The organism is Chromobacterium haemolyticum (assembly GCF_002081825.1).
GTDB lineage: Bacteria > Pseudomonadota > Gammaproteobacteria > Burkholderiales > Chromobacteriaceae > Chromobacterium > Chromobacterium fluminis.
Map to the genome: position 1 here is coordinate 1 of NZ_MUKU01000026.1, position 57,671 is coordinate 57,671.

General features: G+C 60.9%; 43 protein-coding genes. 27 read left to right on the forward strand and 16 right to left on the reverse strand.

Annotated features, from left to right (window positions below):
- Positions 1-67: 67 nt before the first annotated feature.
- From B0T39_RS17225 to rpmH, 9 genes are all read right to left on the reverse strand, one after another.
- Entirely contained in the window at positions 68-382 is a 315-nt protein-coding gene (locus B0T39_RS17225) for a hypothetical protein (RefSeq protein ID WP_217806270.1), read from the reverse strand.
- Complete coding sequence (locus B0T39_RS17230; RefSeq protein ID WP_081548744.1) at positions 375-1,415, reverse strand: PDDEXK nuclease domain-containing protein; 1,041 nt, start codon at positions 1,413-1,415, stop codon at positions 375-377. Before B0T39_RS17230 ends, B0T39_RS17225 begins: the two co-directional genes overlap by 8 nt.
- Positions 1,412-2,890 (reverse strand): type I restriction-modification system subunit M, encoded by a 1,479-nt coding sequence (locus B0T39_RS17235; protein ID WP_081548746.1) that lies wholly within the window; start codon positions 2,888-2,890, stop codon positions 1,412-1,414. Before B0T39_RS17235 ends, B0T39_RS17230 begins: the two co-directional genes overlap by 4 nt.
- Positions 2,891-2,915: 25 nt before the next feature.
- Positions 2,916-5,306 carry an EcoAI/FtnUII family type I restriction enzme subunit R gene (gene hsdR, locus B0T39_RS17240; RefSeq protein WP_081548748.1) on the reverse strand — a complete coding sequence of 797 codons (2,391 nt, stop codon included), beginning with the start codon at positions 5,304-5,306 and terminating at the stop codon, positions 2,916-2,918.
- Between the two features lie 91 nt (positions 5,307-5,397).
- Entirely contained in the window at positions 5,398-6,750 is a 1,353-nt protein-coding gene (gene mnmE, locus B0T39_RS17245) for a tRNA uridine-5-carboxymethylaminomethyl(34) synthesis GTPase MnmE (protein WP_081548750.1), read from the reverse strand.
- Positions 6,751-6,874: 124 nt separating this feature from the next.
- Positions 6,875-8,527 (reverse strand): membrane protein insertase YidC, encoded by a 1,653-nt coding sequence (gene yidC, locus B0T39_RS17250; RefSeq protein WP_081548752.1) that lies wholly within the window; start codon positions 8,525-8,527, stop codon positions 6,875-6,877.
- A gap of 21 nt (positions 8,528-8,548) precedes the next feature.
- Positions 8,549-8,758, reverse strand: a complete 210-nt coding sequence (yidD, locus tag B0T39_RS17255; protein WP_043639818.1) for a membrane protein insertion efficiency factor YidD — start codon at positions 8,756-8,758, stop codon at positions 8,549-8,551.
- Entirely contained in the window at positions 8,734-9,099 is a 366-nt protein-coding gene (rnpA, locus tag B0T39_RS17260; protein WP_039753648.1) for a ribonuclease P protein component, read from the reverse strand. The genes yidD and rnpA overlap by 25 nt, the downstream gene beginning before the upstream one ends.
- 4 nt (positions 9,100-9,103) lie before the next feature.
- Positions 9,104-9,238 (reverse strand): 50S ribosomal protein L34, encoded by a 135-nt coding sequence (rpmH, locus tag B0T39_RS17265; RefSeq protein WP_019100333.1) that lies wholly within the window; start codon positions 9,236-9,238, stop codon positions 9,104-9,106.
- A gap of 457 nt (positions 9,239-9,695) precedes the next feature.
- Here rpmH and dnaA point away from each other — a divergent pair, with 457 nt between their 5' ends.
- The 3 genes from dnaA (at position 9,696) to gyrB (ending at position 14,794) form a co-directional block, all read left to right on the forward strand.
- Complete coding sequence (dnaA, locus tag B0T39_RS17270; RefSeq protein ID WP_081548754.1) at positions 9,696-11,090, forward strand: chromosomal replication initiator protein DnaA; 1,395 nt, start codon at positions 9,696-9,698, stop codon at positions 11,088-11,090.
- A 54-nt stretch (positions 11,091-11,144) separates the two neighbouring features.
- Positions 11,145-12,254 (forward strand): DNA polymerase III subunit beta, encoded by a 1,110-nt coding sequence (gene dnaN, locus B0T39_RS17275; RefSeq protein WP_081548756.1) that lies wholly within the window; start codon positions 11,145-11,147, stop codon positions 12,252-12,254.
- Between the two features lie 149 nt (positions 12,255-12,403).
- Positions 12,404-14,794, forward strand: coding sequence for a DNA topoisomerase (ATP-hydrolyzing) subunit B (gyrB, locus tag B0T39_RS17280; RefSeq protein WP_081548758.1), 2,391 nt, complete (start codon positions 12,404-12,406; stop codon positions 14,792-14,794).
- A gap of 133 nt (positions 14,795-14,927) precedes the next feature.
- Here the strand turns inward: gyrB and B0T39_RS17285 are convergent, their stop codons facing one another.
- Positions 14,928-19,862 (reverse strand): DEAD/DEAH box helicase, encoded by a 4,935-nt coding sequence (locus B0T39_RS17285; protein ID WP_081548760.1) that lies wholly within the window; start codon positions 19,860-19,862, stop codon positions 14,928-14,930.
- 68 nt (positions 19,863-19,930) lie between these two features.
- The gene (locus tag B0T39_RS17290) at positions 19,931-21,046 is read right to left on the reverse strand and encodes an endonuclease NucS domain-containing protein (RefSeq protein ID WP_081548762.1); all 1,116 of its coding nucleotides are present in this window, start codon (positions 21,044-21,046) and stop codon (positions 19,931-19,933) included.
- Between the two features lie 263 nt (positions 21,047-21,309).
- On the opposite strand from B0T39_RS17290, the gene B0T39_RS17295 reads away from it, so the two are divergent.
- The 8 genes from B0T39_RS17295 (at position 21,310) to B0T39_RS17325 (ending at position 31,501) form a co-directional block, all read left to right on the forward strand.
- Positions 21,310-21,693: an HIT family protein gene (locus tag B0T39_RS17295; protein ID WP_081548764.1), complete on the forward strand. Its 384-nt coding sequence runs from the start codon at positions 21,310-21,312 to the stop codon at positions 21,691-21,693.
- The gene (locus B0T39_RS17300) at positions 21,690-22,754 is read left to right on the forward strand and encodes an HNH endonuclease (RefSeq protein ID WP_217806271.1); all 1,065 of its coding nucleotides are present in this window, start codon (positions 21,690-21,692) and stop codon (positions 22,752-22,754) included. The genes B0T39_RS17295 and B0T39_RS17300 overlap by 4 nt, the downstream gene beginning before the upstream one ends.
- Positions 22,755-22,775: 21 nt before the next feature.
- The gene (locus B0T39_RS25195) at positions 22,776-23,510 is read left to right on the forward strand and encodes a hypothetical protein (RefSeq protein WP_141111277.1); all 735 of its coding nucleotides are present in this window, start codon (positions 22,776-22,778) and stop codon (positions 23,508-23,510) included.
- A 304-nt stretch (positions 23,511-23,814) separates the two neighbouring features.
- On the forward strand, positions 23,815-26,667 hold the full coding sequence (locus B0T39_RS17305; RefSeq protein ID WP_081548766.1) for a type VI secretion system Vgr family protein: 2,853 nt from the start codon (positions 23,815-23,817) through the stop codon (positions 26,665-26,667).
- Positions 26,664-27,902 carry a VRR-NUC domain-containing protein gene (locus B0T39_RS17310; RefSeq protein ID WP_081548768.1) on the forward strand — a complete coding sequence of 413 codons (1,239 nt, stop codon included), beginning with the start codon at positions 26,664-26,666 and terminating at the stop codon, positions 27,900-27,902. Before B0T39_RS17305 ends, B0T39_RS17310 begins: the two co-directional genes overlap by 4 nt.
- Before the next feature lie 7 nt (positions 27,903-27,909).
- Positions 27,910-29,115, forward strand: a complete 1,206-nt coding sequence (locus tag B0T39_RS17315) for a DUF3396 domain-containing protein (protein ID WP_081548770.1) — start codon at positions 27,910-27,912, stop codon at positions 29,113-29,115.
- A gap of 96 nt (positions 29,116-29,211) precedes the next feature.
- Complete coding sequence (locus B0T39_RS17320; protein ID WP_176219589.1) at positions 29,212-30,372, forward strand: type VI immunity family protein; 1,161 nt, start codon at positions 29,212-29,214, stop codon at positions 30,370-30,372.
- 82 nt (positions 30,373-30,454) lie between these two features.
- Complete coding sequence (locus B0T39_RS17325; RefSeq protein WP_081548774.1) at positions 30,455-31,501, forward strand: type VI immunity family protein; 1,047 nt, start codon at positions 30,455-30,457, stop codon at positions 31,499-31,501.
- Positions 31,502-31,619: 118 nt separating this feature from the next.
- Here B0T39_RS17325 and B0T39_RS17330 read toward each other — a convergent pair whose 3' ends face one another.
- Positions 31,620-31,943: a hypothetical protein gene (locus B0T39_RS17330; protein WP_081548775.1), complete on the reverse strand. Its 324-nt coding sequence runs from the start codon at positions 31,941-31,943 to the stop codon at positions 31,620-31,622.
- A 193-nt stretch (positions 31,944-32,136) separates the two neighbouring features.
- The gene (locus B0T39_RS25200) at positions 32,137-32,421 is read right to left on the reverse strand and encodes a hypothetical protein (protein WP_141111278.1); all 285 of its coding nucleotides are present in this window, start codon (positions 32,419-32,421) and stop codon (positions 32,137-32,139) included.
- A gap of 674 nt (positions 32,422-33,095) precedes the next feature.
- Between B0T39_RS25200 and B0T39_RS17335 the strand changes: the two genes are divergently transcribed.
- From B0T39_RS17335 to B0T39_RS17360, 6 genes are read left to right on the forward strand one after another with little or no spacing between them, the layout of a single operon-like run.
- Positions 33,096-33,665, forward strand: coding sequence for a hypothetical protein (locus B0T39_RS17335; RefSeq protein WP_141111279.1), 570 nt, complete (start codon positions 33,096-33,098; stop codon positions 33,663-33,665).
- The gene (locus B0T39_RS25205) at positions 33,653-34,123 is read left to right on the forward strand and encodes a hypothetical protein (protein WP_141111280.1); all 471 of its coding nucleotides are present in this window, start codon (positions 33,653-33,655) and stop codon (positions 34,121-34,123) included. The genes B0T39_RS17335 and B0T39_RS25205 overlap by 13 nt, the downstream gene beginning before the upstream one ends.
- On the forward strand, positions 34,110-34,361 hold the full coding sequence (locus tag B0T39_RS17345) for an acyl carrier protein (RefSeq protein ID WP_176219590.1): 252 nt from the start codon (positions 34,110-34,112) through the stop codon (positions 34,359-34,361). Before B0T39_RS25205 ends, B0T39_RS17345 begins: the two co-directional genes overlap by 14 nt.
- Positions 34,358-35,152 carry a CPBP family glutamic-type intramembrane protease gene (locus B0T39_RS17350; protein WP_081548779.1) on the forward strand — a complete coding sequence of 265 codons (795 nt, stop codon included), beginning with the start codon at positions 34,358-34,360 and terminating at the stop codon, positions 35,150-35,152. Before B0T39_RS17345 ends, B0T39_RS17350 begins: the two co-directional genes overlap by 4 nt.
- On the forward strand, positions 35,149-35,919 hold the full coding sequence (locus tag B0T39_RS17355) for a S49 family peptidase (protein WP_081548780.1): 771 nt from the start codon (positions 35,149-35,151) through the stop codon (positions 35,917-35,919). Before B0T39_RS17350 ends, B0T39_RS17355 begins: the two co-directional genes overlap by 4 nt.
- On the forward strand, positions 35,904-36,608 hold the full coding sequence (locus B0T39_RS17360) for a hypothetical protein (protein ID WP_081548781.1): 705 nt from the start codon (positions 35,904-35,906) through the stop codon (positions 36,606-36,608). Before B0T39_RS17355 ends, B0T39_RS17360 begins: the two co-directional genes overlap by 16 nt.
- 224 nt (positions 36,609-36,832) lie before the next feature.
- Here the strand turns inward: B0T39_RS17360 and B0T39_RS17365 are convergent, their stop codons facing one another.
- Both B0T39_RS17365 and B0T39_RS17370 read right to left on the reverse strand, forming a co-directional pair.
- Positions 36,833-37,996: a histidine decarboxylase gene (locus B0T39_RS17365; RefSeq protein WP_081548782.1), complete on the reverse strand. Its 1,164-nt coding sequence runs from the start codon at positions 37,994-37,996 to the stop codon at positions 36,833-36,835.
- 257 nt (positions 37,997-38,253) lie between these two features.
- Positions 38,254-38,526, reverse strand: coding sequence for a phosphopantetheine-binding protein (locus tag B0T39_RS17370; RefSeq protein WP_081548783.1), 273 nt, complete (start codon positions 38,524-38,526; stop codon positions 38,254-38,256).
- A gap of 124 nt (positions 38,527-38,650) precedes the next feature.
- Here B0T39_RS17370 and B0T39_RS17375 point away from each other — a divergent pair, with 124 nt between their 5' ends.
- Both B0T39_RS17375 and basC read left to right on the forward strand, forming a co-directional pair.
- The gene (locus B0T39_RS17375) at positions 38,651-43,033 is read left to right on the forward strand and encodes an amino acid adenylation domain-containing protein (RefSeq protein WP_081548784.1); all 4,383 of its coding nucleotides are present in this window, start codon (positions 38,651-38,653) and stop codon (positions 43,031-43,033) included.
- A gap of 86 nt (positions 43,034-43,119) precedes the next feature.
- Positions 43,120-44,436 carry a putative histamine N-monooxygenase gene (gene basC / locus B0T39_RS17380; protein ID WP_176219591.1) on the forward strand — a complete coding sequence of 439 codons (1,317 nt, stop codon included), beginning with the start codon at positions 43,120-43,122 and terminating at the stop codon, positions 44,434-44,436.
- A 459-nt stretch (positions 44,437-44,895) separates the two neighbouring features.
- Here basC and B0T39_RS17385 read toward each other — a convergent pair whose 3' ends face one another.
- Positions 44,896-47,052: a condensation domain-containing protein gene (locus B0T39_RS17385; RefSeq protein WP_141111281.1), complete on the reverse strand. Its 2,157-nt coding sequence runs from the start codon at positions 47,050-47,052 to the stop codon at positions 44,896-44,898.
- Between the two features lie 361 nt (positions 47,053-47,413).
- Between B0T39_RS17385 and B0T39_RS17390 the strand changes: the two genes are divergently transcribed.
- The 8 genes from B0T39_RS17390 to B0T39_RS17425 all read left to right on the forward strand — a co-directional run bounded on the left by B0T39_RS17390 (position 47,414) and on the right by B0T39_RS17425 (position 57,567).
- A complete protein-coding gene (locus B0T39_RS17390) occupies positions 47,414-47,983 on the forward strand; it encodes a sigma-70 family RNA polymerase sigma factor (RefSeq protein ID WP_081548787.1) in 570 nt (189 codons plus the stop codon).
- The gene (locus tag B0T39_RS17395; protein WP_081548788.1) at positions 47,980-49,779 is read left to right on the forward strand and encodes an ABC transporter ATP-binding protein; all 1,800 of its coding nucleotides are present in this window, start codon (positions 47,980-47,982) and stop codon (positions 49,777-49,779) included. The genes B0T39_RS17390 and B0T39_RS17395 overlap by 4 nt, the downstream gene beginning before the upstream one ends.
- The gene (locus B0T39_RS17400) at positions 49,773-51,542 is read left to right on the forward strand and encodes an ABC transporter ATP-binding protein (RefSeq protein WP_081548789.1); all 1,770 of its coding nucleotides are present in this window, start codon (positions 49,773-49,775) and stop codon (positions 51,540-51,542) included. Before B0T39_RS17395 ends, B0T39_RS17400 begins: the two co-directional genes overlap by 7 nt.
- Positions 51,539-52,483 carry an ABC transporter permease gene (locus B0T39_RS17405; RefSeq protein ID WP_043592528.1) on the forward strand — a complete coding sequence of 315 codons (945 nt, stop codon included), beginning with the start codon at positions 51,539-51,541 and terminating at the stop codon, positions 52,481-52,483. The genes B0T39_RS17400 and B0T39_RS17405 overlap by 4 nt, the downstream gene beginning before the upstream one ends.
- On the forward strand, positions 52,480-53,430 hold the full coding sequence (locus tag B0T39_RS17410) for an iron chelate uptake ABC transporter family permease subunit (protein WP_081548790.1): 951 nt from the start codon (positions 52,480-52,482) through the stop codon (positions 53,428-53,430). The genes B0T39_RS17405 and B0T39_RS17410 overlap by 4 nt, the downstream gene beginning before the upstream one ends.
- Entirely contained in the window at positions 53,427-54,209 is a 783-nt protein-coding gene (locus B0T39_RS17415; RefSeq protein WP_081548791.1) for an iron ABC transporter ATP-binding protein, read from the forward strand. Before B0T39_RS17410 ends, B0T39_RS17415 begins: the two co-directional genes overlap by 4 nt.
- On the forward strand, positions 54,206-55,195 hold the full coding sequence (locus tag B0T39_RS17420) for a siderophore ABC transporter substrate-binding protein (RefSeq protein ID WP_081548792.1): 990 nt from the start codon (positions 54,206-54,208) through the stop codon (positions 55,193-55,195). Before B0T39_RS17415 ends, B0T39_RS17420 begins: the two co-directional genes overlap by 4 nt.
- Positions 55,196-55,326: 131 nt before the next feature.
- On the forward strand, positions 55,327-57,567 hold the full coding sequence (locus tag B0T39_RS17425) for a TonB-dependent receptor (RefSeq protein WP_081548793.1): 2,241 nt from the start codon (positions 55,327-55,329) through the stop codon (positions 57,565-57,567).
- Positions 57,568-57,671 lie beyond the last annotated feature (104 nt).

Genomic DNA, 57,671 nt, shown 5'->3' on the forward strand with positions numbered 1-57,671 from the left:
AAATACGGGCTCCGGGCGCAAAAACAGCAGCTTCAGCGACGCTGGCTGCGTCAAGTTGCTGAAAATTTTATCTGTGTGAGGGCATGCTTGGTTTTTGATTGCCTGAAGCAGGTTTCTGGAAGTCCCCATAAGGCTGCTCCCCCTCCGTCACCGGCGGCAATGGCTTGGGCATCTTGATCTTGCCTGCCTCTACCAGCCGCTGCTTCTCGGTTTCGATTTCCTTCAGCAGCTCGCTGGCGGGCGGGTCATTCGGGTTTTGCGGCACCAGCTTGCCCTGCATCGCCAAGGTCAGAATCAACTCGCGTAGTTTCTTGAGGCCATTGGGTGCGGCAAAGGCGGTGTCGAAGTGTTGCTCCAGCAGTTCGGCGGTGGATTTATTCATGCTCGCCTCCCAGTTCGCGTTCGATCTGTTCGATGCTGGGCAGGCTGGTTTGCAGTTCTTCAGGCAGGGATGCTATCAATTGGTACTCCGCCACGCCGATGGGCTGGCTCTTATCGTGTAATGCGTATTCGGCCACCACGGTGTTTTTGCTCTTGCACAGCAACAGGCCGATGGTGGGTTGGTCTTGGTCGGTCTTAATCTGCCGGTCCACGGCGGTGAGGTAGAAACTCAATTGGCCGAGGTGTTCCGGTTTGAATTTCTCGGCTTTCAGCTCAATCACCACGTAGCAGCGCAGCTTGAGGTGGTAGAACAGCAGGTCGATGAAGAAATCGTCGCCGCCCACTTCCAGAGGGACTTGGCGGCCGACGAAGGCGAAGCCCGCGCCCAGTTCCAGCAGGAATTGGGTGATGTGCTTGACCAGCGCCGCTTCGATTTCCCGCTCATTGGCTTCCTGGCCGATATCCAGGAAGTCGAACAAATAGGGGTCTTTGAGGGACTGCCGGGCCAGGTCGGTTCCCGGCGCGGGCAGGCGATCGGCGAAATTGGTGATGGCCTGGCCTTCTCGCTCCAGCAGGCGGGTTTCGATATGGATTTCCAGCGTGGCGCGCGACCAGCCCTGTTCCACTGCTCGTTGGGCATAAGCCAGGCGTTGTGTCGGCTGCTTCAGTTTGGCCAGCAAGACCAGGTTGTGGCCCCAGGGCAATTGTCCAACAGCCTGTTGGACCATTGCCGCGTCCGGCCAGGCGTCGGCGAAAGCGCGCATATACATCAGGTTGGCGCGGGAAAAGCCCTTCATCTCGGGGAAGGCGGTCCTGAGGTCATGCGCCAGCCGCTCTATGACCTTGGCGCCCCAGCCTTGCTCGGCCTGCCGTTGCAGGATGTCTCGGCCAATCTGCCAGTAGAGTTGCACCAGTTCGCGGTTGACGGCCAGTGCGGCCCGTTGTTGGGCGCCATGAATGCGCTGCTTCAGCTCGCCCAGCCAGTGGGCATAGCCTTCCGGGGCTGGAACGAGGGAGACGGGCTGGCCGCTCATGCCACCCCCCCGTTGGCGGCCTTGAGCGCGGCCAGCAGTTCGGTTTTCAGCGCCTGTTGGGCGGCTTGCAACTGACGGGTGAGGTCCTGGTATTCGGCCATCAGTTCGTCCGGGTCGCCGAGTTCGACGGCCACTTGGTGCGGGTTCTTGCCGTCCAGGTTGTAGTTGCCGGCGGCAAGATCCTTGGCGGAAACCTTCCAGGCATGCTCGGTGGTCTTGCGCCCCTGGCGCTGCGGGCCGCCCCACCAGGCTTTCTCGCGTTCGAACTCCTCGATGGTCAGCGGCTTGGAGCGGGAGTAGCTCTTGTAGCCCTCCGGGTAGGGGTGTTCGAAGAACCAGACGTCTTGGGTGGGACCGCCTTTCTCGAAGAACAGGATGTTGGTGGCGATGGGGGTGTAGGGAGCGAACACGCCTTTGGGCAGGCGCACGATGGTGTGCAGCTTGAATTCTTCCAGCAGTTCGCGTTTGAGCGTGGTCTTTACCCCCTCGCCGAACAGGAAGCCGTCCGGCAGCACTACGGCGGCCCGGCCCGTGTCGTGCTTGAGCAGGTGCATGATCAAGGCCATGAACAGGTCGGCGGTCTCGCGGGTTTGGTGTTTGGCGAGGAAGTTCTTTTCGATGCCGTCCTCTTCCATGCCGCCAAACGGCGGGTTGGTGATGATGATGTCCACCCGGTCGCGTGGGCCGTAGTCCCTGAAGGGGCGGGAGAGGGTGTTGTCGTGGCGGATACGGGTGGGCACGTCGATGCCGTGCAACATCATATTGGTCATCGCTAGCATATGCGGCAGAGGTTTCTTCTCTACGCCGTGGATATGTTCTTGCAGTAGTTGGTGGTCTTCCGGTGTCTTGACCTGCTTTTTGAGGTATTCAATGGCGCAGGTCAGGAAGCCGCCTGTGCCGCAGGCCGGGTCCAGGATGCTCTCGCCGAGCTTCGGGTCGAGGATATCAACCATGAACTGCGTGACCGCGCGAGGGGTGTAGTACTCGCCCGCGTTGCCGGCCGATTGCAGATCGGCGAGGATTTTTTCGTAGATGTCGTTGAACAGGTGGCGGTCGCCGGACGAGTTGAAGTCCACATCCTCTTCAATGGTGTTGATCACCTGGCGCAGCAGCGTGCCGGACTTCATATAGTTGTAGGCGTCTTTGAACACCGAGCCGATTACCCGGCCCTGCGCGGATACGCCCGCCTTGTAAGCCAGCTGCTTCAAGGCAGGAAAGAGGTCGTTGTTGACGAAGTCGATCAGTTCTTCGCCGGTCATGCCTTCCGGATCCTTGGCCCAATAGCTCCAGCGAAAGCGGCTGTGCAGCGGCGAGTGGTAGTTGGACTGGGTGAGCTCCCATTCCTGTTCTTTGTCGTCGAAGATCTTCAGGAACAACAGCCAGCAGATCTGGCTGATGCGCTGGGCGTCGCCATCGACGCCGACATCCTTGCGCATGATGTCTTGAATGGATTTGATGAGAGTGGCAAGTGACATGGAAACTTCCTGGTTTTAGTTCTGTTCAGGCGCGGTAGAGCTCTTGCTCTAGTTCGCTGACGGCCTGTTGGTATTGAGTTTTGCCGCCAAAGGCGCGCACCAGTTCGATAGGCGTTCCCAGGCGGTTGAAGGGTGCGATGGCGAGGATCTGCGTTTCCTCGATGGCGGCCACGCCTTCATCGGCATACTTGTCGAGCAGGGCTTCGAGCACCTTCTGCGCTTGTTCGCCGTACTTGGCGAAGTAATGCCGCTTCTTGACTTGCTCGGCGCGCTCCTTGCGTGTGAGCGGAGGCTGATCCCACGCGATGTGGCACAAGAGATCGAAAGGATCGAAATCCTTGCCGGATTGTTTGTCCACTTCGTCGGCCAAAGCCTCGAAAAAAATCCCTTGTTCGGCCAGTTCGCCGATGATGGCCTGCTTTTTCTCGGCCTGGCTCCAATGGCGCAGAAAATCGTCAAGCGACGCAAACTCTTTGGCCAGGGTATTACGGGTGTAGTCTTTCAGGGATTCGGTGATCAGTTTGCCGTTGGCGTCGAAGTATTGCACACGCTCGGCCACTACTTTGACCTCGACATTGGCGACAACGTAACGGCGCGCGCCGCTGCCTTGTTCGTCCGGCAAGGGCTCTGCTGCGCCGCCAGGATACGCGGGGTTGTTGTCCAGCGTGGGATAGGTGAATTCATCGTCGGACGGTTCCTCCTCGCCTTCTTCATCAGGAGGCAGCGGCGGTTCGTCGGGGCCTGGCTCATAAATCTGCACGGGATCGCCGTCGAAATCCGGATCGGCGAACAGCTCGGTCGCTTTTTTGAAGTCGAGGATGGTGAACCAGTATTTGTCGAAGTCCTCGTTGATGCGTGTTCCGCGGCCAATGATCTGCTTGAATTCGGTCATGGACTGGATGCGCTGATCCAGCACAATCAGCTTGCAGGTCTGGGCATCGACGCCCGTGGTCATTAGCTTGGAGGTGGTGGCGATGACGGGGTATGTGCTTTCCGGGAAGATGAAGTTGTCCAGCTCCATCTTGCCTTCTTCATTGTCGCCGGTGATGCGCACGATATAGCGGTGATTCTGCGCCACCAGGTCGGCGTTTTCGTTGACCAGCGCCTGGCGCATACGTTCGGCATGGTCGATGTTGTCGCAGAAGACGATGGTCTTATCGAAGCGGTTGCTGGCTTTCAGGTATTCGCTGATTTTGCGCGCCACCACTTGCGTGCGTTGTTCCAACACCAACGTCTTGTCAAAATCACGCTGGTTGTAGATACGGTCTTCGATCTCGTTGCCGTGTTTATCTAGCATGCCCTTGTCGGGGCGCCAACCTGTCAGGTCTTTGTCCAGATCGACGCGCACCACTTTGTAGGGCGCGAGAAAGCCATCGGCGATGCCCTGGCGGAGCGAGTAGGAGTAGATGGGCTCGCCAAAGTAGTCGATGTTGGAAACTTCCCTGGTTTCCTTGGGCGTGGCGGTCAGGCCGATCTGGGTGGCGGAATGGAAATACATCAGGATCTCGCGCCAGGCCGAATCTTCGGCGGCGCTGCCGCGGTGGCATTCGTCAATCACGATCAGATCGAAAAATTCCGGGCTGAACTGCTTGTAGATGTTCCGCTCTTCTTCGTTGCCGGTGACAGCCTGGTAAAGCGATAGGTAGATCTCATACGATTTGTTGGCCTGCCGCTTCTGAATCTTGGTCATCGCCGTGCCGAACGGCTTGAAGTCGTTAGTCATGGTTTGGTCGACCAGGATGTTGCGGTCAGCCAGAAACAGGATGCGTTTCTTGGCTCGCGACTTCCACAAGCGCCAGATGATCTGGAAGGCGGTGTAGGTCTTGCCCGTGCCCGTGGCCATGACCAACAGGATGCGCTTCTGCTCTTTGGCTATCGCCTCGATGGTCTTGTTGATGGCGAGCAACTGGTAGTAGCGGGGTGTCTTGTTGCTGCCGTCGCTGTAATAATCCTGGGCCACCAAGGCCTGTTGCTGGGTGTTCAGTCCCTGATGTTCTGCCCACCATCGCCATAGCGTATCGGCGCTGGGGAATCCATCCAGGCTCAGTTCGCGCTCGATGACGCCGTCCTTGGCGATCTTGTTGTGGAATAGGAAGCCATCGCCATTGCTGCTGAACACGAAAGGCACTTGCAGCATGTCGGCATAGCCCAGGGCCTGTTGCATGCCTGAGCCAATAGAATGCTTGTTATCCTTGGCTTCGATGACGGCGATGGGCAGGTTGGGCTTGTGGAACAGCACATAGTCGGCGCGCTTGTGCTGTCCGCGGGTGTGTAGTTTGCCGCGCACGATGATGCGCCCCTTGGTTAGCAGGAACTCTTCGCGTACCTGGGTCAGAACGTCCCATCCGGCCTTTTCCAGAGCCGGTGTGATGAATTTGGTGCAGATGTCGCGTTCGCTGAGCGCCAGCTTATTCATGGGATGTGATTCCTTCCATGCCTACTTTTCCCCTATGCGTGTGGCTTGTAGCTGTACCAGGTGACGTTGGTGGATGTCCATAGACATCGAGTCATTTGCCAATGCAGAAGCGGCTGAAGATCACCCCCAGCAGGTCGTCGGCGCTGAATTCGCCGGTGATCTCCGACAGCGCGTTCTGCGCCATGCGTAACTCCTCGGCGAAGATTTCCACTTGCTCCCAGTCCGCGTGCGCCAGCTCCAGGTGTTCGGCGGCGCGGCGGATGGCGTCCAGGTGGCGCTGGCGCGCCAGGAACACACCTTCGTCGCCGCCGCTATAACCTATCATCTCCAGCAGCTTGGCCTTGAGCAGATCCACGCCGGCGTGGGTGCGCGCGGACAGGCGCACCAGCGGGTGGCCTTCTTCATCGGCCAGGCCCGGCGCTTCGCCGGACAGGTCCACCTTGTTGAATACATGCACGCGCGGCAGCGCGGCCGGCAGCCGTTGCAGGATGGCCTGCACCTCGCCGGTGAGGCCGTCGCGGCTGTCCGCCAGCACCAGGGCCAGGTCCGCGCGTTCCACCGCCTGCCAGGTGCGTTCTATGCCTATCTTCTCCACCACGTCGTCGGTGTCGCGCAGGCCGGCGGTATCGATGATGTGCACCGGCACGCCGTCGATGACGATCTCCTCGCGCACGGTGTCGCGGGTGGTGCCGGCGATGTCCGTCACGATGGCGATGTCGTCGCCGGCCAGCGCGTTCATCAGGCTGGATTTGCCGACATTGGGCTGGCCCACCAGCACCACGTGCATGCCTTCGCGCAGAATGGCGCCCTGCTTGGCGGTGGCCTGCACCTGCACCAGCCGGCCGCGCAGCCGTTCAAGCTTGCCTAGCGCGTCCGCCTGCTTGAGGAAGTCGATCTCCTCTTCCGGGAAGTCCAGCGTCGCCTCCACCAGCATGCGCAGGGTGATCAGCTCGTCCACCAGCACGTGGATTTCCTTGGAGAAGGCGCCCTTCAGCGATTTGAGCGCGCTTTTGGCCGCGGTTTCGCTGCTGGCGTCGATCAAGTCCGCCACGCTTTCCGCCTGGGCCAGGTCCAGCTTGTCGTTGAGGAAGGCGCGCTTGGTGAATTCGCCCGGCTCCGCCAGCCGCGCGCCCAGCTCCACGCAGCGCGCCAGCAGCATTTTCAGCACCACCGGCCCGCCGTGGCCTTGCAGTTCGATCACGTCCTCGCCGGTGAAGCTGTTGGGGCCGGGGAAGTAGAGCAGCAGGCCGTTGTCCAGCGGCTGGCCGTGGGCGTCGACGAAGTCGGTGTACAGCGCGTAGCGCGGCTTGGGCGTTTTGCCGCCGCTGACGGCGGCGGCGAAGGGCAGCAAATCCTTGCCGGACACGCGGATGACGCCAACGCCGCCGCGGCCGGGAGCGGTGGCGATGGCGCAGATGGTGGCGGGGGTGTAGCTGAGGCTCATGGGCATTCCTTGGAATCTGGGCCGCGGCCCCCGCGCGGCGGGGCGTCGTGGCGAATACGCTTCAATTATCCAGCAAAAAACCCGGCCACGCGGCCGGGTTTGGGGTTCAGAGCGCGCGGGGCAATCAGGATTGCAGCGCGGCCTTGTTTTTCTTCTCGATGCTCTTGTTGATCTGCCACTGCTGGGCCATCGACAAGATGTTGTTGACCACGTAGTACAGCACCAGGCCGGACGGGAAGAAGAAGAACATCACCGAGAAGGCCACCGGCATGATCTTCATCATCTTGGCCTGCATCGGGTCCGCCGGCGGCGGGTTCAGGAAGGTCTGCAGGAACATGGTGGCCGCCATGATCACCGGCAGCAGATAGTACGGGTCCGGGCGGGCCAAGTCGGTGTACCACAGAATCCACGGCGCCTGGCGCAGCTCAACCGAAGCCAGCAGCGCCCAGTACAGGCCGATGAACACCGGGATCTGGATCAGCATGGGCAGGCAGCCGCCCAGCGGATTCACCTTCTCGGACTTGTACATCTCCATCACCGCCTGCTGGAACTTCATGCGGTCGTCGCCGTACTGCTCCTTCATGCGCTCAAGACGCGGCGCCAGCGCCTTCATCTTGGCCATGGAGCGGTAGGACGCGGCGGTCAGCGGGTAGAAGATGGCCTTGACGGTCAGGGTCAGCAGCACGATGGCCCAGCCCCAGTTCTGCACCAGCAGGTGCAGCTTGGTCAGCAGCCAGAACAGCGGGGAGGCGAAGATGTGGAAGATGCCGAAATCCTTGGCGTATTCCATGCCGTCGGCCAGCTTGCTGATCACATCGTACTCTTCCGGGCCGGCGAACAGCGGCACGGACACGCTCAGGCTCTGGCCCGGGGCGATGGTGGCGTAATCCACCAGCGCGGCGGCGGAGTTCAGGCCGTTGCTCTGCTTCAGCTCAAAGCGGCAGGACTTGTCGTCCTTGCACACGCTGGCGCCGTCCAGCGGCTTCAGGATCCAGGCGGACATGAAGTAGTGCTGGATCATCGCCACCCAGCCGTCGCTGCCGGTCTTGGCGTAATCGCCCTTGCCCTTGGCCAGGTCGTCGAAGCTCACCTTCTGGAATTTGTTTTCCGAGGTGTAAACCGCCGGGCCGGTGAAGGTGTGGGCCAGGCGGCCTTCGCCTTCCGGCGTTTGGCTGTCGCGCAGCAGGCGGTAGTAAGCGGTGGCGGCCAGCGGCGCGGCGCCGCCGTTGGCGATGTCGTAACGCACGCCAATCTTGTAGCTGCCCTTGGTGAAGGTGTAGATCTTGCTTACCTTCACGCCGTTGGCTTCCGGCGCGGTCAGCTTCACTTCCAGCTTGTCGCCGGAGAGCTCGTAGCTGGTCTTTTCAGCGGTGAACACGGTTTTGTGGGTGGGCAGCGCCGGGTTGCTGGCGGCCACCAAGCCGGTTTGCGCCACATAGACGCGGCCGTTCCGGTCCGTCAGCAGATCAAGCGGCTTTTTGCTGTCCACGGCGGAATCGTGCTTCAACAGCGTCAGCTGGCGCAGATCGCCGCCCACGGTGTCGATCTCCGCCTTCAGCACATCGGTGTTCACCGTGATGCGCTGGCCGGAAGTCAGTTTGTTGGAATCCACCGGCTGGGCGTTGTGGGATGCGCCGTTGGCGGCCTGCGGCTGTGTGGCGGCCTGCTTTTGCGCGGCGACTTGCTGCGGCGTCGGCTTGGGCGCGAAAAACTCCTGCCAACCTAGCAGGATGCCCAGGGACAGCATGATGAAGATTATGAGGCGCTTGGAATCCATCTCTCGATACCGGATTTAAGTTCAGGGAACTGGGTCGTAGCCGCTGCCGCCCCAGGGGTGGCAACGTCCGATGCGTCTGGCGGCCAGCCAGCCGCCCTTGAGTGCGCCGTGCTTTTTCACCGCTTCGATCGCGTAGCTGGAACAGGTGGGCTGGAAGCGGCAACGCGGTGCCAGCCACGGGCTGATAGCCAGCTGGTAAAAACGGATCAGGAGGATGAAGAGGCGCGACATCGTGCCAGTTTAGCAAACAGAGAAGACAAAGCCGTGATCACTTCAGTTCGCTCGGCGCGCGTAAAAGGCACCTTGGCGCGGACCACGAAGTCCATGTCCGGCAGCGTTTGCCGGTTCAGGCGGAACCATTCGCGCACCGTGCGCTTAATGTAGTTGCGACGCACGGCTCGCTTGTGGACCTTGCGGCCCACCACCAGGCCCAGCCGCGCGTGCCCCAATTCATTGGGTCGGGCCGATACCTGGAACGTGGCGTTGCTGCGCGACATCCGCAAACTAAAAACGGATGAGAACTCATCCGTTTTTAATAGCCGGTGCGCACGGCGAAAGCGGTAAGCCGACAATGGCTTATACGGCCAGACGCTTGCGGCCTTTGGAACGACGGGCGGCGATTACTGCGCGGCCGCCGCGGCTTTTCATGCGGACCAGAAAGCCGTGGGTGCGTTTACGACGGGTATTGGAGGGCTGGTAAGTACGCTTCATGATTGGAATTCCTGTTTCGAAACGGAAATAAACGCGTGATTTGACAGGATAAACGCCGGTTTGTCAATGAGGAATTTTCTAAGCACCTGTGGATAACTTTGAGAAAAACCGTTAGAATGCCAAGGCTTACCGTTCCGAGTTCGCTGCGCAATTATTGAACGCGCGCCGGGGCGGAACGCCAACCCTAGAGAAGCACTGCCAAAATTCAGCCCCACCCACTGGAGCAACGCGCGCCCGCGCAAGCGCGGCGCGGGCCGATCCAGGAATTTTGCCAGCGGTTCTCGGGGGCCGCCCCATCCCTGCATCGCCCGCCTTGCGGCCCGGCGATGCGCGGGCCGCGGCCCTTGAATCATGCCGAACACACGTCGTCCGCCCCGCGTACGGGGCGCGGCGGCTTCTCCCGCCGCTTGGCCGTACAGCCGACAGCGGGTTTTTCGCTTTTACTTGCGTATATGTAATGACCGAACTGGATCAATTTTGGCCTGGCTGCCTGGCCCGCCTGGAGGCCGAACTGTCTTCGCAACAGTTCAACACCTGGATCAAGCCGCTATCGGCCGAAACCACGGAAGAGGGCATCGCGCTGTTTGCGCCCAACCGCTTCATCATGCAGTTCATCAAGGACCGCTTCCTGGCGCGCATTGAAGAGCTGGCGGTGGAGCTGGTGGGCGAATGCTTGGTGGAGCTGCGCTTGGGCGCGCCGGCCGGCCGGCCGCTGGCCGCGCCCGCGGCGATGCCGGCCAAGGCCAGGCCCGCTCCCAGCGTGCCGGCGCCCAGCGCGCCGTCCCAGGCCAAGCAGGCCGCGGTCAAAGCCATTGGCGGCAGCCACGAAAGCACCCGGCTCAACCCCTCGTTCACCTTCGACACCCTGGTGACCGGCAAGGGCAACCAGCTGGCGCGCGCCGCGGCCATGCAAATTGCGGAAAACCCGGGCGACCAAGCCTACAACCCGCTGTTTGTCTACGGCGGCGTGGGCCTGGGTAAGACCCACTTGATCCAGGCCATCGGCAACCACGTGTTCCAAAAGAACCCGCAAGCCAAGATCCGCTACATCCACGCCGAACGCTATGTGGCCGACATCATGCGCGCCTACCAGCACAAGGCCTTTGACGAATTCAAGCGCTACTACCACTCGCTGGACTTGCTGCTGATCGACGACATTCAGTTCTTCGCCGGCAAGAACCGCACCCAGGAAGAATTCTTCTACGCCTTCAACGCGCTGATCGAGGGCGGCAAGCAGGTCATCATGACCTGTGACAGCTACCCCAAGCAGATAGAAGGCATGGAAGAGCGGCTGATCTCCCGCTTCTCCTGGGGCCTGACCGTGGAAATCCAGCCGCCGGAGCTGGAAATGCGCGTGGCCATCTTGATGAAAAAGGCCGAGGCCGACAGCATCAAGCTGGACCACAACGTGGCCTTCTTCATTGCCCAGAACGTGCGCTCCAACGTGCGCGAACTGGAAGGCGCGCTCAAGCGCGTAGTGGCCTACGCCCGCTTCACCAATCAGAACATCTCGCTGGAACTGGTCAAGGAAGCGCTCAAGGACATCCTGGCCGCCGGCAACCGCCAGGTGACCGTGGACGCCATCCAGAAAACCGTGGCCGAGTACTACAAGATCAAGCTGTCCGACATGCACAGCAAAAAGCGCAGCCGCGACATCGCCCGGCCGCGCCAGGTGGCGATGGCGCTGGCCAAGGAACTGACCCAGCTGTCCCTGCCCAATATCGGCGACGCCTTTGGCGGCCGCGACCACACCACCGTGCTGCACGCCTGCAAGACCATTGCCGAAATGCGCGGCAACGACGCCGATATCGCTCACGATTACGACACGCTGCTGGCCATGCTGCGTAACTAAGACCATGAAGCCTAACTTGAACCGACTCACAAACACCCAACGGGAGCCCGCCCCATGCTGATCCTGCAAGCCGAACGCGATGCCCTGCTCAAGCCACTGCTGGCAGTCACCGGCATTGTCGAGCGTCGTCACACCCTGCCCATCCTGTCCAATGTGCTGATAGAGAAAAAGGGCGGACAAGTGGGCTTCCTGGCCACGGACCTGGAAATCCAGATCACCACCGCCAGCAGCGACGAATTGCCGGGCGAAGACTTCCGCCTGACCACCTCCGCCAAAAAGCTGCAGGACATCCTGCGCGCCATTCCGGGCAACGCCACCGTGACCCTGGAACAACTGGACGGCGGCCGCCTGACCCTGAAAGCCGGCAAGAGCCGCTTCAACCTGCAAACCCTGCCGGCAGACGACTTCCCGCTCTTGTCCGTGGGCAGCGCCAGCGACTCCAGCTTTAGCCTGAGCCAGCGCGAACTCAAGCGCCTGATCTCCCAGGTGCAATACGCAATGGCGGTGCAGGACATCCGCTACTACCTGAACGGGCTGCTGATGCAGACCGACGGCAATCAAGTGCGCCTGGTGGCCACCGACGGCCACCGCCTGGCTTTTGCCTGCGCGGACGTGGAAGCCAACCTGCCCAAATCCGAAGTGATCCTGCCGCGCAAGACCATCATTGAGCTCTACAAGCTGCTGCAGGACATCGACGACCCGATCAATATCGAAGTGCTGGCCAACCAGGTGCGCTTCAGCTTCGGCTCCACCGTCATCATCAGCAAAGTGGTGGATGGCAAGTTCCCGGACTACAACCGCGTCATCCCGCTGGATAACGACAAGATCTTCCTGATCGAACGCCTGGAATTCCTGCACGCCTTGCAGCGCGCCGCCATCCTGGCCAACGAGAAATTCCGCGGCGTGCGCCTAGTGCTCAAGCCCGGCTCCATGTCCATCCTCTGCACCAACAGCGAGCAGGAAGAAGCGGAAGAAGAACTGGAAATCGCCTACCAGGGCGGTGAGCTGGAAATCGGCTTCAACATCAACTACCTGATGGACGTGCTGACCAACCTGCCGGCGGACACCCTGCAAATGGCCTTTGGCGACTCCAACCGCAGCACCCTGGTCACCATACCGGACGTTAGCAACTTCAAGTACATCGTCATGCCCATGCGGATTTGACGCCGGCAGCCACCCGGCAGCCCGCCGGCGGCGGAGGCCCAGCCCCCGCCCCGGCAAACGGATTTTCAGATTGACCGGCAGAGGCCGGCCGCGCGGCGCCAGGAATCACTCCCGGCCCGCCCGGCCCCTCTCCATACAGAAAGCAGCAGATGAGCGAACAGGAATACGGCGCGGATAGCATCAAAGTCCTCAAAGGATTGGATGCGGTACGCAAACGCCCCGGCATGTATATTGGCGACACATCGGACGGCACCGGCTTGCACCACATGGTGTTTGAAGTGCTGGACAACGCCATTGACGAAGCGCTGGCCGGCCATGCCGACACCATCAAGGTCATCATCAACCCCGACAACTCCATCACCGTGGAAGACAACGGCCGGGGCATCCCCACCGACATCCACCCGGAAGAAGGGCGATCGGCGGCGGAAGTGATCATGACCATCCTGCACGCCGGCGGCAAATTTGACAGCAACAGCTACAAGATCTCCGGCGGCCTGCACGGCGTGGGCGTCTCCGTGGTGAACGCGCTGTCAGACTGGCTGAAACTGAAAATCTGGCGCGACGGCAAAGTCCATGAAATGGAATTCCGCCGTGGCGACGCCGTGGCCCCGCTCACCGTGACCGGCCACACCAACCACCGCGGCACGGAAGTGACCTTCCGCGCCAGCGAAGAAACCTTTGGCCTGGTGGAATTCCACTTCGACATCCTGGCCAAGCGCATCCGCGAACTGTCCTTCCTCAACCAGGGCGTGGGCATCCAGCTGATAGACAAGCGCAGCGGCAAGGAAGAAAACTTCGCCTTCTCCGGCGGCGTGGCGGGCTTCGTGGAATACATGAACCGCAACAAGACCGTGCTGCACCCCAAGGTGTTTTACGGCATTGGCGAAAAAGACGGCATGAGCGTGGAAGTGGCGATGCAGTGGAACGACTCCTACCAGGAAAGCGTCCAGTGCTTCACCAACAACATCCCCCAGCGCGACGGCGGCACCCACATGACCGCGCTGCGCCAGGTGATGACCCGCACGCTGAACCAGTACATCGAAGAATCCGAAGTGGCTAAAAAGGCCAAGGTGGACACCTCCGGCGACGACATGCGCGAAGGCCTGACCTGCGTGCTCTCCGTCAAACTGCCGGACCCCAAGTTCTCCAGCCAGACCAAGGACAAACTGGTCTCCAGCGAAATTGGCCCGGTGGTCAACGAAGTGATCAGCGAAGCGCTGAAAACCTATCTGCTGGAACACCCCAACGACGCCAAGATCATCTGCGGCAAGATCGTGGAAGCCGCCCGCGCCCGTGAAGCCGCGCGCAAGGCCCGCGAGATTACCCGCCGCAAGGGCATCATGGACGGCCTGGGCCTGCCCGGCAAACTGGCGGACTGCCAGGAAAAAGACCCCAAGCTGTGCGAACTCTACCTGGTGGAGGGTGACTCCGCCGGCGGCTCCGCCAAACAAGGCCGCGACCGTAAATTCCAGGCCATCCTGCCGCTGAAGGGCAAGATCCTGAACGTGGAACGCGCCCGCTTCGACAAAATGCTGCAAAGCCAGGAAGTGGCCACCCTGATCACCGCCATGGGCTGCGGCATTGGCAAGGACGAATACAACCCGGACAAACTGCGCTACCACCGCATCATCATCATGACCGATGCCGACGTGGACGGCGCGCACATCCGCACCCTGCTGCTCACCTTCTTCTACCGCCAAATGAGCGAACTGGTGGAGCGCGGCCACATCTACATCGCCCAGCCGCCGCTGTACAAGGCCAAACTGGGCAAGCAAGAGCGCTACCTCAAGGACGACTCCGAGCTCAACCAGTTCCTGCTGCAACTGGCGCTGGAAAAGGCCGAACTGATCCCGGCCGAAGGCGCCGCCGCGCTGTCCGGTGACACCCTGGGCGAGATTGCCCGCCAGTTCCTGCTGACCCGCTCCGTGATTGATCGCGAAAGCCGCGTAATCGACCCGCTGGTGCTGGAAGCCATGCTCAAAACCGGCCCGCTGTCCCTCAGCAGCCAGCAAGAAGCGGACGCCGCGCTGGCCAAACTGAGCGCGCTGTTGCCGGCGGACGCCATCGAACTGCAACTGCTGCGCGACGAAAAGAACGACGGCCATCTGATCAAGATCATCCGCAAACTGCACGGCAACGTGATGGTGACGGTGATGGACCAGGACTTCCTGGAATCCGGCGACTACGCGGAAATGAAGAAAACCGGCGACATGCTCAGCGGCCTGCTGCGCGAAGGCGCCCACGTCAAACGCGGCGAAACCGTGAAACCGGTGGCGGAGTTTGGCGAAGCGCTGGACTGGCTGCTGGCGGAAGTGAAGAAGGGTATGAACATCCAGCGCTATAAAGGCCTGGGCGAGATGAACCCGGAACAGCTGTGGGAAACCACCATGGACCCCACCGTGCGTCGCCTGCTGAAGGTACGCATTGAAGACGTGATGAGCGCGGACGACGTGTTCACCACCCTGATGGGCGACGAAGTGGAACCGCGCCGGAACTTCATCGAGGGTAATGCCTTGATTGCGCGGAATATTGATGTGTAAAAGTGTAGGGTGACACTGAAAGTGAAATTTGTGTCAGGTTAGTGAAAAAATGCTGACGCAGATAATGAAAAACCCACCGGAGACGGTGGGTTTTCGTTAAAGCTAAATTAGCGCCGGTACAGCCAAACCCCATTCAAATATCTAGAGGTGGCAGCGCCTTCACAATCTTCATGGTTTCCAAGCTAACGGTAATTACTCGCAAGAACAGTTCTAACGGGTAGCGAGGATTATTCATGGTCTCGATAGCCCAATCGTTGGCGTCGTTAACGATACCGCTATCCTTGTCGGGCTTCACGCACTGGCGCTCTACTACCCAGTCCAATGCAGGCTTACCGTTGACCACATATTCATAAGCTTCCAATGGAATGTCCGTGACGGTAATCCAGCTGTTGTAGTGTAGTGTGGTCAGGTCTTTGTCTTTGCCCTTCTTGCCGTATTTCATCTTCTCTACACGGTAATTGGCCGACGTCAGAGTCTTGCCACCGGCATCCACCTTGGCACCTTCGTACATGGGCACCTTCTCATAGTGCAGATGGAGTTCGGCCAGCGCACGGCCTGCCTGGCTGAAGTGCCAGAAGTTGGTCGCGCCTTTCACACACGGGATGCGCGGTAGCTCTTTACTGAGGTTGTCGGCAAAACGCTCGCGGTAATCCTGCGAATGCAACAAGCCGTAGACGTAGTAGAAGATATCCTCTTTGCTGATCATCTCGCCCGGATAAGCAGCCACGAAATGCGCCAGGCCCTCGTCGGTAATAGCATCGCGGCGGGTGCGGCCAACGTTGGCTGCAACGGCGGACTGGCTGTCGAACAGGCTGTCTTGCTGGGGCTGCTTGGCGGGATGGGCGTCGGCCTCCTCGTACAGATAGAGCGGGAAGCATTGTGAGTCCCCATTACAGTGAAGATCTGGCAAATGATCACTAATTAGTGAAATAAAACCAACGCCATTATATTTAGCATTAATTTGAATAACTCTATTTTTACATTCCGAATCTGGAAAAATTCTAGGAAGTTGATATACATACTCATTCAAATTCCTATTAAAATAAACCCACTGCTTCGAAAAGGGACGATACAGACTCGATACTAAGCTGGATGACATGTAGGAAAGTGACCTATCTTTAGCCAAATCCGCCTTCAATGCCCGCGTCCAGCTAATCTTAGTTGGATCAGTATCGATAAAATTACTCACTTGTTCACTGCGAAGTTTGGTGTCGTGCAATTGGAAAAATGTAGAGTTAAAACGTTCTCGTTCAGAATTATAAAAGGCAAGTAAGTGCTGAATATTATCCTCAACTGCAACTTTACTCGCGTTGTAGCACCAAGCGTCACGATTAGTGGTCGTCCCGAGAGTAAATACCTCAAAAATACCCTCTGACTGTTTTGACTTACTCCCCATGACAATATATCCAGAGAGCGAGTCATCCCGCTGCTTCACCCAATCCCCATGCGCGTCCGGCATGATTTCGCGCCAAAGGTTGGCCGCGGCAATACCACCGATGCAGCCGAATACGCTGACCTTTTCCAGCTTTTCCTCCCGGCTCAGGTAATCGCCGATGTCGTGCCAGAAAATGCGGCCATGCGTGGTGGCTTGCGGTTTTTTCACCAGCAGCGAAATGGCGATCGGGGCGCGGCTGCCCATTCCGAAAACGTTGTCCTTTTCCTTGCGGCGCAATTCACCAGAAGTACGCGCATTGCCGCGTAAGTGGAAGACGTAAATATCGGAAAACTCCTCCACCAGACACTGGCGCAAACCGTCGGCCGTATTGGCTTCCAGAAAACCCGCATTCGTCACAAAACCGATCACGCCGCTATCGCCCAGCCTGTCTGATGCCCACCGGATGGCGCGGATATAGCTGTCGTATAAGTTCCGCACATTTCCAGCAACTGACTGAGCCGCATAAGTGGTACGGATACGCTCATCCAACTGCGGATAGGCCACGTTCTGGTTGTTGTCGTTGGCGCGGTCCTGCCCAACCGAATACGGAGGGTTGCCGATAATCACGCGGATATCCAGCGCCTTTTGCCGTTTTCGACGGGCGCTGTTCTGGAACAGCACTTGGTCAACCAGATCTTCTTTCTCGTACATCTGGAAGGTATCGGTGAGACAGATGCCGTCAAACGGCACGTAGTCGCCACCCGCGATGCCGTGGTACACCGCCTCGATATTGATGGCGGCAATGTAATAGGCCAAGAGGACCAGCTCGTTGGCGTGGATTTCGCCCTTGAATTTCTTTTTCAGCTGCGCGGGCGGGATGATGCCACTTTGTAGCAGGCGGGTAATAAACGTGCCAGTGCCGGTGAACGGGTCGATGATGTGCACGCCGTCGCTGGCCAGGCTCTGGCCAAACTCGGCTTGTAGAATGTGTTCGACGCTGTGGATGATAAAGTCCACCACTTCCACCGGGGTGTAGACAATGCCTAGCTTGTCTCTGAGTCGAGGGAAGGCATTAGCAAAGAACTTGTCGTATAGCTCAACGATGATCTTCTGTTTGCCTTCGGCCTTGTCGATACCCTCGGCGCGCAGCTTCACGCTGGCATAGAACTTCTCAAGGGTGTCAGCTTCCTTATCCAACCGGTGTTCATGCAGCTTGTCCAACACATTCTGCATGGCCTTGGACATTGGGTTATGGCTGGCAAAGCTATAGTCAGCAAACAGGGCATCGAAAACCGGCTTGGTAATCAGATGCTGGGCCAGCATCTCAATCACTTCTTCGCGAGTGATGCTGTCGTTCAGGTCATCTTTTAGCTCGGCTACCAAGCCTTCAAAGGCGACTACTTCGTCAAGATTGTCTTCGTGGTTGACGATTTCGGTAATGCGGGTAATGTGGGTGCGGGCGATCTTGGCGATGTCATTGGCCCAGTCTTCCCAGTGGTGGCGATTACCGCACTTTTGCACCACCTTGGCGAAAATTGCACGCTCGATTTCGCCGATTTCGAATTCCAGAGTTTGCTGTATGGGATTGTTCTCGCTGTCTTCAGCCTTGGCAGCACTGCCAATACCATAGGTTCCTTTGCCCTTGCTCAGATTGGCTGCTGCAGCGTTCTTGTCGGCCTTTTTCTGCACCTTTTCAGTAACGGCGATGACTTCCATCTTGCTGGTATCATTGCCGACCAGGTCAAGCTTGTTGATCATGGCGTCAAAGCGGTCATCGTGCGAACGCAGCGCCTGCAACACCTGCCATACCACCTTGTAGGTCTTGTTATCGTTCAGCGCTTCATCCGGTGCCATACCAGCGGGGATAACCACCGGCAGAATCACATAACCGCGCTTCTTTCCTTCCGCCAAACGCATCACGCGACCAACAGACTGCACCACGTCCACCTGCGAGCTGCGCGGTGTCAGGAAAAGCACGGCATCCAGCGCAGGCACATCCACCCCTTCAGACAAACAACGCACGTTGCTGAGGACACGGCAGGTATCGTCAGGAACCGGGGATTTAAGCCATGCCAGCTTGCTTTCCTTCTCGCCGGCATTCATGCCGCCATCAATGTGGTCGGCCTCACACATGAGAGTGGCGCAATCTTCGTCCGGGTTGCTGGCCTTATACTCCTCCACCACGGCCGAAAACATGTCGGCAATTTTCTTGGAGCTGATCTTGTGAGTCTTGGCGTTGTTCTGGTACTCGATCACTTGGCAGAAAGCTACCGCGCGACGCATGGCGGCCGCGTCGTCTCCCAGGTCTTCACGGGTGTCTTGCTTGGATAGCGCCTTCCAGCAACCCACGATCTTGGCGGCATCTTCCACCTTGATCTGATTGTCATTATCCTTCAGCAGGTTTTGCAGGCTTCGACTGATGTGGGCCTCATCCATCGCCAGCACCAGCACTTTGTAATCCACCAGCAGTCCTGCTTTGACCGCCTCGCTGAAAGTAATGACGAACAACTCTTTACCGAACAGGGTATCGTCATCCATTGAGCACAGAGTGACATCGCCCTTTTCTGCCGTGACTTTAGCGCTATCGCCATAAATGCGTGGGGTCGCGGTCATGTAAAGACGCTTGGCAGCGCGAATGTAAGCGCCGTCGTGCACACGAACAAAGGCGCTTTCTTCTTTGCCGTCAAAGGTCGCACCCGTTGTGCGGTGCGCTTCATCGCAAATGATCAGATCAAAATCGGCCAGTCCATGCTCCAACTGAGCACGACTAATCACGTCGATGGAGTGGTAGGTGCTGAACACCACGCTCATATGCTCATTATCGTGGCGCTTGGCCATTTCCGTGGCCAACCTAGCAGCATCGGTTGTCGCCGGGTAGCGCAGCTCATGGGCAAGAGTCTGCACTACATCGTCGTCTTTCTTACGCTTCTTGCCGACATCGCTATCCGAGCACACCGCAAAACTATGGAGCGGGGTATCACTTTCCTGAGTCCACTCGGTGAGGGTTTGCGATAGCAAAGAAAGGCTTGGCACCAAGAACAACACGCGCTTGCCTGCTCCAACCAGCTTTTCCGCGATTTTCAGGCTGGTAAAGGTTTTGCCGGTGCCGCATGCCATGATGAGTTTGCCGCGCTCTGCCGTGGCCAAGCCAGCTTCGACTCGGGCCACGGCGCGGATTTGGTGATCGCGCAGCTGCTTTTTGGGTTTGAGGACGATGGCCTGCTTGGACGCATACTGGCTCCAATCAATCTGGCTATCTTCCAGTGCCTGCAGGTCCAACTTGGTAACGGGTGGCTGCTGGCCAATCAGCGCATCTTCTGCATTCGGCCCCCAGTTATTAGTGGTGGTAACAATCAGTCGACGACTGAAAGGTTGCTTGCCCGAGGCGGTAAAGAAACTGTCGATGTCTGACTTTTGGACTTTGTAGTCGTCGGCATAGAACTTGCACTGTATGGCGTGATACTCGCCTTCTGTTGTCCTGGCTACCAAGTCGATGCCGGTATCTTTCTTGTTCCAGCCGTGACCATACTGCTCTGCCCACTCGGCAAACGTCCACACATCGCTGTAGAGATCGCGGTAAGTAGCCTCGTTCTTGAGATAGCAGATGATCAATTCTTCAAAGTAGGTGCCTTTCTCACGCTCAGTGACGGCGGTATTGCGGAAGGAAGCGAAAAGATTTTGAAGGGCAGACATGTTTTTCTTTTCTAATGAATAATTTTTCTGTGTGGTAGCCAAATGTTGTGATTTACTAGTTGCGCGTATTAATGAGTCAATTTTATTGACTCTGCGTTGTGGTGCAAAAATTGAGCCTTTAGCCGTTCAACGGTATGGCGCCACTTTGGCGTTGTTGGTTTACATACAGTGTTCTGATTTCCAAACAGGCCTACTTCATTAATTGCTTGGTCTGCATCGCGTGTATCCAACCATTGCACTCTTACGAAATACTCGGCGAGATCTGCATCATCTGCAGCTGTACGGTATTGACCTCCATGTTGCAGTACATCGAAAGCCAACTTATCTTTACCGTCGCTTGAAATGGTGAACGTGCTTACGGGCTGTACTTGCTCTGTTACACGCCCCACACCAACATAGCCTGTGCCTGGGATTTTGACCCATACTCGATCCCCTGGCTGTAACAATTTCAATGTCTGACTGTACCAAGCGCCACCGCCGCCACTAATGAAGCCATAGCGACGGGCATCCTCCCAGCTACGGCTCTTTGAGTCTCCAAATGAGGCGTAAAATTCACCATTCCATGGCTCCCTGTCTTCACTAGCCCCGCTACCGGTTTGAGCTGCATTGACCTGTGTTTCTCCTGGGTCAAGCATCCACGCACGGCTAAGAAGCTGCTCTTCGCCATGTTGAAAAATTTGGAAAAAAAGAACATTGATAGCAATGTCACGTTCATTGAGATAGGACACAATCCGCTCAGTAGATGAGTCAAGCTCAGAAGCAACCAAAATAATTTGGTGTGATTGGTTGAGATTTTCCTCATCCAAGGGTGTCCCGAAACGCTTCAAGAAAGCGGCATCAAGGCTATCCCCTTTAGAGAAGCGTTGATAAATCTGTACAAGCTTTTCTGCGGTCAGTCCGGAAACCCAAGAGGCGTAGTCAAGCGCTTGGGCTACCACCTCGCGTGGGGTGCGGTCACGCTTCAATTCAATCAGAACAAGGGAACCATCGGGGACGATGGCAAGCAGGTCGATTCGGCCGCCATCATTTGTACGTTCTTGCCGACCTATCAGCATCCATTCGCTGGAGAGGATGCGAGGGTCGCGTACGATCATGTCTTCGAGTTGTTGTTCGCTGTTTAGACGTGTTGTCGTTAAGGGCTCTGGCAACTCACCGACGCGCCAGATAGCATGGTGTATAGGCATAAAAGCTTGATGCTTTCTGAATCTAAAGTGAAGACTGTAGCGGCAAACGTTGATTGTTACATGTTATTGGTATGAAATCGCCACGATAGCTTGTGGTGGTGCTGCTTTGGCCTACATGGTTCCATGATTGTGAACTGATCAGACACTAGTAGGCAATCTTGGCCAATACCTTGATCTATACCACGTCTCATCGTATAGGCAAAAAGCATATAATCTCAAAGACTTCACCATCCAGCTGAATGATTCAGCCTAATCGCACTGTCATGTCCATCTGCCCCTTCTGCTCTCTGTCTCCGGATCGCCACCTGTTCGCCAACTCTCACGGAGTGGTGATCCGTGATGGTTTTCCCATTTCCCCTGGCCACACGCTGATCATCCCGTGCCGGCACATCGCTTCCTTTTTTGAACTGGAGCCTGCGGAGCGGGAAGGGCTGATGGTGTTGCTGGACCAGGCTCGCCAGCAGTTGCAGGCGGAACTTAAGCCGGATGGTTTCAATATTGGTATCAACGATGGCGCGGCAGCGGGGCAGACGGTGCCGCATTTACACATCCACCTGATCCCACGTTTTGCTGGGGACCGGGAGGACCCGCGTGGCGGGGTACGTTGGATCATTCCTGAAAAAGCCGACTACTGGTCGCAGCGATGACGAGGGCGCCAACCGCGCAGGAACAAATCGCTTTCATCCTGAAGCTTCAGCGTTTGTTTAGTGAGGGCGAGTTCAGCGCCACCTACAAGTTTGCCTTGCTGCTGGCTCTGGCAGAGCTGGCAGTGGAGTACGGGGACGATAGTGGTGCGGCCTTGAGCCTGCCAATGGCCAAGGTGGGGGAGAAGTTTGCCGAGCTGTATTGGCGGCAAGTGCCGCCGTATTTCTCTGGCTTGGTGGACACGGTGGGTGAGACGCTGCATCAGAACAAAGGCTCGGTGGTGGCGATCATGCGGCCTTTGCGGCAATTGCATGCTTTGAGCCATGGCCAGTGGTCGCAAGTGCGGGCTTTGTCGGTTTGGCCGGCTTGCCTAAGGGCTATCTGCCAAACGGTACGAGATATGCCCTTGAAGCATTTGCAGATGCTGGGGGGCCAGTTGGATCCTTTCCTTTATGCCTATCCATGTCCATCTGACCGGGTGGTGTTGAATGCCGGAGTGGTGTTCAATCTGCGTCGTTATCAAGAGCTGGTGCAGCAACTGGCCAAGGCCGGTTGGCTGGGGCATGTGCGTAGTAATAAGCTGAACCGGGTGATTCTGGGGATGCGGGACGATCTGGAAACCTTCATGTTCGGCTCCGCCCGCGCCGATCTTAGCGAGGTGGCCAAAGTGTTGGGCCCTTTGCAGCAGCAGCGCTGTTTCTATTGCCAGCAGCCCATCAAGGGCAAGGCGCAGGTGGATCACTTCATCCCCTGGTCTCGCTACCCGCGGGACACCGCGCACAACTTTGTGTTGGCGCATGCGGCATGCAACCGCAGCAAGCGAGACATGTTGGCGGCCAAACCGCATTTGGAACGTTGGTTGGCGCATCTCTCTAGGCATGGCGATGAGCAAGGTGTGCTATTAGCGCAGTTGGGTTTTGTCTCAGACCAGAGGTGTTCGCTTAGTGTAGCGGAATGGGCGTATCAGAATGGTGACGATATTAGCGCCTTCTCTTGGCTTGAGGGTACAAGCTTAGAACGTATTGATTCCAGTTTGGTTGAGTTATTTTCTACTATTTCTTGATGTGATTTTAAAGGGGAGGCGATGAGTTCACTTTCTAGCAAGTCGTCAGGTTATCTGAAGCGAGGAAGAGAGGTTGGGCGAGATAAGATTAGATTGGTGCTTCAGCTTTGCGAGTTCTTGGTTAAAGTTTTTGGAGTGGCAATCACCTTTTTAGGTGTGTGCGCTTGGATAGCAGGGAAAGCATTTTTTAATGGCTATTGGGCGGCTGTTGGTAATGGTGGGCCACTTTCCTCATCATCAATTCAAGAGGTTGCATTCTTTGGTTTTGCTGCAGCCATTCGTATTTGGTTTTATGCTATTTTCGTGATTGCCTGTTTTGGTGCTTTGGCATGGTTTTTTGGTATAGGTATAAATAGGAAAAATAAGAAACCAAGTGATAAATTTGTCCGCGTAAGGATGTGGTTTTCAGAGCGGTTCTCATACGATCAAGATAATAAATATATTTCCATTTTTATTATTTGGGTTGCGTCCGTTTTGTATAGCTTTGTGGTGTTTCCTTTGGCTGGATGGGTTAATTCAGCAAGTGACGCGGGTAGAGAGAGGTTTGATGAAATTGCATGTCATCGGCTAAAAGGCAATGATTTTCCCACGGAGATATCTATGAGTGAAGGTGGGCAGCTACAGGGCTGGGTCTTGGATAGGTCGGAAAAGTTTATGATGCTGGTGGATAGAAATTTCGTTTACACCATCGCATTGGGTGAGAAGGTCCGCGTGGTAGAAAAAACCGCGCTTAAACTCACCTGCAAGAAGCTCTGAAATTTACTGGGTAGCCCTTCTTCTTTCAGGGAGGGATACAAAAAGAAGCCAGCGCAGCGGGAGCCGCAGCGTTTCCACATCCCGCTGCACCCATAGCCAGTGTGTGCGACCCGCCGCCCCGCCGCATCCCGCGCCAGCCCTCCAAGCTACCCAGCACTCCCCCAACACCTACACCTGTCCTTTAGTCCAAGAGAACGCATTCCCAGACCACTCCGGCTTGTGACTGTCGTCCTAACTTCATAAAATTTCAGGCTTATTTTCAATGTCATACCGCCGCTTGGCGGTGTTTTCGTTTGGAATGCCGATGGACCTGAATGCACTGTTGGCCAGCTTTGCTTCCGCCTTTGGCCAAGACAACCGGATGTTGACCTTGCAGCTTGGAGAGGGGCAGTTTGCCGCCGAGCAGCTGCTGCCGCTCAGCCTGGAGGGCGAGGAGGGGGTTTCCCTGCCTTATCGCTATACGCTGACCTGCCTGTCGCCGGACGGCAATATCCCGCTGAAGACGCTGTTGGGCCAGCCGGCCCGGATTGGCATCCAGGGCGCGGAGGGGGGCGAGGTGATCCGTTGCGGCGTGGTCAGCCAGGCCCGCCTGGCGGGGTCGGATGGCGGCTTTGCCCGCTATCAGCTGACCGTGGAAGCGCCGTTCGCCTTGCTGCGCCACCGCAGGACCTCCCGGGTATTCCAGGACCTGTCCGTGCCGGACATCGTCAAACAGGTCCTCAGCGAACATCAGCAAGCCAACCCTATCTTCGCCCGCGTGCAAACGCTGGTCTTGCAGCTCAAGCCGGCCACGCCGCGCAGCTATGCGTTGCAATACCGCGAGAGCGATTACGATTTCATCGTCCGCCTGTTGCATGAAGAGGGTTACGCTTGGCGTTTCCGCCACCTGGAGGCGGACGGGCCGCGGGTGGAGCTTTCCATCTTTGACGATACCCACGCCTTGCCGGCTTCTCCGCTGCAGCGGGTGCGCTTCCACCGCAGCGACGCCACCGAGGAAGAGGATGGCCTGACTGGCTGGGAAGCCGCGCGTCAGATTGTGCCCGGTGCCAGCGCGCTGGCCAGTTACGATTACAAGCCGGTGCTCACCCAGCAAGGTCGGGAAGCCGGCCGGGTGGAGCAGGGCCAGTTTGGTCAGGCCTTGCAAAGCAGCCTGGGCCATTACGATGCGCCGGGCCTGTATTACGCCGGGGACGAGGAGCAACTGGGCCGCTACGCCGTGCTGCGGCAACAGGCCAACGATTTGCAGGCCAAGACCTTCAGCGGCAGCGGCGCGGTGCGCGGCTTGCTGCCGGGGGAGTGGTTCCGCCTAGACGATCACCCCGCGCATGAGGACGACGCGGAGGAGAAACGCCAGTTTGTTGTCACCGGCCAGCGCTTTCAGGCGCGCAACAATTTGCCGCGGGATCTGGCGCAGCACTTGGGCGCGGAGGCGGACGCCGCACCGTTCTCCTCCGCCATCCAGGCCCAGCGTCGCGGCATTCCGCTGACGCCGGCTTATGCCGGCACCGCTCACGCCAAGCCCACCAGCCTGGGCGTGCAAACCGCCACCGTGGTAGGGCCGGTCAGCGGGGATGCCGGGGCGGAGAGCCCCGGAGAAGTGCATACCGACGAGCACGGCCGCATCAAGATTCAGTTCCATTGGCAGCGCCCGGAAGAGCATCCCGGCATCGGCGCGGGCATGGACGACAAATCCTCCTGCTGGGTGCGGGTGGCGATGCCGTCCGCCGGCGCCGGCTGGGGCCATCAGTTCCTGCCGCGCATCGGTCAGGAAGTGCTGGTGGACTTTATCGAAGGCGATATTGATCGCCCGGTGGTCAAGGCCGTGGTCTACAACGGCAGCCATCCCGCGCCGGACTTCAGCGGAGCCGGCAGCCTGCCGGCCAATAAGACGCTGTCCGGCATCAAATCGAAAGAGCATCAGGGTGGCGGCTATAACGAGCTGCTGTTTGACGACACCCCCGGCGAAGTACGCGCCAAGCTGTCCAGCGAGGCGGGCAAGACCCAGCTCAACCAAGGCTTCCTCACCCACCCGCGCAGCAATGGCCAGGCCCAGCCGCGAGGCGACGGTTTTGAGCTGCGGACGGACCAGCATGGTGCCATCCGCGCTGCCCACGGCCTGTTGCTGTCCACTGAGGCGCAAGGCGGCGGTGCCGGCAAGCAACTGGCGCGGGAGCAGGCCAACAGCCAGCTACAAGCGGCGGTGGCCTTGAGTCAGGCGCTGGCCGAAACCGCCACCACGCAGCAGGCCGACACCATGGAAACCGGGCCGGACGGCATTGGCGATGACAACGCCAGCAGCGGCAAACGGGAACAAGGCCATGTGCTGCACCAGTTGCAGGCGCTGGAGGCCTGGGAGGCCGGCAGCAATACCGATCCAGACAGCAAAACCGCGAAAGAACAGGCCGGCCAGCAAGCCTTGCTGGTGTTGTCCGCGCCGGCCGGCATTGCCAGCTTGTCCGGGCAAAGCCAGACCCTGGCCGCGGAAACCCATCTCAACCTGGTGGCGCAGCGCGATACCAATCAAAGCAGCGGCCGGCGCTGGATTCATAACGTCGGCAAGCACATCAGCCTGTTCGTAGCCGGCGTGGCGGATCAGGTGGCGATGAAGTGGATAGCCGCCAAGGGCAAGATTCAGCTACAGGCGCAAAGCGACAGCATTGAGCTGACGGCGGACAAGGACGTCACCATCACCTCCTGCAAGGAACGCATCACCATTGCGGCCAAGGACGAAATCCTGCTGACCAGCGGCGGCGGTTATATCCGCCTCAAAGGCGGCGATATTGAAGTGCACTGCTCGGGCACGGTCAGCATCAAGGGGAGCAGTCATGTACTAAGCGGGCCGGCCAGCCTGAACTACAGAATGCCCACCTTCGGCCAGGTTTACAGTGGCCGTTTCCAGTTGCAGGACCAGAAAACCGGCGCGCCGCTGGTTGGCCGGGCTTACTCCATTAAGCAGGCCGGAGGCCGCACCCTCAGCGGGTATAGCGATAAGGACGGCTGGACCCTGACCGCCATGAGCCGACAGCCGGAAGGGATGAAGTTGCAAGTGTTGGAGCCCGCACCGGCCAAAACCGAGACATTGCACCTGGCCGGGGGCGGCAAGCACGAGCTGGAGCTTGAGATGCGCAATGATGCTCAGCAAGGAGAATCCACATGACCACTCTGAACCCTAAAACAGCCGGCAATGGCCTGACGCGCCTGGAAGAAGACCAGCAGTATGCCAAGCTGCCCTCTGTGGAAAACAAGCCTTACCTGCAACCCAAGGCCGAGGTGGCGGTGAGAGTGCCTGATGTGCGCATCGGCGTCAGCAAGCTGGGAAAGACCTTCACCATCAATGCGCGGCAAGCGGTGATGAGTGCTGAGATTAGGGGGGATGAGGAGAACCATAAATACCTGTGGTACTACAAAGCGGAGGTCAGTTTCGATATGCCTTCAAGTCGTCGAGGTGTGCCGAAGCCTTTTCTTAGTACTACGGAAGGCAGTAACCCCAACCGCCGACACTCGCTAACCCCTTTTCCTAAAGGTTTGCGCAAGAATTATCTGCGCCGTCCGGACCTGATCATTGTTAAGAACAAGGCGGTACGCTGGCCCGGAAGAGCGACAAAGGATCACGATGGCGTTCCGCATGGGGATAATCTGCACCGTGTGGTCGAGATCAAGTTTCCGGGGGATGCTTTGGCAGAGAAACAAGAAAATGCCTACAAGCAGATCGCTGGAGGTGTAGACCGTTTTACGTTATTGCATGTGATCCCGCCGGGGGAGAAGCGGAGGCAGACCGAGCCGGTGAAGAAGCCCGCGCCCGTGTTTGCGCCCAGAGCGGATGGGATACCGCGTGGCGAGAACCGGCGGGTGCCCATATATGGCCCCAAGCCCTTGCCCGATCCCGCCTTTTATGAAGAATGGTTGGATGACGCCAAGCAGCTGGTGCACAGCTTGGCGGAGGATGGCAAAGCGCTGGCGCAAAACCTGCGTCAAGCGGTGGATCAGCTGTCCGCCAAGGTGCAGGCGGAACTGAAGCAGCATGCGCCCTGGTTGTTTACCGCTGGGCACTGGCTGCAAGACAAGGCCAACGATACCTGGCACTTCGTCAACGAGCAGGGGAAGCGCATTGCCAGTTGGACCAGTGCGCAATTACGCGCGGCCTGGGCGGAAATTCAGCGCGTGACCGATCTGACCCTGGAAACCTTACGCCAGATAGATTGGACTCAAGTGTTGTTGGACATTGGCAAGGGCTTGCTTGCCGTCGCGGTGGTCATCGCCGGGGTGGTGGTGGTGTTTGTGCTAGGGGGGTGGCTGGTGGCGGCATTGGCCGCGCTGGTGGAAATGGGAGCGGCCGCCTGGGCCGCTGTTGCAGTCATGTTGGGGGGCGGCGCCATGGCCGCCGCTTCTTGATGGCAGAATGGATGAAGCAAAAATGAGTGCACAAGAATATCAGCGCATGCAGGCCTATGCCCGTATTGCCAAGCAAGTGGATTTTATTGAAGGGGTGACTCCAGAGGGCCTGGTGCTAGTCCGGCTGGGGCTGATTTGCACCGTGTATTTCCGCAATGGTGGGCAGCGGGATATGGGCTACAAGGTATTAGGGTGCTTCGACCGTTTTGTCGAGCAGTTTGGCTCGCACCTAAAGGGGCAGTTTCATGACTTTAGTGGAAGAGGGTTCACCTCTCTGCGCAAAGACAGCGTAACGAAAGCTAAAGAAAAACTGTCCGAGTCAGTGGATGAGGGAGCCATGTTTTTCTGGACTTTGCAAAGTGAAAAAAATGGTGAGCTGGCGGCTGAATACTCTATCAAGACGATGACCTGCAATATTGACCATGATCCTGAGTGGCTGTCCTATCTGAAGATCACATTGCCATGGCAGTTGCTGGAAGAGCCGGATGGCGAGCAGCGGTTCAAGGATTGGGTACGTTATTTGTGCGAGACGCTGGATATTGATCATGGTTATGCCGGACTCGCGTGCACGCTTCCCTATGATCGCCATCAGTTTCAGCCTTATGAGTTCCAGATGGCACAACGATACAGTGGCTTGATGGTGGATTCTGGTCCCCATATGGATTTAGCTGAATTGGAGGATGGCATCAAAGGCGTCAACTGGCTGACGCTGCTGGGGCCTCGTTATATCGAGAAGCTGGGCGGCATGGCCGCGCTCAAGCAACAGCTGCAGTTGCCCGATGTCAGCGTGCAGGAAACCGACAACGGCAGATTGATGGTTCAGGCTGGCGTATTGCCGGATGTCGGCGCGCAGGAAGACGGCCTTCCGGCGGCCTATGTGGCGGTGAATCGGGTGTTTAAGTCGGTGCGGGTGCCCCACCCAGATCAACTGCATACTTGCATGGACGATGCGGAGGGCTTTACCAAGGCCAATACCTTGGCGTGGTATGCGCGGTTTGACGATGCGATACCGGCGGTAAGCCCGCCCTCTCCTGCGCCGGCTGGAGGCTTGCGCTGCGAAGCCGGGTTGCCCTGCCCGGAAAGCGGGATCTGGTGGACGCCGGCGAAGGACAGCTCGCATCAACACTTTAAGAAAGGGGACCTCATGCCGGATTTCCCCGGATCAAGTTATGGCAACACGATCTGGTATCGAGAAGCGAATCCTGCAACATGAACCGCCTGGCCTAGTGATGTGTAATCAGGGGGCCATGGCTGGTGAACAGTACACATGATGGCATGAGCTTGGGTTTGAGAAATGGAACAGGTAGGCATGCCTCTGCAATTGCAACGGCTTGAAACATACCAAGACGAACTGACCTGGAGCTTGGAGCCCGATGAGGGCATCGTCATCCGTCCTGGCTTGATTGCCACTTTTTTCTTTGAGCAGGGCAGCACGGTTGAGGTCAGAGCAAAGCTCATCGAGTGCTTCGACAAGTTTTACTCCCTCTTTGGCGCGAAGCTAAAAGGGCAGAAATACATGGATGCCAAAACCAGGAAAATGGGCGCATCCGATTATCAGAAGTCCAAAGACAAGATCTTGGCCATCACTGATCCGCATGAGCGGATTGAGTGGTTTGTCAGTAGTGAAGCCGTGCCGGACTTGGCTCCGGAATACTCGGTTTCCTGCTTGACGCAGCAAAGCATTCACGAAGGCTGGGGCGACAAGTCATTTTTCAAAATCGTGCTGCCCGCGGCCACTGTGTTCGATGAAGCAAGCCTTGGTCAGTACCAACAGCTGCTAGCCTTCATCTGTGACGCCTTACAACCGGTTCATGGTTATGGTGGCCTGTCCCCCATCCTGCCATATGACTATCATCGGTACTTGCCCAATGAGTATGAGCTTGCACAGCGGTTTATCGGCTTGAATATCGATACCCGCTCCTTCAGCGCCGGAGGCTTCGAGCTGAAGAGCCATATCAAGGGCGCAGACTGGTACACGATTTTGGGAAATGAGTTCGTAGAGCAGCTGGATGGCGAAGAGGTGATTCGCGCTAAGCTAGCGCCCTGGCGAGATATTTCCATACACCGATATGCCAGCGGATTGATGATTCAGGCGGGCCCTTACCCAGACCTGGGTGCGCCAAATGCCCGGCCTCCGGAGTCTTATGTCGTGGTCAACCACTTGGTGAGATCGATACGTACCACCGAGCCAGGCTCCCTGCATTACCACCTGCCTCAACAAAATGGGTTCGACAAGTCCGAAACCGTGAGCTGGTATGCGCGCTTCGACGCTACCCCGTTGCCGAAGGGGGAGTCGCTACCAGCACAAGCGGAGCATGGAGCTAGGTGCGAGGCCGGCAAGCCTTGTCCTGAGAGCGGACATTGGTGGACTCCAGCCATGGAGAACTCTCGGCAATATTTCACCCAAGGTGAACTGATGCCTGATTTTTCCCGCTCAACGTATGGCAACACGATCTGGTATCGAGAATAAATGAGCCATGGATGAGGGGGCGCTCAAGCATTCGCACGCATGCAGGCCTATGCGCGTGATGGCATGCATTAGGGGTTGAGGAATGGAACAAGTAGACACGCCACGGCAATTGCAACGATTGCAACAGTACCAAGATGAGCTTGTTTGGACCCTCGGTTCGGACGATGCCATTGTTGTGCGTCCAGGGCTGACCGCTACTTTTTTCTTTGAGGGCGGCAGTTCAATTGTTGTACGCAAAAAAATAGTGGCGTGCTTTGATGCTTTCTACGACAAGTTCGGCTCTCATCTAAGAGGGAAACAGATTGGCTCTGGCAAGTACACCAAGATGGCCAAGAATGGCTATGCCGCCAATAGAAGTACCGCTCTTGCCAATACCGATCCGCACGATGCGCTAGAGTGGACGATAAGCTCAGAGCCCACTCAGGAGTGGGCGCCCGCCTATGCGATGCAGTGTCTGACACGACGAGAACTGCACGAAACGTGGGGGCACAAATCCTATTTGAAATTCACGCTGCCGCACACTTTGTTGTTTGAGAAAAACGGCGTCTCTATTTATCAGAACCTGGTCCAATTTATTTGTGACGCCATCTCGCCTGTTCATGGCTATGGTGGCCTGTCATCCGTCTTGCCTTATGATTTTGACCGCTATTTGCCCAATGAGTACGAGTTGGCGCAGCGTTTCATCGGGCTGGATGTGGACAGCATGTCGTTTTCTGCCGGTGCGCATGAGTTGCAAAACCATATCAAAGGCGCCAACTGGCTCACCATCTTGGGGACACAATTCATACAGCAATTGGGTGGAGAGGCATCGCTCCGCGCTCAGCTTGCAGCTTGGCCGAATATCGTCCTGAGTGCCTACCCGAGGGGCTTGATTATCCAGGCTGGCGAGTACCCTGACCTTGGCGCGCCGGAGGATGGCGCCCCCATCTCCTATGTGGCAGTGAGCCATGTGGTAAAGCCAGTTCGAACCACCGAGCCAGGTTCCCTGCATTACCACCTGCCTCAACAAAATGGGTTCGACAAGTCCGAAACCGTGAGCTGGTATGCGCGGTTTGATAAGGTGGCATTGCCGGCCGGCGAGCGGCATGACGGTGTGGAGCAAGCCAGCCTGGAGGGAGGACTCTTGTGAGGGCGGGCCCCATTCAATCCTGGAGGGCCGTTCAGAGGGGCGCACTTGGGCGCTAAAGCATGGTGCAGAGAGATATCGATTACAGCGCCGCAGCCTCCCCGCTGCGGCGTTGTTACGTCTACATCACTTCCGATATCTGCACGAAGCCGGCCTGCAGTTCCTGGCGGATGGGTTCCAGCAAGGCCACGATTTGTTCGCAGTTGACTTGCTGGTCCTCCTGGCAGTTCAGCAGCAGCGTCATCATGGCGTGCAGGCTTTGGTTGGCGGTGTGGACATGCACAATGCCGCGGCTTAGGGCTTCATCGGCTTGCAGGTAGTACTGTTCCAGGATGGAGACCATGGCGTTGGCTTCGTCCTGGCCGGTGGTGGTGAGGTAGAGCTGTCTGATCTGCTCGCGCAGTTGCAGCAGCGGCGGCTGGAGTTGGACGGTGGCGGCGCTCATGGCTGGTCCTCCATGGCCGTGAACATCGCTGTGGGTTGGGTCGGACGGGGGTGCTGCCGGTAGAAACTCAATATATTCATTATGGCCTCCACTAACATCGCTTTAGGGATGCCTGCGCGGCACGCACGGAAGGCGTGGGCAGGCACATGACAAAGTGGGAGGACCGGAACGTTCAACGGCAGCCCCTTAGGGCTCAGTGCCATGCGCCCGCCCGGTTATGGCGACGCAACAGCACATAGCGAATCGCGGCCAAGCGATTTGCTAAGAAACGTTCAGAACAGGCCTCCCAGCCCATGGCTGCGTTATTTGGCGCAGCGCACGGACGAGAGTAAGGGGGGAAGGCGGGGGCGTCAAGGTTGGGAGGCCTGTCCGTTGGGGAAATGAATGCCGCCATGCTCACGCTTTTTGCAGGGGGAATCGCCCCGATTTTGCCATGTTGTATTTTCCCACCATTCATTTCCGGCAGGCGCTTGCTCATTTAGCGATGCCTTGGATGATAAATGGAGCAGTGCTGATAGCGCTGGGCTGAGGCAAGGCGTTTGCATGATATTGGTATTTTGTCGGGCCGGGATGGAGCGGGCAAAGTGGCGCGTATTGCAGCGCTATTATGCAATAAGACCCACTCACAAGCCCGCTGATTCTACGCTTGCTGTTGGCGGGTATTGCTCAGCTTCTCCGCGTGGTGTGGTTAGCGGCGCTAACAGCGCCTTTACCGTGTTTCCATTTTTGTATTTTGCATGTCTTTGGTCTTTTTGCTACGCATTGAAACAATGTCCTCTTATTGATGAATAAGATTTTCTAATAGAGCGGGCGCTAGTTGGATGAGGGAAATTCTGAGAGGGACAGGCGAGATTGACTCTTGGGTAAAGGTGAAGGCAGAGTGCTTATTGCCTGCTTGTTGCAGGCTAATTTCTTTGTCAGCCATTTTATTGGAGAGCATTCATGCCATTAAGCAAGCCTGCTAATCCGGCTAAACCGCCCGCCGTTAAGGTGTTGATTGGCGGAAAAGTGGTTCTGGTATCCAAATCCGCCGTCACTCCGGTTCAATCTTCGGCCACATGTCTGATTATTAACCAGTAATCCCACGGTAAATGGAGTGAGCCCTTTAGATAAGGGCTCACATTTTATCTGGCCTCATTTTAATTGGGGGGAATGGTGGAAAATCCAAACGCAATATCGCCTGCGCCGCCAGCTTATGGCGTGCCTGTTGGCGTCAGGTTTGCAGATCTGATCGGGCTTATTCCGCGTTGGGCCTGGCTTGGCGGCAAGTGGCCGTATCCCATGCAAATGGCGCTGGCCGTATTCGTGGGCAGCGTCTGGACCTTAAAGGCGTTGGCGAATACCGGCAAGGTGAGTTCGACCGTGTCCGCCATTTCTCATGTGCTGAGTATTTCGTATGTGCGGAGTTGGCACATTTACTGGCGCACCCAGATCAATCACGCCAGAAACACCCTGATTTTTTCCACACTGTGCCGGCTGCCTGGAGAGCAGCTATTACGCTGGGGGCGCAGGCATACGCAAGTGGATATCCGGCCGCCCAAGGAGGCGGCGCCGGAAAAGCCCGTTATTTATTTGGTGGTTTCATTCGCGCTGCACTACTTTGGCATGCTGCAGCCGGTGCGGCAGCAATATGCCAATGCCAGGAAAATAGCGGTGGTGCAGCCGCGTTGCGCCTTGGAGCCGCTGCAGAAGATTGGTTTTTTCAATCCTTGTCCCGCATGACCGGGCAGCGCATAGAGGGCATTGCCGCGGACCAGCCATTGGTGGCCAGGCAGATTGCCAGGGCGGTGCAGCAGGGCTATTCCGTGGCGATGAGGGTGGACAGCATGCCCACGGAAACCGTGCGCATGGTGGGTTCGCGGCTTTGCGGCAAGGCGGCGATGTTTCCCTTGAGCATTCTGGAAATAGCCAAGCGGCTGGAGGTGGACCTGGTCGTGCTCAGCGTGGTGAGGGAGGAGGGCCGGTTTCGCACCGCCAGCCATTTGCGCCTTGCCGTGCCGGCGCAGGCTTCGGGCGAGGCGCTGACCGAGCTGGCCTGCCGCATCGACGGCGTGATTGGCGCGCTGATTGCCCGCTATCCCGAGCAATACACCGCTTGGCATGCGGTGGCGGAGCGCTGGCGCTTGGCGCAGGAGATTGAGCTGGCGCTGGCCGATGGAGGTGAATATGGCGCTGCGTGAAGAAGTGGCGGCCATTCTGGCGCGGGCAACGGATTTGCCGCTGGAAACCATTCTTGGCGCTCCGGATGTGGATACCCTGGGGCTGGATTCCTTGTCGCTTTACGATGTGTTGTTTGAATTGGAGAAGGCGTTTCTGGTTGAGATTTCCGATGAGGAGGCCGGCCAGTTGCACACTCTGCTGGATTTTGAGGCGCTATTGCAGCGCAAGCTCGCGGAGGCGGAGGAACCTTCGACATGAGTCCGCCGCTGTCACTTAGCCGCGAGCGCGTTGGCCTGCTTGGCCTGATTGCCGCGCTGGCCTGGGCGCAGTTGAGTAGCGGGGCGGTGTTATGGGGGCCGGTGCTGCTGGCGGCCTGGAGTGGATGGCGGGTATGGCGGCAGGCGCAGCCCTTGGCGCGCATGGTGCTGGTGCTGGTGTCGGCATGGCTGCTCAACCGCATGCTGTTGTTGGAGTGGCAGGTCTGGCCACTGATCATGTTGTTGCCCATTTCGCTCACGTTGCTGGTGTTTTGGCGCTGGGACCGGCCGCGTGTGCTGGAGGTGGTGCGCATGGGGCGCTTGCGGGCGCGGCATGCCGCGCTCGGGGTGCTGGTGGGTTTGATCAGCAGCGGCGTCTTGCTGTTGTGGATGCGTTGGTTCGCGCCGGATTTGCGTGTGCAGGCCGGGCTGATGCCGGCTTGGCCGGTGATGGCCCTGCTGGCGGTGATTCTGGGGTTTGCGCTGCTGAACAGCTGGCTGGAGGAGGTAATTTATCGCGGCATGGTGCAGGGCGGTTTGGCCGAGGCCGCCTTGCCCTTGTCCATCGTCTTGCTGGTGCAGGCGCTGGCCTTTGCCGCCGCGCACTATGCCGGAGGGGTGCCGAATGGCTGGCTGGGCGTCGGCCTGACCTTGTTGTACGGCTTGGCCTTGGGTGGGCTGAGGGTGTGGAGCGGAGGCCTGGCCGCCGCGTTCACGGCGCATGTGACCACGGATGTGTGCATTGGGACCGTGCTGGCGTTTCCGGCGATCCGGATGGAGATCATGTCGTGATATGGCCGCGTCGACCGTCTTGTATCTATGTTTTTTCCATTGCCGGGCCGATTACCGAGGCCAGCGCGCTGGAGTTCGCCCTGCGGTTGCGGGAGTTGCCGACACGCAAGCCGGCGGCCTGCGCGGTATTGCTGCGCGTTTCTTCCAATGGCGGCAGCGCCGGCAGCGCGGAAGCCATTATTGAAGCGGTGAATCTGTGCCGCGAGGAGTTGGGCTTGCCCATTGTGGCCCTGGTGATGGAGACGGCCTTGTCGGCGGGGCTGTTGCCCGCGTTGGCGGCGGACCGGCTGGTGGTCACGCCCAGCGCCACCTTGGGCGGGGCAGGGGCGATTGTGCGTTTGCTGTCTCCGTCGGCGTTGTTGTCCAAGCTAGGCGTGGGCTACACCGCTTATGCCAGCAATGCCTTGAAGGATATGTTCAGTCATTGTGCCGATCTGGCCCCGGAGGCGGAGCAGGCCTTGCAGGAGCTGGTGCAGAAAAACGGGCGGCAGTTTATGACGACGATCCTGGCATGCCGGCCGGCCTTGAGTCCGGAGGGGATGGGCTGTTTGGCAGCCGGGCAGGTGTTCAATGGGGCGGAGGCCGTCGCCTTGGGGCTGGCGGACATGGTGGGCGGCTTTTACGCGGCGGTGGCCGAGTGCGGACGTTTGGCCGGCCATGGCGCGCCCATGCTGCGTTTTGTGGAACAAGCCCCTTCCATGCCCGCTGTGCCGTGGTCTTCTCTTTATGGTTTGTTGCGGATGGGCAAGCGGTGGCTCAGTCCCTGAGGCCTGGTTCTGGTCTAGCCGCGTGTCTTCTGGCCGCCATCGGCCTAAGCCTGCCGCCGGCCGTCCAGGCCCAGCATGTTTATGAGCTGGACTATCGGCGTATCGCCGATGGCGTCAATCTCAAATACCTGTTCAAGGTCAGCCCGCAAACGTATCCGGACTTGGCATTTCGCCTGCGCTTGTCTCCGCTGGAGCGCGCTTTGTCCTTGGAGGGCAGCACACTGGAGATTCTGGCGGCGGCCACGCCCATCAGCCTGCGGCTGGACCGTTTCGGCTCGGCGGCCGTGCCGATCAGCGCGGCGCTGTACCGCGAGAACCCACCGGTGCGGATTACGGTGCCGGCCAAGGTGGGTTTGCAGCTTGGGGTGGAGGTTCACCTCAAGCGGCACGGTGCTGATGGGGTGGCGGTGGCGCAGTTGGAGCAGGGGCGGCGGCAGTATCAGGCGGCGATGCGCGAGGCCGGCTGGTGGGTGGCGCGGCTGGCGCCGAGTTTGCAGCGGGTGGTGATCCGCATGCCGGCCGGCCCGGTGGTCCGTTGTCAGCTGGAGCCGGTTTCCGTTCAGGGGGCTGGCTGCGTCAGCAATGCGCAGGGGGAATGCCGGTTGCGGCTGGCGGATCTGGCCGCATCGCCCGCTGGCCGTGTGACGTGTCAGCGGGAGGCGGCTGCGGTGTTACTGGAGGCGGAGTAAGAGCGGCTAACAAAAATCAGTTTCACGGCGGAGGCAAGGCGCGCCGACGTAGGCAGTACTTGAGTACGACAAGTCGGTGCAACGCAGCATCAGGAATTTTGTTAGCAGCTCTAAACACCTGTTCAAGGTCTACCGCGCGTTGGGATACGAAGGAGGAATTACAGCGAAAAGCCGCCCATTGTGGGCGGCTTTTGGCGTTGCAGCGTGGCGATCGTAAGCCGGCTTTAAGCCGCGCTCATGGCGGCGCCGGCCGGGGCCGTTACGGCACCCAGGTCCTGGATGATGTCGTCAATCAGGCGGTCCAGCCGCTGGCTGTCGTGGTGGTGGGGCGTGGTGATCAGGTGGGCCGCGCCGCCGGATCGGGCCAGGCCGTGTTTGTCGCACACGGGTTCGGATGGGCTGGGGAACACCACGGTGATGGAGTTCTGGCAACGCCAGGCCTGGATGCCGGCGGCCCGGAAGCGGTCTATCGCGTATTGGGCCATGTCCAGGCAGTGGCGCACTTTGCGACGCCATTCCGCCAGCGGCCGGCTCTTGATGGCGGCCCACAGCATCATGGGGGTGTGGCCGTTGCGGGAGCCGCTGATGGTTTGGTCTCTGGCGGAGATGTAGTCGATTTCCACGGAGATGCGCGACACATTGCTGCGTTTGGCCAGCACGATGCCGCACGGCATGGGCGAACCTATCATCTTGTGGCCGGACACGCTGATGGAGTCGATGCCGTCGGCGAAGGAGTAGGGCTGCGGGGCGTCGACAAAGGGCAGGATCATGCCGCTGAGCGCGGCGTCCGCGTGCAGGTAGTAGTCCCGCCGCGGGATGCCGGCCTGGGCCAGCTTGTCCTGGATGATGCCGATGTCGTCCACGGCGCCTTTCATGGTGGTGCCCACGTTGACGAAGACGATGGGGTGGCGTTCCTGGTCTTGCTGGATTTTGGCCACCAGGTCGTCGTAGTCGATTTCGCCGCTGGGCAGGGAGTCCACCGCGCGGGATTTGATGCGCAGCAGCTTGATGATCTTGGCCACGGAGTAGTGGCTGTCCTTGGAGTAGTACAGCGTGGCGTCCGGGAACAGTTCTCGGGCGAGGTAGCAGCCAAACATATTGCCTTCGGTGCCGCCGTTGGTCACGTAGCCCCAGCTTTCGTCAAAGGGGATGTGGAACAGTTCGGCGAAGAAGTGCATGACTTCGCGTTCGAAGTCGAAGGAGTTCAGCAGGTAGTTGCTGCTTTCGTTCCAGTCACCGCAGTTGTTGATGGAGAAGCGCAGGAATCGGTGCAAGGGGGTGTAGTCGAAGTCGGCTGACTCTGGGTAAGCAAGATTGAAATATTGGTGCTGCAAGCAGTACTGCCAAAAAGATTCGATACGGTTTTGGTCTAGAGAAGACAGCGACATGGGTGGCTCCGTGGTTTCTCAGTGGGTTGGAGTGGGTATTACCGGGTGTTTTTCCTTGTTGACTGGGCGTGGGTTGGCGCCCGGTTTTTGTCTGTTTTTTGCATCCGCGGTGCGGATGATGGTTTTCATTGCCGGGGCTGCCCGGCGGGCGTGAAGGGCCCAGGGCGCATCGGATACGCGGTTTTCTTTGTGTCTGGCAGGCAAGTTGAAAAAGTGGGCCCAAAACGTGAACCGCCTTTCGCCGCACTGGTTGTGCTTCAAGCGCCCTCTTGCCGGGCCTCCAGCAGCGCTTCCCAGTCCGCCAGGGTGGGGGAGCGGCTCAGTTCTTCCGTGCGCACGGGGATGCCGCGGGCGTTGAGCTCCGCGGCCAGCGTCATCAGGCGCAGGGAATCCAGGCCGTAATACATCAGGTTTTCCGTGGGGTTCAGTTCCCCGTCTTCCGCTATCAGTTGCCGTAGCCGGCTGTGCAGCCATTGGCGCGGGCTGGCGGCTTCCAATTGCCTTGGTTTTGCTGGCTTTTCATTCGTCATGAAGATTTCACCTTGATCATTGCATCACGTTAATGGTGTAAATTATAATCATTCGCATTTAGAGATGCCATATGGAGATGAAAGAAATGCAAGAAATCCATTTGTCAATTTTCAAGGGCGTGAAATGAGAGAGCTGACTTCAATGCAAGCGGCCTGCTGGATGGGTCGGGGCGATCATTCGGATCTGGGTGGCGTCTCTGCGCATTTGTATGCGGAGTTCGACGGCCAGGCCATTGATCTGCCGCGTTTGGTGGCCGCGCTGGGCAGGCTGGGCCGCGAGCACGCCATGCTGCGCGCCTGCGTAACGGCGGACGGCATGCAGGCGCTGGCGGCGGCGGATAAGGCGCCTCATTTGGAGGTGGAGGATTTCACCGCCTTGGAGGGCGAGGCGCTGGCGCAGCGCCTGGAAGCCAAGCGCCAGCAGTGGACACATCAGCGGCTTGACCTGGCAAGGGGTCAAGCCGTTCGTTTTTCCATCAGCTTGTTTGGCGCGGGCGATAGCCGGCTGCATGTGGACGCGGACATGATCGCCGTGGACCCGTCCAGCTTCCGCGTGCTGATGGAGGATTTGGCGCTGTTTTACGAATCCCCGGACGCGGAGCTGCCGCCCACGCCGTCGTTCTTTGAGTGGTGCGACCGGGCGCGGGACGAGCCCTGGCTCAAGGCGGCCCGGGAACGGGACCGCGATTGGTGGCGGGAGCAATTGCCCAATATCGCGCCGGCGCCGTCCTTGCCGCGCCGGGAGGGGCCGGCGGGCGCGGCGTCCAGCCAGCGCCTGTGCGCTTGGCTGGCGCCGGAGCAGCGCCAGGCTTTACGGCGGCTGGCCAAGGCGCAGCGGCTGACGCTGTCCGGCCTGATGCTGGGCTTGTTCGCCCAGGCCTTGGGCGCGGCCACCGGGGACCGGCGTTTCCGGCTGAACGTGCCGGTGTTCTGGCGGCCGCCGCTGCTGGAGGGCGCGGAACGCATCATCGGGGAGTTCGCCAATCTGGTGTTGCTGGATGTGGACTTGGACGCGGCGCCGACTACGGGCGCGCTGTGCCGAAACCTGGCCGCGCAGTTGCTGGAGCGCGCCGGCCACTGCGCTTATCCGGGCGTCAATCTGATGCGGGATTTGTCCCGCCATCACCGTTCGCCGCAGATTGCGCCGGTGGTGTTCACCGCGGCGCTGGATATGCCGGGCGGAGAGCTGTTTTCGGAGCGGGTGCGGCGCGCTTTCGGCGCGATGAACTGGGTGATTTCGCAGGGGCCGCAGGTGGCCTTGGACGCGCAGATCGTCAGCGCGGACGGCGGGGTGTTGATCAATTGGGACATCCGCCTGGACGCCTTGCCGCAAGACTGGATCACGCAGCTATTCAACGATTTCGTGGCGCTGGCCACGGCGGTAGCGGCGGACCCGGCAGCGCTGGAACGCCCGCTGGCGCAGCCGGAGGCGGAAACGCCGTTGACGGTGTTGCAGCAGGCTTATCTGTTGGGCCGCACCGCGCAGCTGCCGCTGGGCGGGGTGGCGATGCAGGAGTTCCGCGAGTATCACGGGACGATGGACCCGGCGCTGCTGCGCAGCCGGCTGGGCGAGATGGTGCGGCGTCACGATTGCCTGCGCACGGTGATAGACGTCACGCGCTTGCGGCAGCGGGTCCGCGCGCAGCCGCGGGTGAATCTGCGGGAGGTGGATTTGCGCGCCTTGTCGCCGGCGGCGGCCCAGGAGCGGGTGGCGGCGGCGCGCGAGGATTACGCCCACGCGCTGTTTGATCTGGAGCATGCGCCGTGGGAGCTGATGCTGTTCCTGCTGCCGGACGACAGCTTGACGGTGTTTGCGCGTTTCGATGCCTTGATCGTAGACGGCCGTTCCATCGCCGCGCTGATGCTGGAGCTGTTCCAGGGCGTGGCGGAGCCGAGCAGGCCGGCTGCCAAGGCGGCGGCCGAGGCGTCCGCGGAAGCCCGCAAGGCGGACGCGCTGTACTGGAAAAACAAGCTGGCCGATTGCGGCGGCGCGCCGCGGTTGCCTTGGCGCAAGTCCTTGGATCAATTGGGCGTGGCGCGCTATGAGCGGCAAAGCCTGACGGTGAGCTCGGAGCGTTTCGAGCGGCTGAGCAAGCTGGGCAACGGCCAACGCTTTTTCAAGAACACCACGGTGATGGCGCTGGTGTTGGAAGTGCTGTCGCATTGGCTGGACGAGGGCGGCTTGTGCGTGGCGGTGCCGGTGGCGCCGCTGCCGTCCGGCGGTTTCTCCAACCGTTCCAGCTTCATCGCGGTGACGTGGCCGGCGGGGCTGGACAGCCTGGCGGAGCGCGGCCGCCGCTTGCAGGCGGACGTGATGGAGGGCTTGCAGCACTTGGCCTTCTCCGGCGTGGACCTGGCGCGGATGTTGTTTGAAAGCCATGGTCCCGGCCCGGCGCTGCCGGTGGTGGTGACCAATGGTTTGTCGTGGCCGGTGGCGGCGGACGGCGCAATGCGGCAGATAGGCGGGCTGACCCAGACGCCGCAGGTGGCGATGGATCTGCGCTTTTCCGCACGGGCGGACGGCGCGCTGGTGTTTGACATCGATTACGCCCGCGACGCGCTGGAACCGGCGCTGGTGGGCGCGGTGCTGAGCGCGCTGGAGCGGGCCATCGAGCAGGTGGTGGACAGCGGCGTGTTCGAGGCTCCGGCCGGGCGGGTGCTGGATTACGGCCATTACCGGCTGAACAGCGTGGAAGCCGAAGCGCGCAGCGAGGATTTCCTCGGCCGCATCGCCGCCCATATTTTTGACCCGGACAACGCCAGGGTGGCGTTGATCAGCGGCCAGCGGCGGATACGCTACGGCGAGCTGGGCGAGGCGGTGTCCCGGGCAATGGCGGCGCTGAAGGCGCGCGGCGTGAGCGCGGGCCAGGTGGTGGCGGTATGCCTGCCGCGCAGCCCGGAGCACACCATTATCACCCTGGCGTGCGCCTTCAGCGGCGTGGTGTGGGTGCCGATAGACGCGGCGTCCCCGGAGGAGCGGCTGCGTTATCTGCTGGACAACTGCCGGCCAAACCTGGTGGTGGCGGCCCAGCCGCTGCCGACGGAGCATGCGCGGGCCACGCCGGAACAACTGCTGGCCGAGCCCGCTCCGCTCGCCGCGCGCGGCGGCTGGCAGGCGCTGTCCCTGAGCGAGACGCCGGCGTATTACCTGTACACCTCGGGCACCACCGGCAAACCCAAGTGCGTGGTGTTGTGCAACCGGGCCACGGCCAATGTCATCGGCTCCACGCTGGAGCACTGGCAGGTGAGCCAGCGCGATGTGTGCATGTCGGTGACGCCGCTGCATCACGATATGTCGGTGTTCGACGTGCTGGGCAGCCTGACTGCCGGCGCCACCCTGGTGTTGCCGGAGGCGGGCGAGGAGAAGGACGCAGTGCGCTGGAACCAGCTGGTGGACGAGCACGGCGTCACGTTGTGGTGCACGGTGCCGGCCATGCTGGAGATGTTGCTGTCTTGCCGGCGGGAAGGCGGGCTGCAAAGCCTGCGGCTGGTGGCCCAGGGCGGGGATTACATCAAGCCGTCCATCATCGCGGACTTGCGCGCCGGCCTGCCGGCGGCGCGGCTGCTGTCCTTGGGCGGGCCGACGGAAACCACGATCTGGAGCATCTGGCACGACATCGTCGCTGAGGACAGCGCCAAGGTGCCCTATGGCCGGCCGCTGCCCGGCAACCGCTATTGGCTGCTGAACGAGCGCGGCGAGCATTGCCCGGCCGGCGTGGCCGGACGCATCCACACCGCCGGCGTCAATCTGGCGCTGGGCTATCTGGAAAACGGCGAGCTGACCCAGCACGACTTCGTCACGGTGCGGGACGAGGCCGGCCAGGAGGCGCGGGCCTTCCGCACCAGCGACTGCGGCCGCTACCGGCCGGACGGGGTGATGATGTTCGACAGCCGGGTCAACGGCTACATCAAGGTGCGCGGCGTGCGGGTGTCGCTGCCGGACATCGAGATGGAGCTGATCAAGCATCCGGCGCTGGCTCATGTGCTGGTGGTGGATGTGGGCGACGAGCGGCAGGGGGAGCTGGGCATAGGCGCGCTTTACGTGGCCAAGCCCGGCGCGGAAGCGAGCGCGGCGGATCTGCGCGAGCACGCGCGCCGCGTCCTGCCGCAATCCCATGTGCCCACGCGTTTCTTACAGGTGGCGCAACTGCCTTTGTCGCAAAACGGCAAGCCGGACCGCCGCGGCGCGCGCGTCTTGTTGCAGGCGCCGGCCCATGCCTCGGCTCAGGAGAGCGTGGCGGCGCCCGCTGTTGTCGAGGCGCCGGCCGCGGCGACGCGGCACCGGCGTCCGGTGCTGGATATTTATCTGGGCGTGCTGGGGCGTTCCTACCAGGAGCTGGCCGACGAGTTGCTGGATTTCAGCAGCATGGGCTTGCTGCCTCAGCATCTGAAAGCCATTGCGGCGCGCCTGCGGGAAACCTTCGCCGTGGAGCTGTCGCCCGGACAACTGCTGCGTTGCCGCAATGTGGCGGATGTGGAGCGCTTGCTGGGGGCTGGCCAGCCCTGATCAAACTCACCCCGGGGCGGCGATCCCGCCCTGGGGACAATCGATAGAACCTTTGATAGAACCTTGGGAGTTTTTCGCATATGGAAATGGCGAACGTAGATGTTGCCGGCGTCGGCATCGGGCCGTTCAATCTGGGCTTGGCGGCTTTGTTGTCGCGTCACTCGGACATCAAAGGGGTGTTTCTGGAGCGCAAGCCGGCGTTTCGCTGGCATGAGGGTTTGTTGTTGCCGGGCACCACGCTGCAAGTGCCGTTCCTGGCCGACTTGGTCACGCTGGCGGACCCCACGCATCCGCTCAGCTATCTGAACTATCTGCACCAGCACGACAGGCTTTACCAGTTCTACTACTACGACAACACCCTGGTGCCGCGCATCGAATACGACGATTACTGCCGCTGGGCCGCGCAGCAGTTGCCGGCCTGCCGTTTTGGCGAGGAGGTGCGGGACGTGACTTACGACGCCGGCGCGGGGCGTTTTGTGGTGGATAGCGAGTCGGCGTCCGGCGGGATGCGCCGCTATGCCGGCCGTGATCTGGTGGTGGGCGTGGGCACTTCGCCGTGGCTGCCGGCGTGGGCGCGCGCCAGCCGCCACCCGCGGGTCATCCATTCCGCCCAGTTCATCCCCAATCAACAGGCGCTGTCGCAGTGCCGGCGCGTCACCGTGATCGGCTCCGGCCAGAGCGCGGCGGAGTGCGTGCTGGCGTTGTTCCGCGAGCTGAGCCCGGAGCAGGTGGCGGCCGGGGCGTCCATCCAGTGGATCACCCGCGCGCCGGGCTTCCACCCGATGGAGTTTTCCAAGCTGGGGCAGGAGTGCTTCACCCCGGCTTATATGCAGTACTTCCACAGCATTCCGCGGGAGAAGCGCCGCGAGGTGGTGGCCGGCCAGGGCCTGCTGTACAAGGGCATCAGCTTCTCCACCATCGGCGATATCTTCGATTTGCTCTACGAGCGTTCGATAGGCGGCCGCGATCCGGGCCTGAAGCTGTATTCCAATTGCGATGTGGAAGCGCTGGAGGAGCAGGGCGCGGACGGCGCGCTACGCATGACTTGCCATCACCGGCAGCTGGACCAGCGTTGCCAGTTGGAGACCGACGCCATCGTCGCCGCCACTGGCTACGCCCACGCTTGGCCGCAGTGGTTTGAGCGGCTGAAGGAGACGGTGCTGGAGGTGGACGCGCAGGGCGATTGCATTGTGGAGGAGGATTTCACCGCCCGCCGCCGCGATCAGGGGCCGGGCCGGGTGTTTGTGCAGAACGCGGAGATTTTCCAGCACGGGGTGGGTTCGCCGGACTTGGGCATAGGCCCGATCCGCAACGCGGCCATCATCAATCAGTTGCTGGGCCAGCCGCGTTATCGCCTGCCGCAGCGTTCGGCGTTCCAGCATTATGGGCTGCCGCAGGGGTAGGTTATTTCGGCCTAGCTGGTTTTGAATCCGCTGCGCGGATGATGGTTTTGATTGCCGGGGCTGCCCGGCGAGCAGGGAGGAGATATTTGCTTGGCCAAATATCCCCTCCACCCCTAAAGGCCACCCTGCAAGCCTGGCCTACGGCTCCCCGCCGGTTCCCGTCAGGCCCGAGGCGCGGCTGAACTCGCGATTTGCTAACGTCAAATCGCTCAAACAGGGCAGCCGCTTAAAACCTCGGGCCTGCCACCCGGCGGCAGGCTTGAAGGGACCCAGGGTACGTCGAATACGAGGTTTCCTACGTATTTACGTAACATCTCAACGCACTTACAAAAGATCGTAAACAGACTCTAAGGCTGTTTTCGGCCGGCGATGACATTGACGCCCCCGCTCTCGTTTGAGGGCGGGGGCGTCAGGCTTTGCGCGCCGTATCACCGACGCGCAGCGGACATGGAACAGGCCTTAGCCCAGCAGCTCTTCTAGCCTCCGCTCGCTGGCGTCGCCCGCGCTCAAGAGCGCGAACAAGCGGTGCAGCGTGGCGCAGATGGCCTCGAGCTGGGCGGCGGAGTAGCGCTCCGCGCGGTAGGTGATGACCAGGCGCAGCGAGCCGTCGTGCGCGTCTTCCATGATCTCGAACTGCAGGCCGAACATGGATTCGCTCTTGTCCGGGTCGATCTGGCGGTAGCGGATCTCGCCGCCGTCCGGGGCCGGCAGCGCGCCGTTGAGCGCGTTGTTGGCGTGGACCTGGATGTAGACGTCGAACAGCAGGCCGTCCGCCGGCGTCATGCCCAGCGCGTTCTGCACCAGCTCCAGCGGAATGTCGGCGTAGGCCATGGAGTCGTTGATGGTCAGGGTCACGTCCTTGAGCAGGCTGCCCAGCGACTGCCGGCGGTCAAAGCGCACCCGGTGCGCCACCATGGTGGTGAAGTAGCCGACGGTGTCGAAATACGCCGCGTCGGTGCGGCCGGAGGACGAGGTGCCGATCACGATTTCCGGCAGATCGCCCAGCTTATGTAGCGCCAGCGCGATGGCGGTGTAGACCACGCTGAACAGCGAGGAGTCGTGACGCTTGGCGAAGGCGGTGATCGCTTCCTGCGCGCCCGGCTCGGGCTTGAACTCCAGCCATTTGGCCTTGAAGCCGGCGGCTTGGTCGGGCGCGGCGGCCGACGCGGCCGGGTCCGGCAGGCGCAGGCCCGGCGTGGCGCCGCGCAACATCGAGGTCCAGTAGTCCATGTGGCGCGGGTTGACGCCTTGGCTCTGTTGTTCCAGCGCGAAGGCGTGGAAGGAGGGCGCCGGGGCGGTCCATTGCGGCGCCTTGCCGGCGGCGCGGGTGCGATAGGCCAGCGCCAGCTCGTCCATCATCACATTCAGCGACCATTCGTCGATCGCCATGTGGTGGACCAGGAAGGACAGGGTCTGGCGGCCGGTGGCCGGGTGGCGCAGGAAGCGTATCCGCAGCGGCAGTTCGCGGCTCAGGTCGAAGCGGTGGGCGGCTTCGTCGGCCAGCGTCAGCCCTTCGCTCTCCGCGCTGCTCCAGAACCACTTGTACCCGCCGATTTCCGTCAGCGGTACGATGCGCTGGAGCGCGGCGCCGTCTTCTTCATGGAAGGTGGTGCGCAGGCTGGCATGGCGTTCCAGCAAGTCCGTGAAGGCCAGGCGGAACAGGTTTTCGTCCACCGGATCGAGGAAGTCCAGCGCGAAGGGCAGGTTGAAGATGGTGCCGAAGTCGTAGGCGGCGTAGGCGCGCCACAGAGAGGCCTGCGCCAGCGCCAGGGGGGCTTGGCGGACTTCACCGGCCGGCGCGGCCTGGCGGCGTTGTTCGCTGACGGTGGCGCGCGCGGCCAGCGCGGCGGCGGTGGGCGCTTCAAAGAAGTCGTTGAAACGGATCTGGATACCGTGCTTGCTTTGCAGGGTGCCGATGATGCGGGTGGCCAGCAGGGAATGGCCGCCGAAATCGAAGAAGTTATCGTCCGGCCCCATGCCGGGTTCGGCCAGCACGGCGCGCAGTTCGGCCAGGATGACGGCGGCGACCGCGTCTTGGCCGTCGGCTGCGGGCTGGCCGGCCGCCGGCGGGCGGTAGCCGGTTTCGCCGGCCTGCAAGGGCAAGGGCGTCAGCGCCAGCGGACGGCGCGCGGCGTCCAGTTGCTGATAGCCCTGGGCTAGCGCGTCCGCCAGCGCGTTGAACGGCTGGGCGGGCTCCAGGATGGGGTGCAGGCTGAGCGCCAGCACGGCGCTCAGCTCGGTATGGATGATCAGGGCCTGGAACGGCGGCTGCGTCGCCGCGTCCCAAGGCGCCGCGCGCAGTGCCAGCAGGCGCTCGGCCAGCTCGGCTTCCTTCATACGGGGGAAGGCGATGCAAGGGTGCCAGCCGTCCACGTGGGATTTGCACAGATCGCCGTCGTCGCTGAACTCGTAACGGGCGTTCAGCTCCGGCCGGGCTTGGATCAGCTGTTGCAGCGCCAGGGTGAGCAGGGCGAGGTCCGTCTGCGGGTCCAGCCGCCAGGCGTCGATGTGGCGGCTCAGGCGTTCCGGGTGCTGCTGCTGCAATAGCCAGCATTGTTCTTCGTGAAGGCTCAGGGACAGGCGCTGCGACGGGATGTCGGGGTGGGGGTGCGACAAGGGTAGTCTCCTTCTGGAATTCAACGGCCAATAATCGTTGCGGGCGGCGACTGGAGTTGCTTGGTGGTCGCCTGTTCTCTAGGGCGTCGTCGGGAGATGACGGCCCTGGGAATGGGTGCGGCTGGTTCTTGCGATGAGATGTTTACGGCATGGACGGCGACGGGATTCCGGCCGTTTCAGTCATGGCCCCATCGGGCTGAGGGGGCGCTTATACGTCATGCCCTGCGGCCGTAAACTGGCTTTTCGGCATAATTAATGCAAAAGACATTGTGTGTTTGCGTTGAGTATGACGTATTGACAATGTCGATGATAATAATAAAAATGATTATCATTTGCAAATTCAAGTGAAAAGGAGAGGGGCGTGGACAATGGCCCGATCACTTTTCAGTCGCAATTGCAGAGCTTGTACCTGGATCACCACGGCTGGCTGTGCGGTTTGCTGCAGCGCAAGTTGGGCAATCCAAACGATGCGACGGATCTGGCTCACGACATTTACCTGCACCTCATTCAGAAAGGGCGGATTCCGCCGGCGGATGAATCCCGTTGCCACTTGGCGCAGATCGCCAAAGGCAAGGTGATTGATTTGCTGCGCCGCCGCCGCTTGGAGGCCAGCTATCTGGAAAGCCAGGCCCAGCAGCCGGAGCCGCGCGCGCAGTCGGAAGAGGCGCGCGCGCTGGTGAAGGAGGAGATCAAGGGGGTGGACCTGGCGCTGATGGGCAAGTCGTTCAAGGTGCGCCAGGCGCTGCTGCTGTCCCGGCTCAACGGCATGAGCTACGGCGATATCGCCGCGGAGCTTCAGGTGTCGGTGTCTTCGGTGGAGAAGTACGTTGCGCTGGGCCTGCAAGCCTGCCGGCGCAGCGTGGAGGCCGGCATGGAGCCGGGCGCGTGCAAGCAACAACCATTAATCCGTGTTGTAGAGGAGTTGTCATGAGTGTTGAGGAAGAGGTTTTGGGAGAGGCCGCCGCCGCCGGGCCTATCGCCCGTGTGTTGGCGCCGATACGCGGCCGGCTGATCGCCGCCGGCCTGCTGGCGGGGCTGGGCGCCATGCTGAGCCTGGCGCCGCTGGCCGGCGTCGCCCATATCGCGCAGCTGGCGCTGGGCCAGGGCGCGGCCGCGCTGGGCGGCGATGACTTGTGGCGGGTGGTGGGCCTGAGCCTGCTCTGCCTGTTTGCCGGCATGACGCTGATCCTGGCCGGCGATGTGGTGGCCCACCTGGCGGACAACCGCATCACCGGCCTGCTGCGGCTGGCCATTACCCGCCGGCTGGCCAAGGTGCCGCTGGGCTGGTTCACCAGCCGCGCCTCGGGCGAGGTCAAGCAGGCGATGCACGACGATATCGGCATCCTGCACAGCCTGACCGCCCATTTCTACACTACGCTGGGGCGCAGCGTGGGCGCGGTGCTGGCGTCCATCGTCTACATGTTTGCGATGGATTGGCGCATGGCCATCGCCTCGCTGCTGCCCTTCCCGCTGTTCTTCCTGTTTTTCGCGCGGGCGCACAAGGCCAGCGCGGCCAATATGGAGAGCTTTGGCGCGGGCATGGCGCGCATCAACAACGCGGTGGTGGAGTTCGTCAACGGCATTCCGGTGGTGAAGGCCTTTGGCGCGCAGCACAAGGCGCACGGCAGCTACCGCGCGGCGATAGACGCTTTCGCCAGCGCTTTCACGGATTTCACCCGGCCGCTGGTCAGCGCAATGGCCAACGCCAACGCCATCATCGCGCCGGTGTCGGTGCTGGGCGTGGTGCTGGCTTTTGGCGCGCTGATGGTGGGCCTGGGCTGGATCGCCCCGGTGGACGTCTTGCCCTTCGCCCTGGTGGCGCCGGGGCTGAGCTCGCCGCTCTTGATGCTGAGCTACATCACCCATGACCTTAACCACGCCACCGGCGCGGCCCAGCGCGTGCACGCGCTGCTGCAGACCCCGGTGCTGGAAACCGCCGCCGGCGCGGCGCGGCCGGCCGACGCCGAAATCCGCGTGGAAGGGCTGAGTTACGGTTATTCCGAGCAAGAGCCGGTGTTGTCCGGCATCGATTTCACGCTGGCTCCCGGCACGGTGACGGCCATCGTCGGCCCCTCCGGCGCCGGCAAGTCCACGCTGGCGCGGCTGCTGTTGCGCTTCTTCGACCCCAGCGCCGGGCGCATCACCCTGGGCGGCGTGGATTTGCGGCAGTTGGACAGCGCGGAGCTGTACCGGCGCATCGGCTTCGTCCTGCAGGACGTGCGCCTGATCCACGCCAGCGTGCGCGACAACATCGCGCTGGGCCGGCCCTCGGCCAGCCAGGCGGAGATCGAAGAGGCCGCGCGCACCGCCAATATCCACGAACGCATTCTCAGCCTGCCGCGCGGCTATGACTCGGTGATTGGCGAGGACGTGCAGTTCTCCGGCGGCGAGGCCCAGCGGCTGAGCATTGCCCGCGCGGTGTTGCTGGACCCGCCGGTGCTGGTGCTGGACGAGGCGACGGCGGCGGCCGACGCGGAAAACGAGGTGAAGCTGCAGCAGGCGCTGTCCGCCTTCGCCCGCGGCCGCACCCTGGTGGTGATCGCCCACCGGCTGGATACGGTGATGCAGGCGGACCAGATCCTGGTGGTGGACAAGGGCCGGCTGATTGAGCGCGGCCGCCATCAAGAGCTGCTGGCGCAGGGCGGCTGCTATGCGCGGTTGTGGGCGCAGGGCCATTACGGCAAGACCGGGGAAGTAGAACAGGAAGGATGGGTGCCGCAATGTTGAAAACTTTTATTCGGCTGCTGGGGGACGATGCGGCCAAATTGCGCCGCTACGCGTGGCTGACCTTGATTTACAGCCTGCTGTGCGGCGTGACCATTGTGCTGCTGGCGCCGGTGCTTAGCCATTTGCTGGCCGGCGAGGCGCGCGCGGCCGGCATGTGGCTGGCGGCGCAGGCGCTGGGCGTGGCGCTGTGCTGGGGCCTGCGGCGCAAGGTGGAAAAAGCCGGCATCGCCGTTGGCATCGCCGTGCTGCAAGGCGGGCGCCACCGGCTGGCCGAGCATGTGGGCAGCCTGCCGGTGGGCTGGTTTAGCGCGGGCAACACCGCCCGGCTCAACCACATCGCCACTCAGGGCATGATGGAAATGGCCCAGCTGCCGGCCCATGTATTCACCCCGCTGTTTGTCGGCGTGGTGACGCCGGTGGTGGTGCTGGGCGCGCTGTTCGCCGTCAATCCGTTGATGGGCTGGGTGGGGCTGGCCAGCCTGCCTTGCCTGCTGCTGGTGTTTGGGCTGACCGCGCGGCTGAGCCAGCGCGCGGACCAGGCTTATCAGCAAAGCACGGCTCAGAGCAGCCAGCGCATGGTGGAGTTCGCGCAGGCCCAATCGGTGCTGCGCGCCTTTAACGGCGAAAGCGGCGGCACGCGTTTTCTGGAGCAGGCCATCGCCCAGCAGCAGCAATCCGGCCGGCATTTGATCCGGTTGTCGGCGCTGTCCTCGGTGCTCAATGTGTGGGCGGTGCAGGCCAGCTTCGCCGCGCTGTTGCTGGTGGCCGCCTTGTGGCTGGGCGACCACGCCGGCCTGGGCCTGACCCCGGCCACGGTGATTCCGGCGCTGGTGGCGTTGATGCTGATGAGCCGCTTCATCGACCCGCTGCTGGATGTGGCCGGCTACAGCGAGGTATTGCGCGGCGCGCGCGGCCAGTTGCAGGCGGTGGCCAAGCTGTTTGAGGTGGCGCCCATGGCGGAACCGGCCCGTTCCGGCGCGCCGGCGGACGCCTCGGTGGAGCTGAACCGGGTGAGCTTCCGCTACGGGCCGGAGCAGGCGCCGGTGCTGAACGGGCTCAACCTGCGCATAGCGCCGGGCAGCATGACCGCGCTGGTGGGCGCGTCCGGCTCCGGCAAAACCACTTTGCTGCGCTTGATCGCCCGTTTCTTCGACGTGGACCAGGGCGAAGTGAAAGTGGGCGGCGTGGATGTCCGCGATCTGTCCAGCGAACGGCTGGCCGGCCAGATCAGCCAGATCTTCCAGGACGCCTATCTGTTCCAGGGCAGCATTGGCGACAACATCCGCATCGGCAAGCCGGACGCCAGCGACGCCGAAGTGTTGGCGGCGGCCCGGCTGGCCGGCGTGGAGGAAATCATCGAGCGGCTGCCGCAGGGCCTGGACACCGCGGTGGGCGAGGGCGGCGCGCGCTTGTCCGGCGGCGAGCGCCAGCGCATTTCCATTGCGCGCGCGCTGATCAAGGACGCGCCCATCCTGCTGGTGGATGAAGCCACAGCGGCGCTGGACACCGAAAACCAAGCCGCCATCGCCCAGGCGCTGGCGCGGCTGCGCGGCAAACGCACCCTGATCGTCATCGCCCACCAGCTGTCCACGGTGGAGATGGCGGACCAGATCGTGGTGTTGGAGGACGGCAAGGTGCGCGAGCAAGGCAGCCATGCCGAGCTGAGCGCGCGCTCCGGCCTCTACGCTCATTTCCTGGAGCAGCGCAGAAGCGCCAAGGGCTGGCGCATCACCGCGGCGCCCGTCGCAGAGGCCGTGTCTTGAAACGACTTGCCTTGCCGCTGCTGCTCTTGGCTTGCAGCGGCCTGTCTTTGATGGTGGGGGCCAAGCAGATGGCCTGGACCGGGCCGCTGGCCCTGTCCGACGACAGTTGGCTGACCCTCACCGCCAGCCGGTTGCCGCGCTTGGCGGCGCTGCTGCTGGTGGGGGTGGGGCTGTCGGTGTGCGGGGTGATTTTGCAGCAGATCGTGCGCAACCGTTTTGTGGAGCCGGCCACTTCCGGCGGGCTGGACGCGGCCAAGCTGGGCATTCTGGTGGGGCTGAGTTTGGTCCCGGAGGCCGGCAACCTGGGACGGATGCTGTTTGCGCTGGCTTTCTGTTTTGCGTCCAGCCTGGTCTTCATCGCCATCATCCGCCGCATCCAGTTCAAGAACACCGTGCTGGTGCCGGTGATAGGGCTGATGTACGGCAGCGTGCTCAGCGCCGTGGCCGAGTTCTACGCCTACCGCCACAACATCCTGCAAAGCATGCAGGGCTGGCTGCTGGGCGATTTTTCCAAGATCGTCGAAGGCAATTACGAGATCGTCTACCTGATCCTGCCCATCGTCGCGCTGGCTTATTGCTACGCCCACCGCTTCACCGTGCTGGGCATGGGCGAGGAGATGGCCGCCAGCCTGGGCCTGAGCTACGCGGCCACCGCGGCGCTAGGCCTGGTGCTGGTGGCGGTGACGGTGGCCGCCACCGTCATCACCGTGGGCGCCATTCCCTTTGTCGGCCTGGTCATTCCCAATCTGGTGGCGCTGCGCTGGGGCGAGAACCTGCAGCGCACGCTGCCCATCGTCGCCGCCTGCGGCGCCTTGTTGATGTTGGTCTGCGACATCATAGGCCGCCTGCTGATCTACCCGTTTGAAGTGCCCATCGGCCTGACCGCGGGCAGCGTGGGCGGCGTCCTGTTCCTGATGATGATTCTATGGAAGCACAAATGAGGGACGCCCTGATCCGCCGCGGCGTCTGGGCGCTGGCGGCGGCGCTGGCGCTCGTGTTCCTGCTGCTGGGCTCCGGCCTGGATTTCGATTACGTGATTCCCAACCGCCTGATCCGCCTGGCGGCGATGGGGGTGGCCGGCGTCTGTATCGCCGTGTCCGCGCTGACCTTCCAGACGCTGACCGGCAACCGCATCCTGACCCCGGCCATCATGGGTTACGAGGCGATCTACCTATTGCTGCAGGCGCTGCTGGTATTGCTGCTGGGCGCGCAAAGCCTGGCGCTGCTGGGCCGCCACGGCAACGCGCTGCTGTCCATCGCGGTGATGCTGGCCTATTCCTGGGCCTTGCACCGCGCGCTGTTCCGCAAGGAGCGCAACGATCTCTACCTGCTGTTGCTGAGCGGCCTGGTGCTGACCATGGTGCTGGGCACCTTTACCCAGTTCATCCAGCTCAAGACCAGCCCGGGCGAGTTCGCCATCCTGCAGGGCTTCAGCTACGCCTCCTTCAACCGGGTCCAGCCCGGGGCGCTGCTGTTCGCCGCGCTGCTGACCGCGGCCGCGGCCTGGCTGGTGAGCCGGCGGCTGGCGGTGCTGGACGTGCTGCTGCTGGGGCGAGAGCAGGCTATCTCCCTGGGCGTGGATTACCCCGGCAATGTGCGCATGCAGCTGGCGCTGATCGCGGTGCTGGCGGCGGTGTCCACCAGCCTGGTGGGGCCCACCGCCTTCATGGGCGTTTTCGTGGCCAACATCACTTACGCGCTGGCGCGCACCTTCCGGCACCGGGTCACGCTGCCCATGGCCTGCGCCATTGCCATCGCCATTTTTATTGCTGCCCAACTGCTGGTGGAGCAGCTGTTCAATTACAAAACCACCGTCAGCATCCTGGTCAACCTGGTGTGCGGCGCCTATTTCCTGGCGCTGATGGTGCGTAGCAGAGGACATGCATGATCACGCTTGAGCGCGTCTACAAGGCCTATGGCGACAAACAAGTGCTGCGCGACGTCAATCTCAGTTTTCCCTCCCGGCAAGTCACCTCGCTGATCGGCCCCAACGGGGCCGGCAAGAGCACGCTGCTGATGTCCATCGCCCGGCTGCTGAAGCCCAGCGCCGGCCGCATCCTGATGGACGGCGAGGAGATAGAGCGGATCCCGCTGCGCAGCTACGCCAAGCGCGTTGCCACCTTGCGCCAGCATCCCAATATCGGCCTGCGCCTGACGGTGGAGGAACTGGTGGGCTTTGGCCGCTTTCCCTACAGCCAGGGCCTGCTGAGCCAGGACGACCGCCGTGCGGTGGACGAGGCGTTGGCCTTCCTGGAGTTGGAGCCGCTGCGCGCCCGCTATCTGGACGAGCTTAGCGGCGGCCAGCGGCAGATGGCTTTTTTGGCGATGAGCATCGCCCAGCAGTCCGACTACCTGCTGCTGGACGAGCCGCTCAACAACCTGGACATGAAGCACGCGGTGCACATCATGCAGGCCATACGCCGGCTGAGCGAGGAACAAGGCCGCACCGTGATCCTGGTGGTGCACGACATCAATTTCGCCGCCAATTACTCGGACCACATCGTCGCGATGAAGGCGGGCGCGGTGCATGGCTGCGGCCCGGTGGCCGAGGTGGTCACCCAGGCGCGGCTGCGCGATCTCTACGGCCTGGCCGTGGACATCCTGCCCAGCGAGCGCGGCTTCGTCTGCAATTACTTCAATCCCTCACCCACTGGAGAAACCGTATGAGCATTCATAAGACGCCGCGCGCGCGCGCCGCCCTGCTGGCGCTGGCCGTGGCCGGCGGCCTGCTGGGCTGCGACGCCCGGCAGGCCAAATCCGAAACCGCCGCCGCGCCGACGGCCCAGGCCGCCTACGCCCCGCTCACCGTCAAGCACGAGCTGGGCACCACGCAGATCAACAAGCGGCCGGAGCGGGTGGTGGCCTTCGACATGAGCGAGCTGGACGCGCTGGACCAACTGGGCGCGCCGGTGGCGGGCATCTCCAAGGACTATGTGGCCGGCTTCCTGAAGAAGTACGAGCAGGACCCCAAGGTGATGGACGTGGGCACCACCATCCAGCCTAATCTGGAGCGGTTGCACGCCCTCAAGCCGGACCTGATCCTGATCTCCCCGCTGCAGGCGCAAAGCTATCCGGAGCTGAGCCGCATCGCGCCGACACTGCATTACGACATCGACCTCAACAACCGCCCCGGCCACACCCTGGACACGGCCAAGGAGCATTTGCTGACCCTGGGCCGGATTTTGGGCAAGGAGGCGCTGGCGCGCGAGAAAGCCGGCGAGATCGACGCCAAGATCAAGCAGGTGCGCGAGGTGACCGCCGGCCGCCCGGAGAAGGCCTTGATCGTGCTGCACAACAACGGCGCTTTCACCTCCTACGGCGTGCGTTCGCGCTACGGTTACATCTTCGACACCCTGGGGGTGAAGCCGGCCAGCAATGAGACCAGCAGCGGCCTGCACGGCCAGCCCATCTCCAATGAATTCATCCAGCAGGCGGACCCGGACATCTTGTACGTGATAGACCGCACCGCGGTGATGGAGCGGCGGCCGGCCCTGAACCTGAAAACCCTGGACAACCCGCTGTTGCGGCAGACCAAGGCCTGGCGCAATGGCAAGGTGATCTTCGCCGACGCCGAGACCTGGTATCTGTGCACCGCCAGCCTGAGTTGCCTGAACCGGATTGGGGATGAGGTGATCAAGGGCTATCGTAGTTAAACCTGTCGCGGCGCAACCTGACTTGACGGTGTGCTATCAAAAATGATTTTCATTTCTATTTGAGGGTTTCGCACTTTGCTTCGGAATACATAGTGAAGTGAAACAATCTCCTCACGTAGAAAGGAATCTGGATGTTGAGTCAGAAACGGTCGGCCTCCCCCATATCAACTACACGCCGACTCGCGCCGCAATCCGCCTTCCCGCTGAACAAACTTCTCTCCGCCACCCGCCTGGCCCTGTTGGTGGGCTTTGGCGGCATCGCCTTGGCTCCGACCGCGCTGGCGCAAGGCACGGACGCCGCGCCGGCCAAGGCCCAGGCCGGCAACAACGCGCCGGAACGGCTGGCGCCGGTGGTGGTGCAAGGCCGCCGCGTCTACGCCGGCGGCCAGCTGGCCACCGATAGCCGGGTGGGCGTGCTGGGCAATCTGGACGTGATGGACACGCCGTTCAGCACCATCAGCTACACCGAGGACTATGTCGAAAACCAGCAAGCGCGGGATATTGGCACATTGATCGGCGCCGCAGACGCCTCGGTCTATGTGGCTAGCAAACGATCCGTCAAAGAAACATTCAATATCCGCGGCTTCCCCACCTCCGCCAACGATATGACCTTCAACGGCCTGATCGGCATGGCGCCGAATCAACGCAGCTCCACTGAAATGGCGGCGCGGGTGGAAGTGCTCAAGGGGCCGTCCACCCTGCTCAACGGCATGCCGCCGGACGGCAGCCTGGGCGGCAGCGTCAACATCGTGCCCAAGCGCGCGGGCAACACGCCGCTGACTTCCATCACCGCGACTTATGAATCCGATAATATGCCCGGCATGCACGTGGATGTGGGCCGGCGCTTTGGCGACAAGCAGCAATGGGGCGTGCGCTTCAACGGCGTTTACCGCAACGGCGACACCGCGGTGGACAAGCAGAAGCAGGACATGGGCCTGGCCTCGCTGGGCCTGGACTGGCGCGGAGAGCGCGCCCGCGTCTCGCTGGACCTTTACAAGCAGCGGGAGAGGCTGGACGGTATCAACTACTTCGGCATCTCCTCCATCGCCTCAAGAGTGACACAGCTGCCCACGCCCAAGACTGGCGATTATCAGCTGGCGCCGGATTGGGCCGCCAGCATTAACAACACCCAGATGGCCATGCTGCGCGGCGAATACGAACTGAGCGATGCGCTCACCCTGTTTGGCGCATGGGGACAGCGGGACGTGGATTTCGACGCCCAGATCACCAGAAATGAATTGCTGAATAACGCCGGCGACATCAACATGAATGCCTTCCGCTTAATCAGCGATGGGACGCAGAAATCCGGCGAGGCCGGTGTGCGTGGTCATTTCGACACCGGCAAGATTCAACATAAATGGTCCTTGGTGGCCACGCGCTATACCTCGCAGTGGAACTACCAGAATGGCAGAGGGCCCTCCTTCACCACCAATTACTATGCGCCGTCCTTCGGACCCAAGCCGGCGTTCCGGTATATGGGCAGCAGCGTTGAGGACAAGCTGGACGGCATCGCCCTGGTGGACACCCTCTCCTTCATGGACGGCAAGGTGCAGTGGACGGTGGGCACGCGGCGTCAGAATGTGCAGAGCAGCAACTACGACGCCGCCGGCGCGCAAACCTCCAACTATGACCAAAGCCGCTGGTCCCCGGCCACCGCCTTGCTGGTCAAGCTCTCGGACCAGCTCTCGGTTTACGGCAACTACATTCAGGGCCTGAACAAAGGCGACACCGCGCCCACTGCGGCCAAGAACGCCGGCGAAAGCCTGCAGCCGTATCAGACCGAGCAGTACGAGCTGGGCGCCAAGCTGGATTGGGGCGGCATTACCCATAGCCTGAGCCTGTTCCAGATCGCCCGGCCCAGCGCTTACACCAGCCCGGACAGCAATGTCTTTGGCGTGTACGGCGAGCAGCGCAACCGAGGTTTGGAGTGGAGCTTCTGGGGCGAGGCCAGCCGCGGCCTGCGCCTGATGGGCGGCGCGTCCTACACCAAGGCCGAACTGACCAAGGCGCTGGACCCGACGCACCTGGGCAAGCAGGCCACCGGCGTGCCCAAGGTGATGGCCAAGTTGGGCGTGGAATACGATATCGCCGCTTTGCCGGGCCTGACCGCCACCGGCAACGCCCAGTACGTGGGCGAGCGCTTTGTCCGCGACAACAACCAGCTGTCCTTGCCGTCCTACACCCTGTTTGACCTGGGCGCGCGCTACACCACCAAGCTGGCAGCCAAGGAGCTCACACTGCGCGCGACGGTGCAGAACGTCGCCAATCGCGCTTACTGGACGGGGTCATGGAACGGCGGCGACGGCAGCGGCTTGTCCGGCGGCCTGGGCGCGCCGCGGACCTTGCTGCTGTCTGGCACCGTGTCGTTCTGAGAACCTGTTCATAGTCTGCTGCGCTTCGGCGATACGGCGTTGAAAACCACTTCGAAATGCTCATGTACCGTATGTACATTCCGCTTTCTCAGTGGTTTTCGCCT

Bases quoted from the DNA above. Each gene is read 5' to 3' on its own strand.
- B0T39_RS17395 (WP_081548788.1), top strand. From the start codon at position 47,980: ATGAGTGTTGAGGAAGAGGTTTTGGGAGAGGCCGCCGCCGCCGGGCCT.
- yidD (WP_043639818.1), bottom strand. From the start codon at position 8,758: ATGTCGCGCCTCTTCATCCTCCTGATCCGTTTTTACCAGCTGGCTATC.
- mnmE (WP_081548750.1), bottom strand. From the start codon at position 6,750: ATGAGCCTCAGCTACACCCCCGCCACCATCTGCGCCATCGCCACCGCT.
- B0T39_RS17330 (WP_081548775.1), bottom strand. From the start codon at position 31,943: ATGAGCGCCGCCACCGTCCAACTCCAGCCGCCGCTGCTGCAACTGCGC.
- B0T39_RS17285 (WP_081548760.1), bottom strand. From the start codon at position 19,862: ATGTCTGCCCTTCAAAATCTTTTCGCTTCCTTCCGCAATACCGCCGTC.
- B0T39_RS17325 (WP_081548774.1), top strand. From the start codon at position 30,455: ATGGAACAAGTAGACACGCCACGGCAATTGCAACGATTGCAACAGTAC.
- B0T39_RS17410 (WP_081548790.1), top strand. From the start codon at position 52,480: ATGAGGGACGCCCTGATCCGCCGCGGCGTCTGGGCGCTGGCGGCGGCG.
- yidC (WP_081548752.1), bottom strand. From the start codon at position 8,527: ATGGATTCCAAGCGCCTCATAATCTTCATCATGCTGTCCCTGGGCATC.
- B0T39_RS25195 (WP_141111277.1), top strand. From the start codon at position 22,776: ATGAGTTCACTTTCTAGCAAGTCGTCAGGTTATCTGAAGCGAGGAAGA.
- gyrB (WP_081548758.1), top strand. From the start codon at position 12,404: ATGAGCGAACAGGAATACGGCGCGGATAGCATCAAAGTCCTCAAAGGA.
- B0T39_RS17375 (WP_081548784.1), top strand. From the start codon at position 38,651: ATGAGAGAGCTGACTTCAATGCAAGCGGCCTGCTGGATGGGTCGGGGC.
- hsdR (WP_081548748.1), bottom strand. From the start codon at position 5,306: ATGAATAAGCTGGCGCTCAGCGAACGCGACATCTGCACCAAATTCATC.
- B0T39_RS17300 (WP_217806271.1), top strand. From the start codon at position 21,690: ATGACGAGGGCGCCAACCGCGCAGGAACAAATCGCTTTCATCCTGAAG.
- B0T39_RS17335 (WP_141111279.1), top strand. From the start codon at position 33,096: ATGGTGGAAAATCCAAACGCAATATCGCCTGCGCCGCCAGCTTATGGC.
- B0T39_RS17345 (WP_176219590.1), top strand. From the start codon at position 34,110: ATGGCGCTGCGTGAAGAAGTGGCGGCCATTCTGGCGCGGGCAACGGAT.
- B0T39_RS17315 (WP_081548770.1), top strand. From the start codon at position 27,910: ATGGATGAAGCAAAAATGAGTGCACAAGAATATCAGCGCATGCAGGCC.
- B0T39_RS17420 (WP_081548792.1), top strand. From the start codon at position 54,206: ATGAGCATTCATAAGACGCCGCGCGCGCGCGCCGCCCTGCTGGCGCTG.
- B0T39_RS17370 (WP_081548783.1), bottom strand. From the start codon at position 38,526: ATGACGAATGAAAAGCCAGCAAAACCAAGGCAATTGGAAGCCGCCAGC.
- B0T39_RS17365 (WP_081548782.1), bottom strand. From the start codon at position 37,996: ATGTCGCTGTCTTCTCTAGACCAAAACCGTATCGAATCTTTTTGGCAG.
- B0T39_RS25200 (WP_141111278.1), bottom strand. From the start codon at position 32,421: ATGAGCAAGCGCCTGCCGGAAATGAATGGTGGGAAAATACAACATGGC.
- B0T39_RS17305 (WP_081548766.1), top strand. From the start codon at position 23,815: ATGGACCTGAATGCACTGTTGGCCAGCTTTGCTTCCGCCTTTGGCCAA.
- dnaN (WP_081548756.1), top strand. From the start codon at position 11,145: ATGCTGATCCTGCAAGCCGAACGCGATGCCCTGCTCAAGCCACTGCTG.
- B0T39_RS17295 (WP_081548764.1), top strand. From the start codon at position 21,310: ATGTCCATCTGCCCCTTCTGCTCTCTGTCTCCGGATCGCCACCTGTTC.
- B0T39_RS17230 (WP_081548744.1), bottom strand. From the start codon at position 1,415: ATGAGCGGCCAGCCCGTCTCCCTCGTTCCAGCCCCGGAAGGCTATGCC.
- dnaA (WP_081548754.1), top strand. From the start codon at position 9,696: ATGACCGAACTGGATCAATTTTGGCCTGGCTGCCTGGCCCGCCTGGAG.
- B0T39_RS17235 (WP_081548746.1), bottom strand. From the start codon at position 2,890: ATGTCACTTGCCACTCTCATCAAATCCATTCAAGACATCATGCGCAAG.
- B0T39_RS17225 (WP_217806270.1), bottom strand. From the start codon at position 382: ATGAATAAATCCACCGCCGAACTGCTGGAGCAACACTTCGACACCGCC.
- rpmH (WP_019100333.1), bottom strand. From the start codon at position 9,238: ATGAAGCGTACTTACCAGCCCTCCAATACCCGTCGTAAACGCACCCAC.
- B0T39_RS17310 (WP_081548768.1), top strand. From the start codon at position 26,664: ATGACCACTCTGAACCCTAAAACAGCCGGCAATGGCCTGACGCGCCTG.
- B0T39_RS17425 (WP_081548793.1), top strand. From the start codon at position 55,327: ATGTTGAGTCAGAAACGGTCGGCCTCCCCCATATCAACTACACGCCGA.
- B0T39_RS17400 (WP_081548789.1), top strand. From the start codon at position 49,773: ATGTTGAAAACTTTTATTCGGCTGCTGGGGGACGATGCGGCCAAATTG.
- B0T39_RS17290 (WP_081548762.1), bottom strand. From the start codon at position 21,046: ATGCCTATACACCATGCTATCTGGCGCGTCGGTGAGTTGCCAGAGCCC.
- B0T39_RS17350 (WP_081548779.1), top strand. From the start codon at position 34,358: ATGAGTCCGCCGCTGTCACTTAGCCGCGAGCGCGTTGGCCTGCTTGGC.
- basC (WP_176219591.1), top strand. From the start codon at position 43,120: ATGGCGAACGTAGATGTTGCCGGCGTCGGCATCGGGCCGTTCAATCTG.
- B0T39_RS17415 (WP_081548791.1), top strand. From the start codon at position 53,427: ATGATCACGCTTGAGCGCGTCTACAAGGCCTATGGCGACAAACAAGTG.
- B0T39_RS17320 (WP_176219589.1), top strand. From the start codon at position 29,212: ATGCCTCTGCAATTGCAACGGCTTGAAACATACCAAGACGAACTGACC.